This window comes from Achromobacter spanius (assembly GCF_002812705.1).
GTDB classification, from domain to species: domain Bacteria; phylum Pseudomonadota; class Gammaproteobacteria; order Burkholderiales; family Burkholderiaceae_B; genus Achromobacter; species Achromobacter spanius.
Window position 1 is genome coordinate 1,312,963 of the sequence record NZ_CP025030.1, and the last position, 57,322, is coordinate 1,370,284.

The 57,322-nt window shown below is 62.5% G+C and carries 51 protein-coding genes (2 of these 51 running past the window's edge); 19 read left to right on the forward strand and 32 right to left on the reverse strand.

Annotated features, from left to right (window positions below):
• The 9 genes from CVS48_RS05905 to CVS48_RS05945 form a co-directional block, all read right to left on the reverse strand.
• Nucleotides 1-833, reverse strand: partial view of an AraC family transcriptional regulator gene (locus CVS48_RS05905; RefSeq protein ID WP_100853666.1) — the 5' portion only. 1 nt of this gene lie to the left of the window's left edge; only the first 833 of its 834 coding nucleotides appear in the window; it begins with the start codon at nt 831-833; only part of the stop codon is in view: it crosses the left edge, with 2 bases visible at nt 1-2.
• Between the two features lie 558 nt (nt 834-1,391).
• Nucleotides 1,392-2,327 carry a 2-hydroxyacid dehydrogenase gene (locus CVS48_RS05910; RefSeq protein ID WP_100853667.1) on the reverse strand — a complete coding sequence of 312 codons (936 nt, stop codon included), beginning with the start codon at nt 2,325-2,327 and terminating at the stop codon, nt 1,392-1,394.
• Nucleotides 2,328-2,444: 117 nt separating this feature from the next.
• Nucleotides 2,445-3,515, reverse strand: a complete 1,071-nt coding sequence (locus tag CVS48_RS05915) for an ABC transporter substrate-binding protein (protein ID WP_167400951.1) — start codon at nt 3,513-3,515, stop codon at nt 2,445-2,447.
• The gene (locus tag CVS48_RS05920; RefSeq protein ID WP_100853668.1) at nt 3,512-4,681 is read right to left on the reverse strand and encodes an NAD(P)/FAD-dependent oxidoreductase; all 1,170 of its coding nucleotides are present in this window, start codon (nt 4,679-4,681) and stop codon (nt 3,512-3,514) included. Before CVS48_RS05920 ends, CVS48_RS05915 begins: the two co-directional genes overlap by 4 nt.
• Nucleotides 4,678-6,063: an FAD/NAD(P)-dependent oxidoreductase gene (locus tag CVS48_RS05925; protein ID WP_100853669.1), complete on the reverse strand. Its 1,386-nt coding sequence runs from the start codon at nt 6,061-6,063 to the stop codon at nt 4,678-4,680. Before CVS48_RS05925 ends, CVS48_RS05920 begins: the two co-directional genes overlap by 4 nt.
• Nucleotides 6,060-6,401: a (2Fe-2S)-binding protein gene (locus tag CVS48_RS05930; RefSeq protein ID WP_100853670.1), complete on the reverse strand. Its 342-nt coding sequence runs from the start codon at nt 6,399-6,401 to the stop codon at nt 6,060-6,062. The genes CVS48_RS05925 and CVS48_RS05930 overlap by 4 nt, the downstream gene beginning before the upstream one ends.
• A gap of 37 nt (nt 6,402-6,438) precedes the next feature.
• The gene (locus tag CVS48_RS05935; protein ID WP_100853671.1) at nt 6,439-7,233 is read right to left on the reverse strand and encodes an ABC transporter permease; all 795 of its coding nucleotides are present in this window, start codon (nt 7,231-7,233) and stop codon (nt 6,439-6,441) included.
• Between the two features lie 17 nt (nt 7,234-7,250).
• Nucleotides 7,251-8,132: an ABC transporter permease gene (locus CVS48_RS05940; protein WP_100853672.1), complete on the reverse strand. Its 882-nt coding sequence runs from the start codon at nt 8,130-8,132 to the stop codon at nt 7,251-7,253.
• A 1-nt stretch (nt 8,133) separates the two neighbouring features.
• Nucleotides 8,134-9,222 (reverse strand): ABC transporter ATP-binding protein, encoded by a 1,089-nt coding sequence (locus tag CVS48_RS05945; protein ID WP_100853673.1) that lies wholly within the window; start codon nt 9,220-9,222, stop codon nt 8,134-8,136.
• A gap of 211 nt (nt 9,223-9,433) precedes the next feature.
• Here CVS48_RS05945 and CVS48_RS05950 point away from each other — a divergent pair, with 211 nt between their 5' ends.
• Nucleotides 9,434-10,276 carry an IclR family transcriptional regulator gene (locus tag CVS48_RS05950; RefSeq protein WP_100853674.1) on the forward strand — a complete coding sequence of 281 codons (843 nt, stop codon included), beginning with the start codon at nt 9,434-9,436 and terminating at the stop codon, nt 10,274-10,276.
• Nucleotides 10,277-10,645: 369 nt separating this feature from the next.
• Here the strand turns inward: CVS48_RS05950 and CVS48_RS05955 are convergent, their stop codons facing one another.
• Both CVS48_RS05955 and CVS48_RS05960 read right to left on the reverse strand, forming a co-directional pair.
• A complete protein-coding gene (locus CVS48_RS05955) occupies nt 10,646-11,809 on the reverse strand; it encodes an alpha-hydroxy acid oxidase (RefSeq protein ID WP_100853675.1) in 1,164 nt (387 codons plus the stop codon).
• Nucleotides 11,810-12,013: 204 nt separating this feature from the next.
• Nucleotides 12,014-12,910, reverse strand: a complete 897-nt coding sequence (locus CVS48_RS05960; RefSeq protein ID WP_046804032.1) for a phytanoyl-CoA dioxygenase family protein — start codon at nt 12,908-12,910, stop codon at nt 12,014-12,016.
• 159 nt (nt 12,911-13,069) lie between these two features.
• Here CVS48_RS05960 and CVS48_RS05965 point away from each other — a divergent pair, with 159 nt between their 5' ends.
• Nucleotides 13,070-13,366 carry an acylphosphatase gene (locus CVS48_RS05965; protein ID WP_100853676.1) on the forward strand — a complete coding sequence of 99 codons (297 nt, stop codon included), beginning with the start codon at nt 13,070-13,072 and terminating at the stop codon, nt 13,364-13,366.
• Between the two features lie 129 nt (nt 13,367-13,495).
• On the opposite strand, the gene CVS48_RS05970 is transcribed toward CVS48_RS05965, so the two are convergent.
• The 6 genes from CVS48_RS05970 to CVS48_RS05995 form a co-directional block, all read right to left on the reverse strand.
• Nucleotides 13,496-14,401 (reverse strand): EamA family transporter, encoded by a 906-nt coding sequence (locus tag CVS48_RS05970; RefSeq protein ID WP_100853677.1) that lies wholly within the window; start codon nt 14,399-14,401, stop codon nt 13,496-13,498.
• Nucleotides 14,402-14,501: 100 nt separating this feature from the next.
• Nucleotides 14,502-15,560, reverse strand: a complete 1,059-nt coding sequence (locus CVS48_RS05975; protein ID WP_100853678.1) for a threonine aldolase family protein — start codon at nt 15,558-15,560, stop codon at nt 14,502-14,504.
• Between the two features lie 5 nt (nt 15,561-15,565).
• A complete protein-coding gene (locus CVS48_RS05980) occupies nt 15,566-16,300 on the reverse strand; it encodes an amino acid ABC transporter ATP-binding protein (protein WP_050447375.1) in 735 nt (244 codons plus the stop codon).
• 33 nt (nt 16,301-16,333) lie between these two features.
• Entirely contained in the window at nt 16,334-17,023 is a 690-nt protein-coding gene (locus CVS48_RS05985; RefSeq protein ID WP_100853679.1) for an amino acid ABC transporter permease, read from the reverse strand.
• Between the two features lie 9 nt (nt 17,024-17,032).
• Complete coding sequence (locus CVS48_RS05990; RefSeq protein ID WP_100853680.1) at nt 17,033-17,815, reverse strand: amino acid ABC transporter permease; 783 nt, start codon at nt 17,813-17,815, stop codon at nt 17,033-17,035.
• An 88-nt stretch (nt 17,816-17,903) separates the two neighbouring features.
• Nucleotides 17,904-18,815 carry an amino acid ABC transporter substrate-binding protein gene (locus tag CVS48_RS05995; protein WP_100857529.1) on the reverse strand — a complete coding sequence of 304 codons (912 nt, stop codon included), beginning with the start codon at nt 18,813-18,815 and terminating at the stop codon, nt 17,904-17,906.
• Nucleotides 18,816-18,986: 171 nt separating this feature from the next.
• Here CVS48_RS05995 and CVS48_RS06000 point away from each other — a divergent pair, with 171 nt between their 5' ends.
• Nucleotides 18,987-19,919, forward strand: a complete 933-nt coding sequence (locus tag CVS48_RS06000; RefSeq protein WP_100853681.1) for a LysR substrate-binding domain-containing protein — start codon at nt 18,987-18,989, stop codon at nt 19,917-19,919.
• Between the two features lie 119 nt (nt 19,920-20,038).
• On the opposite strand, the gene CVS48_RS06010 is transcribed toward CVS48_RS06000, so the two are convergent.
• The 6 genes from CVS48_RS06010 to dnaA form a co-directional block, all read right to left on the reverse strand.
• Entirely contained in the window at nt 20,039-21,064 is a 1,026-nt protein-coding gene (locus tag CVS48_RS06010) for a virulence RhuM family protein (protein WP_100853682.1), read from the reverse strand.
• Nucleotides 21,065-21,231: 167 nt separating this feature from the next.
• Complete coding sequence (locus CVS48_RS29450; RefSeq protein ID WP_197723163.1) at nt 21,232-21,426, reverse strand: hypothetical protein; 195 nt, start codon at nt 21,424-21,426, stop codon at nt 21,232-21,234.
• 25 nt (nt 21,427-21,451) lie between these two features.
• Nucleotides 21,452-23,365 (reverse strand): WG repeat-containing protein, encoded by a 1,914-nt coding sequence (locus CVS48_RS06020; protein ID WP_100853683.1) that lies wholly within the window; start codon nt 23,363-23,365, stop codon nt 21,452-21,454.
• 107 nt (nt 23,366-23,472) lie between these two features.
• Nucleotides 23,473-25,920: a DNA topoisomerase (ATP-hydrolyzing) subunit B gene (gene gyrB / locus CVS48_RS06025; protein ID WP_100853684.1), complete on the reverse strand. Its 2,448-nt coding sequence runs from the start codon at nt 25,918-25,920 to the stop codon at nt 23,473-23,475.
• 101 nt (nt 25,921-26,021) lie between these two features.
• A complete protein-coding gene (gene dnaN, locus CVS48_RS06030; RefSeq protein WP_167400952.1) occupies nt 26,022-27,131 on the reverse strand; it encodes a DNA polymerase III subunit beta in 1,110 nt (369 codons plus the stop codon).
• A gap of 2 nt (nt 27,132-27,133) precedes the next feature.
• On the reverse strand, nt 27,134-28,591 hold the full coding sequence (dnaA, locus tag CVS48_RS06035; protein WP_100853686.1) for a chromosomal replication initiator protein DnaA: 1,458 nt from the start codon (nt 28,589-28,591) through the stop codon (nt 27,134-27,136).
• A 405-nt stretch (nt 28,592-28,996) separates the two neighbouring features.
• Between dnaA and rpmH the strand changes: the two genes are divergently transcribed.
• From rpmH to CVS48_RS06060, 5 genes are all read left to right on the forward strand, one after another.
• Complete coding sequence (gene rpmH, locus CVS48_RS06040; RefSeq protein WP_003816025.1) at nt 28,997-29,131, forward strand: 50S ribosomal protein L34; 135 nt, start codon at nt 28,997-28,999, stop codon at nt 29,129-29,131.
• Between the two features lie 115 nt (nt 29,132-29,246).
• Nucleotides 29,247-29,618: a ribonuclease P protein component gene (locus tag CVS48_RS06045; RefSeq protein ID WP_100853687.1), complete on the forward strand. Its 372-nt coding sequence runs from the start codon at nt 29,247-29,249 to the stop codon at nt 29,616-29,618.
• A complete protein-coding gene (gene yidD / locus CVS48_RS06050; protein ID WP_100857530.1) occupies nt 29,618-29,890 on the forward strand; it encodes a membrane protein insertion efficiency factor YidD in 273 nt (90 codons plus the stop codon). Before CVS48_RS06045 ends, yidD begins: the two co-directional genes overlap by 1 nt.
• 48 nt (nt 29,891-29,938) lie before the next feature.
• Entirely contained in the window at nt 29,939-31,618 is a 1,680-nt protein-coding gene (yidC, locus tag CVS48_RS06055; RefSeq protein WP_100853688.1) for a membrane protein insertase YidC, read from the forward strand.
• Nucleotides 31,619-31,859: 241 nt separating this feature from the next.
• The gene (locus tag CVS48_RS06060; RefSeq protein WP_100853689.1) at nt 31,860-33,305 is read left to right on the forward strand and encodes a catalase; all 1,446 of its coding nucleotides are present in this window, start codon (nt 31,860-31,862) and stop codon (nt 33,303-33,305) included.
• Nucleotides 33,306-33,555: 250 nt separating this feature from the next.
• Here the strand turns inward: CVS48_RS06060 and CVS48_RS29340 are convergent, their stop codons facing one another.
• The 7 genes from CVS48_RS29340 to CVS48_RS06090 form a co-directional block, all read right to left on the reverse strand.
• On the reverse strand, nt 33,556-33,714 hold the full coding sequence (locus CVS48_RS29340; protein ID WP_167400928.1) for a hypothetical protein: 159 nt from the start codon (nt 33,712-33,714) through the stop codon (nt 33,556-33,558).
• Nucleotides 33,715-33,925: 211 nt separating this feature from the next.
• Nucleotides 33,926-35,125, reverse strand: a complete 1,200-nt coding sequence (locus tag CVS48_RS06065; RefSeq protein WP_100853690.1) for a M20 aminoacylase family protein — start codon at nt 35,123-35,125, stop codon at nt 33,926-33,928.
• A 122-nt stretch (nt 35,126-35,247) separates the two neighbouring features.
• Entirely contained in the window at nt 35,248-36,267 is a 1,020-nt protein-coding gene (locus tag CVS48_RS06070) for an ABC transporter ATP-binding protein (protein ID WP_100853691.1), read from the reverse strand.
• On the reverse strand, nt 36,264-37,274 hold the full coding sequence (locus CVS48_RS06075; protein WP_100853692.1) for an ABC transporter ATP-binding protein: 1,011 nt from the start codon (nt 37,272-37,274) through the stop codon (nt 36,264-36,266). The genes CVS48_RS06070 and CVS48_RS06075 overlap by 4 nt, the downstream gene beginning before the upstream one ends.
• Before the next feature lie 11 nt (nt 37,275-37,285).
• The gene (locus tag CVS48_RS06080) at nt 37,286-38,209 is read right to left on the reverse strand and encodes an ABC transporter permease (protein ID WP_100853693.1); all 924 of its coding nucleotides are present in this window, start codon (nt 38,207-38,209) and stop codon (nt 37,286-37,288) included.
• Nucleotides 38,206-39,180, reverse strand: coding sequence for an ABC transporter permease (locus tag CVS48_RS06085; RefSeq protein ID WP_100853694.1), 975 nt, complete (start codon nt 39,178-39,180; stop codon nt 38,206-38,208). Before CVS48_RS06085 ends, CVS48_RS06080 begins: the two co-directional genes overlap by 4 nt.
• 22 nt (nt 39,181-39,202) lie before the next feature.
• A complete protein-coding gene (locus CVS48_RS06090) occupies nt 39,203-40,789 on the reverse strand; it encodes an ABC transporter substrate-binding protein (protein ID WP_100853695.1) in 1,587 nt (528 codons plus the stop codon).
• A 115-nt stretch (nt 40,790-40,904) separates the two neighbouring features.
• On the opposite strand from CVS48_RS06090, the gene mnmE reads away from it, so the two are divergent.
• Together mnmE and CVS48_RS06100 are read left to right on the forward strand one after the other, a co-directional pair.
• Nucleotides 40,905-42,257, forward strand: coding sequence for a tRNA uridine-5-carboxymethylaminomethyl(34) synthesis GTPase MnmE (gene mnmE, locus CVS48_RS06095; RefSeq protein ID WP_100853696.1), 1,353 nt, complete (start codon nt 40,905-40,907; stop codon nt 42,255-42,257).
• Nucleotides 42,258-42,297: 40 nt separating this feature from the next.
• On the forward strand, nt 42,298-42,756 hold the full coding sequence (locus tag CVS48_RS06100) for a GNAT family N-acetyltransferase (protein WP_100853697.1): 459 nt from the start codon (nt 42,298-42,300) through the stop codon (nt 42,754-42,756).
• A gap of 20 nt (nt 42,757-42,776) precedes the next feature.
• Here the strand turns inward: CVS48_RS06100 and CVS48_RS06105 are convergent, their stop codons facing one another.
• The gene (locus CVS48_RS06105) at nt 42,777-44,153 is read right to left on the reverse strand and encodes a ClcB-like voltage-gated chloride channel protein (RefSeq protein WP_100853698.1); all 1,377 of its coding nucleotides are present in this window, start codon (nt 44,151-44,153) and stop codon (nt 42,777-42,779) included.
• A 489-nt stretch (nt 44,154-44,642) separates the two neighbouring features.
• On the opposite strand from CVS48_RS06105, the gene CVS48_RS06110 reads away from it, so the two are divergent.
• The 5 genes from CVS48_RS06110 (at nt 44,643) to CVS48_RS06130 (ending at nt 50,003) form a co-directional block, all read left to right on the forward strand.
• On the forward strand, nt 44,643-45,320 hold the full coding sequence (locus tag CVS48_RS06110) for a response regulator (protein WP_100853699.1): 678 nt from the start codon (nt 44,643-44,645) through the stop codon (nt 45,318-45,320).
• Nucleotides 45,310-46,794: a sensor histidine kinase gene (locus CVS48_RS06115; protein ID WP_419191453.1), complete on the forward strand. Its 1,485-nt coding sequence runs from the start codon at nt 45,310-45,312 to the stop codon at nt 46,792-46,794. Before CVS48_RS06110 ends, CVS48_RS06115 begins: the two co-directional genes overlap by 11 nt.
• A 117-nt stretch (nt 46,795-46,911) precedes the next feature.
• Nucleotides 46,912-47,910, forward strand: coding sequence for a Bug family tripartite tricarboxylate transporter substrate binding protein (locus CVS48_RS06120; RefSeq protein ID WP_100853700.1), 999 nt, complete (start codon nt 46,912-46,914; stop codon nt 47,908-47,910).
• 132 nt (nt 47,911-48,042) lie between these two features.
• Nucleotides 48,043-48,480: a tripartite tricarboxylate transporter TctB family protein gene (locus CVS48_RS06125; protein ID WP_100853701.1), complete on the forward strand. Its 438-nt coding sequence runs from the start codon at nt 48,043-48,045 to the stop codon at nt 48,478-48,480.
• On the forward strand, nt 48,477-50,003 hold the full coding sequence (locus CVS48_RS06130; RefSeq protein WP_100853702.1) for a tripartite tricarboxylate transporter permease: 1,527 nt from the start codon (nt 48,477-48,479) through the stop codon (nt 50,001-50,003). The genes CVS48_RS06125 and CVS48_RS06130 overlap by 4 nt, the downstream gene beginning before the upstream one ends.
• A gap of 99 nt (nt 50,004-50,102) precedes the next feature.
• Here the strand turns inward: CVS48_RS06130 and CVS48_RS06135 are convergent, their stop codons facing one another.
• Nucleotides 50,103-51,269, reverse strand: a complete 1,167-nt coding sequence (locus CVS48_RS06135) for a pyridoxal phosphate-dependent aminotransferase (RefSeq protein WP_100853703.1) — start codon at nt 51,267-51,269, stop codon at nt 50,103-50,105.
• A 98-nt stretch (nt 51,270-51,367) separates the two neighbouring features.
• Here CVS48_RS06135 and CVS48_RS06140 point away from each other — a divergent pair, with 98 nt between their 5' ends.
• The 4 genes from CVS48_RS06140 to rsmG form a co-directional block, all read left to right on the forward strand.
• On the forward strand, nt 51,368-52,408 hold the full coding sequence (locus CVS48_RS06140) for an AbrB family transcriptional regulator (protein WP_242001354.1): 1,041 nt from the start codon (nt 51,368-51,370) through the stop codon (nt 52,406-52,408).
• A 243-nt stretch (nt 52,409-52,651) separates the two neighbouring features.
• Nucleotides 52,652-52,858 carry a cold-shock protein gene (locus CVS48_RS06145; RefSeq protein ID WP_046806066.1) on the forward strand — a complete coding sequence of 69 codons (207 nt, stop codon included), beginning with the start codon at nt 52,652-52,654 and terminating at the stop codon, nt 52,856-52,858.
• A 2,240-nt stretch (nt 52,859-55,098) separates the two neighbouring features.
• The gene (gene mnmG / locus CVS48_RS06150) at nt 55,099-57,018 is read left to right on the forward strand and encodes a tRNA uridine-5-carboxymethylaminomethyl(34) synthesis enzyme MnmG (protein WP_100853705.1); all 1,920 of its coding nucleotides are present in this window, start codon (nt 55,099-55,101) and stop codon (nt 57,016-57,018) included.
• A protein-coding gene (rsmG, locus tag CVS48_RS06155; RefSeq protein ID WP_100853706.1) for a 16S rRNA (guanine(527)-N(7))-methyltransferase RsmG crosses the window boundary here: on the forward strand, nt 57,015-57,322 show its beginning. The gene runs 418 nt beyond the window's last position; the window shows 308 of its 726 coding nt (coding positions 1-308); its start codon is at nt 57,015-57,017; its stop codon lies beyond the right edge, outside the window. Before mnmG ends, rsmG begins: the two co-directional genes overlap by 4 nt.

Below are 57,322 nucleotides of genomic sequence, written 5' to 3' on the forward strand. Positions count from 1 at the left end.
TATTTCAGCGGCAGACAGATGCGGGTTTGCAGCTGGGCGGGCGGGGTGGTGCGAGGGTCGTTCAGGTATTGCTCGAACATGGGGATGTCGGCGGGGACCAAGCCGCTGGCGGGTAGCCATTCCGAGAACATCCATTGGTAGGGCGTGGCCATTTCGTTGTAGGGGCCGGTGTAGGTGAGGATGGCGCAGCGGGTGGCGGGGATGTCGAAGCGTTCGAGTTCGTCGCCGAGGTCGGCGTCGGGTTGGACGACCATGCCGGCCAGGGAACGCAGTTGGCTGGCTGGCACTTGTTCGGGATCGTCAAAGTAGATGCCGAAGCCGGTGGACTCGGGGTTGGCGATGCCACGGCCCAAGGCAAGCAGGAAGGCGCGGGTGAAGACGGGTCCGATGTCTTGGTAGCTGCCTTGGTGGGGCAGGACGGCCAAGGTGGCGCCGGGAAAGTTTTCGAGGACGATGGGGTACATGGCAATCTCCTGGGAGGCTAGGGGTAGGGAGCGCGCGGCGCGATACCGGCCCGGCGGGATGCCGAATAAAGCACCGAAGGCCCGGTTGAACGCAGCGTCGGAGTCGTAGCCGGCGCGTTGTGCAACATCCCTGAGCGAGGCCTGCGAATCCGCCAATGCCGCCGCGGCACGATGCATGCGGAGGCGCTGGACGGTGGCGTTGACCGTTTCGCCGATCATGGCGCGGTAGACCCGGTGAAAGTGATACGGCGACAGGCAAGCCAGGTCGGCAAGCTGGTGCAGATCGGGGTCGGCGTCAGGGTGGGCGGCAAGCCAACGCAAAACGGGGTCGAGGCGTTCGATGTAAAGGGTTCGGGTTTCGGGCTTCATGCTTGCTCCTTGGAGGGCAATGTAGCTTTGGGTGATTTGCGGATTTTGCGGTTTTTTGGAGGGGTGCGGGGATTTGACGGGGGGATGGTGGCGCCTTGGGACGCTCGGCGGGGCGCGTTCTGGTGGCGCACGGCGGGGCGGCGGCTGGTGGGGAGCGGGTCAACGATTGCGGTCCGGAGCCTTCGCTCCGGACTGCCCCCTTGTCATCCTCGTTGCCGCCCGCGGCGGCTGCCTTCGGATTCCCTCGGGCTGATCGACTCCCCGCCCCCCACCAGCCACCACCCCACCATGCTCGAATTGCGGCAATCTGGCGTCAGCGGGGGAGACCTGCGTGCTTGGCATTTTGGCGCACGGTGTCGGTGGCATGAAAGATCTTGCAGGGCCGCCCCAGGCCGGCCGCGCGGGCGGCCTTTTGGGGCTTACGCAATGTGCCAATTCTCGGACTGAAGCGATGTGCCAATGCTTGGACTGACTCATACATCGTAGGATGGGTGAAGCGCGTCCGGGTCTATGCAAGGGCGACGACGACAAACGCGCGTAACCCATCACCTCACCCCCTCAATACCCCCGCCCCGGATCATAAATATTCGGCAACGCTTCCCCACGTTCATTGGCCGCAATCAACCACGACGTATGACGGGCGCGTTCCTTGCGGTCCGGAATCGCCGCGCAATGCGGCGTAATAATCACCCCCGGATGCGACCACAACGCCGACTCCGCCGGCAACGGCTCGGCTTCAAACACATCCAACACCGCCTGATGCAACTGGCCACTATCCAACGCGGCAATCACATCTTTCTCCACCATGTGCGCGCCTCGCCCCGCGTTGATCAGGCTGGCGCCGCGCGGCAACTGCGACAAGGTGGTGGTGTTCAATATGCCCTTCGTCGCCTCCGTCGCCGGCAACAAACAGACCAACAAATCGGTATTGCCCAGGAACTCGCCAAACTGCGCCTGACCCGCATAGGACGGCAAACCTTCCAGCTTGCTGGCCCCGCGTGACCAGCCGCTGACTTGAAAGCCCACGCGCGACAGCAATTGGGCCGCCGCCACGCCCAGATGCCCCAGCCCCATGATGCCCACGCGCACATCGGCGGCCACGCGCAGGGAATCAAAAAGCTCCCAATGGCGGCGTGCCTGGTTATCCACAACCCGCTTGATATCGCGCGTCAGCATCAGCGCAGAGGTCAGCACGAACTCGGCCATTTCGGTCTGGGTTCGAGCGGTGACCATGCGCGCGATGGGCAGGTGGCGTGGCAGTTGCGGGTCGGCCAGGATGTGGTCGACGCCGGCGCCAGCGCTGATGATCAGTTTCAGGTTGGGAAAGGTGGCCAGGCGGCCGGCGTCGGGCGCCCAGACCAGCGCGTAGTCCACGCTGGCGGGATCGACGTCTTCATGCCAGCCCACCACGTCCAGGCCGGGCGCAAAGGTATGGAACTGCGCGCGCCAGGCGTCGATTGCCTGGGAGCCGCCGGAGTTGATGATGAGCCGCATGGGTCTCTTTCCTTGTGTCGAACGCATCGAACGCTTCGGGCGCGTCGGGCGTGGCGCGCCGTCGGTTTGCGCGCGGCGCCGGTGGTTTATCCACAGGTGCCGCGCCGCAAGATCTTATCAACGTTCGACGGTGCGATTCCAGCGGGCGTTGAAGGCGGGGCGCGCCTTGTTCACGTCGTCCCAGTCCAGGATCTCGGCGTTTTCCATGTAGCCCTGGAAGCGCTTGAGCGCATCGACGTTGTCGGCCGGCGCTTTCACGTTTTTGTTCGACGGAAAGTGGCCGCCCATTTCCAGCGCCTTGGCCTGCGCGCTGGCGGACAACAGGTACAGCGCCAGCTTCTGCGACAGTTCGGGCTCGCTGTTCTTGGCGATGACGCATTCACCCACCATCAGGATCACCGAGCCTTCCTTGGGCTGCGCGTATTCCACCGGAATGTCGCGCTTCTTCAGGCGCGCGATGGCGGTGGGCGTCAGCGGGAAGATGGCGGCTTCGTTGGACTGGATCATCTCGGCAAGCTTGGCCGAGTTGGGGATGTATTCCAGAACGTTGGGGCCGATGGTGTCGGGCCACTTCTTGAAGCCGGGCTCGTAGTTCTTGTCGTCGCCGCCCTGGATGCGGTTGAACATCAGGAAGCCATGCAGGCCGAAGGTGCTGCTGGAGGCCGACTGGAACACCACCTTGCCCTTGTACTTGGGGTCGGCCAGGTCCATCCACGACGTGGGCGGCGCCCAGCCCTTGTCGGCGAACATCTTGGTGTTGTAGCCCAGGCCGGTCATGCCGATGTCGATGCCGGCCGCCATGCGGTCTTTCATCACGGCGGTGGGGTAGAGCTCTTTCAGGACGGGGTCGTCGTTGAGCTGTTGGCACAGGCCCATGGAAATGGCGCGCGCCATGATGCCGTCGTCCAGGAACATGACGTGCATCTGCGGGTTGTCCTTGTAGGCTTGCGCCTTGGCCAGCACATCGGTCGAGGTGCCGGGCACGACGACGATCTTCACGTTGTTGGCTTTTTCAAAGGGGGGGAACACGTACTGCGTGAACGCGCGCTCCATGTCGCCGCCGTTCATGCCGACGTACAAGGTTTTCTGATCCGCCATCGCGCCTGCCGACAGCATCATCAACATCGCCGCGCCCAACAACCGCTTCCCCTTGCTCAGGCGCGATGCGCCCTGTTTCTTATCCATCATGGTGACTCCAGCGTTTGCTCACGAACAGGTCCAGGCCGAGCCACGGCGCCGTGAGCGGCCACCGCGTATCGTTCGATGCGAAACGCATCGATAGGAATGGAGGACTGGCCGCGCACGACCATTTCGGACAACACTTCGCCCACGGCGGGGCCAATCTGAAAACCCGCGCCCGACAGGCCGAAGGCGTGGAACAGGCCAGGCGTGGTGGCGCTGGGTCCCAGCACCGGATTGTGGTCGGGCATGTTGCCTTCCACGCCCGTCCAGAAACGGATGACCTGCGCACCGCGCAGCACCGGCAGCAGCTTCATGGCGTTGGCCATCAGCGCGCCCAGGCCGGCGCGGCCGGGCCGCGCATAGTCCGCGCCGGACGACACACCGCGCCCGCCGCCGATCACGCAATTGCCGCGCGCCACCTGGCGCGCATAGATGCCGCCGCCTTGCACGCCCAGGCTGACGTCCATGAAGACGGGCAGCGGTTCGGTGACCATCATCAAGGGATGGATGGCGGTTTCAGGCACGGCTTCGCCAAAGCTTTGGGCGAACTGTCCGGCCCAGGCGCCCGCGCAATTCAGCAGGTAGCGCGAGCGCACTTCCAGGCCGTCCGCGCGCACGATGAAGCGCGAGCCGTCATGTTCTGCGGTGGTGACGCGCACGCCTTCGCGTACGTCGGCGCCCAGCGCGGCGGCGGCTCGCGCGAAGGCGGGTGACACCAACCTCGGGTTGGCATGGCCGTCTTCCGGGCAAAGCGATCCGCCCACCACGTCCCGGCCGAGCCAGCCGAAGCGGTCGGCAAGGTCGTGGCGGCCAAGCAGCCGCAGGTTCATGCCGAAGCCTCGCGTGCGGTCGCGATACGCTTCCAGCAGCGCCATGTCGGCGTCGGACGCCGCCAGTTTCAAATGGCCGGAGCGCACGTATTCGCCGTCGATGCCGATCAGCGCGGGCAACTGGCCCCAGAGTTCGTGCGCGCGCCGCGTCAGGGGCATCTGTTCCAGGCCGCGTCCCTGGCGGCGCACGCCGCCGTAGTTCACGCCGCTTGCGCGCGCGCCGCACAGCGCGGACTCCAGCAGCACGACGGGCACGCCCGCGCGGCGCAGGAACAGCGCGGCGCTGCCCCCCACGATGCCGCCGCCGATGATGGCCACTTCGGTGTCGATACGCTGCGTCATGCCGACACCTTTTCCTGGCGCTCCAGGCACACCACGCGCACCGGCACGGGCTTGACCGGCGGCTGGTTGCGCAGGCGCCCGACTTCGGCGGGTGTGCGGCCGCAGGCCTGCGCCAGCACCTCGGCTGTGGCCGCGCCGCACATGCGGCCTTGGCAGCGGCCCATGCCCACGCGCGTCAGCGCCTTCACTCGGTTCATCTCTTGTGCCGCCGTGTCGTGCACCGCGCGCCGCACCGTGCCGGCGGTGACCTCTTCGCAACGGCAGATGACGGTGTCATCGGCAATGCTTGCCGCCCAATCTTCCGGAAAGGGAAAGGCGCGTTCCAGCGCTGTCCGGATTCGGCTGTTGGCGGCAAGGTGGCTTTCCAACTCTCTCGCGCGCCGGGCATCCACGGGCTGCCCGATGTCTTCCAGTAGCGCCAATGCGGCGCGCTCGCCCGCCAGTTCCGCGGCATCGGCGCCTGCGATTGCTGCGCCATCGCCGGCCACGTAGACGCCCGGCACGCTGCCGCGCCCGGCGGCGTCACGCCGAGGCGTCCAGTTGCGGTCGCGCGCGTTGAATTCGAATTCGCAGCCGACCAGGCTGGCCAGTTGGGTTTCGGAACGCAGGGCCAGCCCGTAGGCCAGCGCATCGCATTCCACGGTATGTTCGCTCCCGCCTTGGCGGTAGCTCAGGCCCGTGACGCGCGACTGGCCCTGCACGGCTATCGGCCGCACGCCGCTACGCAGCGGCACGCCATGCGCGCGCAACCACGCCATGTAGTACAGCCCCTTGGCCAACAGGCCGGGCGCGCGCAGCATGCCGGGTAGCGCCGCCAGGCGGTCGGCAAAGCGCGACGTGTCCAGCACGGCCGCCACCTGCGCGCCGGCGCGGGCGTACTGGTACGCCACCAGATACAGCAGCGGCCCTGTGCCCATGAACACCACGCGCGACCCGATGGCGCAGCCCTGGAACTTCAAGGCCACTTGCGATCCGCCCAAGGTGTAGACGCCGGGTGTCAGCCAACCGGGAAAGGGCAGCACGCGGTCGGTGGCGCCCGTGGCCAGGATCAGATGCGTGTACGGCACGGCGGTGCTGACGCCATCTTGCAGCACGTCCAGCGTCTTGCCTTCGACGTTCCACACCAGGCTGCCGGGGCGGTAATCCACCTGCGCCAGCAAGCCGTTCATGGCGCGATGCACGGCATCCGCCTTGCGGTGTTCGAATCCATACAGCGCGGACTTTGTGCGTTGGAACCCCGGTGGCGGCTGGCGGTAGATCTGGCCGCCCGCGCGGGGGGCTTCGTCCAGGATCACGGGCCGCAGGCCCTGCGCCACAAGCGCCTGGGCGGCGCGCACACCGGCAGGACCAGCGCCGACGATAACGGGCATCACGATGCTCATGCGATGTCGTCCTCGGGCCAGGCGGCCACCGCCAAGGTGCCGGGCACGGCGGCGGGTGGCAGGGGCGCGCTTTGCAGGCGCATGCCGGGCTCGATGAAGGTGGAACACGCGCGCAGGCGCGAGCCGTCTTCCAACTGCATCCAACAGTCCTGGCAAGCGCCCATCATGCAAAAGCCGGCGCGAGGCGCGCCGCTGAATTCGGAATGGCGCAGGCGCTCGGCCTGCGTCAGCACGGCGGTCAACACGGTGTCGCCCGCAAAGGCTTGGCAGGCTTGCCCGTCCAGCGTGAAGGGCACGGCGGGCCGGGCCGTTTCGGCCAGGCGTTTCAGTATTGCCATGATGCCGGCGCCTCTCTTTTCGCCATCGGCAAGGGTTTCATTTCTGCCCCACCAGCACGCGGTCCAGGCCATACACGCGGTCCAGCAGCAGCATGGTGACGGCAGTCAGCACGATGACCAGCGCGGACACCGCCGCCATCATCGGGTCGATGGATTCGGTGGCGTACATGTACATGCGCACGGGCAGGGTGATGGTGGACGGCGCAGTGATGAACACCGACATCGTCAGCTCATCGAAGCTGTTGATGAAGGCCAGCAGCCAGCCCCCCGACACGCCGGGAATGATGAGCGGCAAGGTCATCTGGAAGAACACCGTGGCGCGGCTGGCGCCCAACGATAGGGCGGCGTGTTCAATCGAGCGGTCAAAGCCGACCAGCGCGCCGATCACCAGCCGCATCACATACGGCGTGATGACGACGACGTGCGCGGCCACCAGCCACGGAAAGCTGCCCGCCATGCCCATCAGCGCGAAGAAGCGCAGCAGCGCCACTCCCAGCACCAGGTGCGGAATCATCAGCGGCGACAGGAACAAGCCGTTCAACACATCGCGCCCCGGAAAGCGGTAGCGCGTGATGGCGATGGCGGCGGGCACGGCCAGGCAGACGGCAATGGTGGCTGACAGGAAGGCCAGCCACAGGCTGTTCTGGAATGCCTGCATGAAGTTGGGATGCTCGAACACGGCGCGGAACCAGCGCAGCGAAAAGCTGGTGGTGGGCACCGTCAGGGTGGTGTCCGGCGTGAACGCCACCAGGCACACGATGGCGAGAGGGGCCAGCACGAACACCACCACCAGGAAGTTGAACGCCAGCGCGAAGGGGCCATTTTTCTGCATGTTGGTTCCTTGGCGCCTTAGCCCAGGCTGCGGCGGTAAGAGCGTTCAACGACGCGGTTGTAGGCCATCATGATCACGACGTTGACCACCAGCAGAATGATGGCAATAGCCGCGCCCAGCGGCCAGTTCAGCTCGGTCAGGAATTCGTCGTACACCACGGTGGCCACCATCTTCAGGCGGCGTCCGCCCAGCAAGGCAGGAATGGCGAATGAGCTTGCCGACAGGCCGAACACGATCAGGCTGCCCGACAGAATGCCCGGCATGGCCTGCGGCAGCACAATGCGTGTCAGCGTCTGAAAGCGCGAGGCGTTCAGCGATAGCGCGGCATGCTCGACGGTGGGGTCCAGTTTTTGCAGCGAGGTCCACACGGGGATCACCATGAAGGGCAGCATCACGTGCACCAGGCCGATGATGACGGCGGTGGGCGTGTACAGCAGCGGCCCCAGCCCCAAGGCGTCGGCGGCACGGCCCACGACACCGTGGGGGCCCAGCAGCATGCTCCAGCCAAAGGCGCGCACCACCAGCGAGATCAATAGCGGCGACAGCACGACCAAGAGGAAGATGGAGCGCCAGGGCTTGCCCATGCGCGACAGGATGTAGGCCTCGGGTGCGCCGATCAGCACGCAGATCAGCGTGGTCACGCCGGCGATCCAGAAGGTGCGCCAGAAAATCTCAATGAAGTAGCTGTCGGTCACCACCGCCAGATAATGTTCAAACGTATGGCCCGGCAGGATGCCCGCGCTGTAGTCGAACGGACGGAAGGACAGCACCAGGGTCAGCCCCAGCGGCGTCAGCACCAAGGTCAGGAAGACGATGGTCAGCGGGATGGAACCCAGGATGGCAAGCAGGCCGTCGTTGCGGGGCTTGGGGCCGGCCGCGGCGTGAGTCAGCGTTGCCATGTCAGGCGGCCTCTTGCACGGCCGGGGCGGCCGGGGCGGCCGGGGCGCGCAAGACGCGCAACACGCCCTCGGCCCAGTCCAGCCCGATGGCCTCGCCATCGTCATGCGGGCGGCGGCCGTCGTTGGGCGTGAGGACGGTCAGCGTGCCCACCGGCGAATCCAGGTCGTACATCCATTGGCTGCCCAGGAAGTAGCGCGTGCTGACCACACAGGCCAGCTTGCCCTGGCCCGGGGGCACCGGCACCAGTTTTTCCGGGCGCAGCGACAACTGCACGTTGTCGCCGTGGCGCAAGCCTTCGCCGTCGACCAGGACGCGCAGCGCGCCGGTCTCGATTTCGGCCTGCTCGCCGCAGCGGGTGACGCGGCCGGGCAGCAGGTTGGTCTTGCCCACAAAGCGCGAAATGAATTCGCTTTGCGGATGTTCGTACATGCGAAAGGGTGCGTCGACCTGCGTGGCGCGGCCGTCCTGCATGACCACCACGCGATCGCTGATGGACAAGGCTTCGGCCTGGTCATGCGTGACCATGACGGTGGTCGTGCCGATCTTCTTCTGGATGCCGCGCAGTTCAAACTGCATGTCTTCGCGCAGCTTGGCGTCCAGGTTGGACAGGGGCTCGTCCAGCAGCAGCACGGGCGGGCGGATGACCAGCGCGCGGGCCAGCGCCACGCGTTGCCGCTGGCCGCCGGAAAGCTCACGCGGGTAACGGTCGGCATGCTTGTCCAGCTTCACCAGCGCCAGCGCTTCGCGCACGCGCTCCTGGCGTTCGGCACGTTCGACCTTGCGCATCTTCAAGCCGAAGGCCACGTTGTCGGTCACGGTCAGGTGCGGGAACAGCGCATAGCTTTGGAACACGATGCCCAGCCCGCGCGTGTTGGGCTTGGCGTGGGTGATGTCGCGCCCATCAAGCGTGATGACGCCCTGCGTCACGTCCGCGAAGCCGGCAATCATCTGCAAGGTGGTGGTCTTGCCGCAGCCCGACGGCCCCAGCAGCGAGACGAATTCCCCTTTTTCAACGGTCAGGTTCAGATCGGAAACGACGCGCAGGTCGCCGTAGTTCTTCGAGACGTTGTCCAGCCGCAGAAATGACATTTTCCAAACCCCGTCGCCCGGTGCGGGCGTTGTGCCGCCCGTTGATCCGGTTTCCCGGTGCGGCGGCTTATTGATGGGGCAGTCTAGGATTCGCGAAAAGGCAGGGTCAATTAGGGTTTTCCGAAGAATCGAATTTTTTATTGGTACTTTCCAGTAGACTGAATTTATTGATAAAAATACGGTTAGATATTTTGTTAAGCGGAATTCAATAATGAAGAAATCAGAGACAGCGGACGATTCTGGCGGCCAGGGCGTGTTGCAGCGGGCGTTTGCCGTGCTGCGCGTGCTGGCCGATGCCAAGGGGGAAAAGCTGCGCCTGACCGACATCGCGGCGCGTACCGGGCAGGCGCAGGCCACGGTGCACCGCGTGCTTCAGGGTTTGATGCAGGAAGGCGTGGTGGAGCAGCCCGCGCAAAGCAAGGGGTATCAGTTGAGCGTGGCGTTCTTTGCACTAGCGGCGGCGGCAGGCACGCACCAGTCCAGCCTGCGTTCGCTGTACCGTCCCGCCATGCTGCGCCTGTCGGGCATGTTGAACGACACCATCTTTCTGCTGGTGCGCAGCGGCTTTGACGCGGTCTGCGTGGACCGCGTGGATGGCGCGTTCCCGGTGCGTTCGCATACCGGCGATATCGGCGGGCGCGTGCCGCTGGGCATGGGTCAGGGCGGTCTGGTGCTGCTGGCCAGCCTGCCGGAAGCCGAACGCGAAGAAGTCATCCGCTTCAACATTCCGCGCTTGCACCATCTGGGGTTTGTGGACGAAATTTCGATGCGGGTGCGCATCAAGGAATGCCTGGAACGGCGCTACGCGCGCAGCCAGGGGCAGGGCGTTTTCCCGAACATCGCGGGGCTGGCGGTGCCGGTCTACGACCCCAACGGCGTCACGGTGGCAGCGCTAAGCGTGGCTGCCCCCATTGAACGCATCGACGACGAACGCCTGCCGCTGATCGTTGAAATGCTGCGCCGCGAAGCCGACGCGGTAGGCGCGCAGATCAACCCCTTCGACCCGGCGTTGCGCCGCCCCAGCCAGTACCTGGGCGCAGGTAACGGCGGTTGATGGCGGGGGGTGGGCGTCGGTAGCGGCGGATGATGTCGGCGTGGACGTCAGTAACGGCGGTTGACGTCGGGGTGGGGCGCTGGCGGTAGGATGGGTGCAGCGCGCGATGCCATACCCAAGAACGACGCCGCCGATCGCGCGAAACCCATCAAGCAACGCCGGAACCCGAAATAACCCAGCCACATCTTGGCGGTGGTTCGATGGGTTGCGCGCGTTCGTCACAGGCGTCCTTGCCGCGAATCCTGCGCGCTTCACCCATCCTACGAGTGGCCGTAGGCTGGGTGTCGCGCGCGACGCGGTCGCAAAGGACCACGCCGCCGATCGCGCGAACCCATCAAGCAGCCCCCGCCCCAAAACCCCCCAACAACATCACGTCGGATACGTGCCCGGCAGCAGAATACTGCGATCGCCCACCTCGATATTGCGGCGGCCGCACAGCGCCATCGTCGTATCCATTTCCTTGTACAGCAGCTCCAGCACGCGGGTGACGCCCGCCTGGCCATACGCGCCCAGGCCGTACAGGAAGGCACGGCCGATCATCGTGCCGCGCGCGCCCAGCGACACCGCCTTCAGGATGTCCTGGCCGGAACGGATGCCGCCGTCCATCCAGACTTCAATCTTCGAACCCACCGCATCCGCAATCGCCGGCAGCGCGGCGATCGACGACATGGCGCCGTCCAGTTGGCGCCCGCCGTGGTTGCTGACGATCAACGCGTCGGCGCCGCTGTTGGCGGCCAGTTGCGCGTCTTCCACATCCAGGATGCCCTTGATGATGAGCTTGCCGCCCCAGCGCTGCTTGATCCATTCCACGTCGTCCCAGCTCAGGCGCGGGTCGAATTGTTCGGCCGTCCAGGCCGACAGCGACGACAGGTCGCTGACGCCCTTGGCGTGCCCGACGATGTTGCCGAAGGTACGGCGCTTGGTGCCCAGCATGCCCATGCACCAGCGCGGCTTGGTCGCCAGGTTGATCAGGTTGCGCAGCGTGGGCTTGGGCGGCGTCGACAGACCGTTCTTGATGTCTTTGTGGCGCTGGCCCAGGATCTGCAAGTCCAGCGTCAGCACCAGCGCGGTGCAGCCGGCGGCCTTGGCGCGGTCGATCAGGTTGGCCACGAACTCGCGGTCGCGCATCACGTAGAGCTGGAACCAGAACGGCTTCCTGGTGGCTTCGGCCACGTCTTCCAACGAGCAGATGCTCATTGTGGACAAGGTGAACGGCACGCCGAAATCCGCCGCGGCCTTGGCCGCCAGGATCTCGCCATCGGCATGCTGCATGCCGGTCAGGCCGGTGGGCGAAATCGCCAGCGGCATCACCACGTCATGGCCCACCATCGTGGTGCGCAGCGACCGGCCTTCCATGTTCACCGCCACGCGCTGGCGCAGCTTGATCTTGTGGAAATCGCTTTCATTGGCGCGGTAGGTGCCTTCGGTCCAGGCGCCGGAATCGGCGTAGTCGTAGAACATGCGCGGCACGCGCTTTTGCGCGACGACTCGCAGATCTTCGATGCAGGTGATCGTAGAAAGGTTAGCGGTCATGAGAGGTCTGAGGAGTGAGAGAGGGGCGCCAGCTAGTTTTGTATTCTTGGAATCTGGAGCCGCCGGCTGCGGGCGGCTGCGCCGCAACGCTTGGGCGACAGGCCCTGCGGCGCCGCCCAGTATACGCGCCGAGGCCGGCAAGCGTCGCTTGCCGGCCTCGTTCGCCCCCCCTCTGACTGGGGCTCTACGGCCCCGTCGCCCGAGCTATCGCGGCCAGACCTTGCTGACCGCGCGTATGGTTGCCCACGCCACCCAACGCGGGCTGGTCAGCCGCGCGCCAGGCAAGCGGCGCATCACATCCACGGCCAGCCCGCCGCGCTTGTGCCACTGCTTCTTGCGCGTCTGGCTATCGGTCCAGCGGCCTTCCAGCCACGGAAATTCGCGGCGCCCCGGCTTGTAGACCGGCGGCGTGTTGTAGATCAGGATGTACGCCAGCCGCGGTGACGGCGACGTGTTCGGCCCGGTGAAGTGCAGCGTGCGGGCGTCGTGGACGGTGATGCCGCCCGGATCCAGCGGTTCGGCCACCGCCTGGTCGCGCCGGAAGTCGCCGCAGCATTCCAGCGGATGCAGGCTCTTGTCGCCGCCGGGTGAACGATGCTCCAGCACGTCCCATTTGTTGGACCCGGGGATGAACTGCATGCAGCCGTTTTCCACGGTGGCGGGTTGCAGCGCCAGCCAGATGCTCAGCTCGTTGTAGACGAAGTCGGGCGAGCGGAACGCCTCGTCCTGGTGCCACGGCGTTTCCGGGCCGAACGGGCCAGGCTTGAGCAGTGCGTGCTCGCCATAAAGCGCCGCCTCTTCGCCCAGCAATTGCCGCGCCAGGTCCAGCGTACGCTCGTGGTAAGTCGTCTTCAGCAGACCGGGGGCATAATGACGCGGATCGTGCAGGCTTGGAAACTTCGCGGGCTTGGACGGGTCGTCGCGGCTGACGAAGTCATACTGCGCACCCTCGTTGTATCCCGTTTTATTCGCGAACAAGTCCAGCAGGGTGCGGCGGATGTAGCCCACCTCATCCTGCGGGCACATGTCCTTCAGGGCCAGGTAGCCCTGATCCCTGTAGCGCGCTGTCTCAGCTTCCGACAACAAACTGGTCTCTTCCATAATGGCTTCTCCAAGCTCTAGTAGCGGGTGTTCCCGTTGGCACGTTTTGACATGAGCACTAACGTATCGCTTCGATGCCCACCGGGCCTATAGACCATCCGCTGTAGCCTTATCCGCCTACTCATCCCATTGGCGGCGCATCATCCGAAGGAAAAATCCATGCACGACCCTAGAACCGACTCCCCTATCGAAACCGTCCTCGTGTCCGTCAGCGGCACGGTGCAAGGCGTGGGGTATCGCCACGCCACCGTGCGGCGCGCCCACATGCTGGGTGTGACGGGCTGGGTGCAGAACCTGCTGGACGGCACGGTCGAAGCCCTGGTGCAGGGCACGCCCGACCAGGTGGATCACATGCTTGAGTGGTTGCGGCGCGGCCCGCCGGGCGCGTCCGTACAGGAAATCACGACGCGCCGGGAATACACCGACAAGCGTTACATCCGCTTCGAACAGGTGTAGGCAGGGAGTAGACGGGGAGTCCGCGGTTCAGCGCCCTCGGCGTTAAGCCGTAGTCCGGTCGGCCGAGGAGTTGAGGCCGGGCGGAGACGGTGGCTGCGACGAGCTTGGTAACGCGGTTCAACGAGCAAATCAGCGGCTGCGCAGCCAGCGCCCGCCGACCTGATTGATGATCAGGCCCGCCAACACGCCGGCCGCGCCCAGCCACTGCAAGGGCTGCAACTGTTCGCCAAACGCCATGGACGCCGCCCACAGGCCCACCACCGGCACCAGCAGCGAGAACGGCGCGATCTTGGCCGCCGGGTGGCGCGTCAGCAAGCCTGTCCACAGCGTGTACGCCACCAGCGTCGCCAGCACCGCCAGGTACAGCACCGACAGCGCCTCGCCCCAGCCGATGCCGGTGATCATGCCCACCACGGGCTCCCAGCCATCGATCAGCACGGCCAGCAGCAGGAACGGCAGCACCGGCGCGGCGCTGCTCCAGGCAATGAAGGCAAAGGGGTCGTAGCCGGGCGCCTTGCGGCTGGCACGCCGCACGATCATGTTGGACGCTGCCCACATGAACGCAGCGCCCAGGGTCAGCCCAAAGCCCAGCATGGTCATCTGGCCCGGCCCTTCGCCCCGGCCGCCCGCAATCACCGCCAACCCCAGCGCGGCCACGCCCAGGCCGATCCAGTGATGCCGCCGAGCGCGTTCGCCCAACACAGGCGCCGCCAGCAGCAAGGTAAAGAATGCCTGGGTCTGGATAACCAACGAAGCCATGCCGGCCGGCATGCCGAATTTCAGCGCGGTGAACAGCAGGCCGAATTGGCCCAGCCCCTGCACCAGCCCGTAGGCCGCGATCCACTGCCACGGCAGTTGCGGCCGGCGCACGAAAAGAATCAGGGGAAAGGCAGCCAGCGCGAATCGCAACGCGCCCAGCATCATGGGGGACAGGCCCCGCATGCCGACCTTCATGACTACAAAATTAAGACCCCATATGACCACAACCGCCAGCGCGCAGAAATAGTCTTTTCGGGTGAGGTGAGTCGTGGACATGCGGCATTATCGCACCGCCGGAACCTGCCGGCAGCGTCGATGAACACGGGGTTTCAGGGCCAGTTTTCAGCGCTGGCTTTCAGTGATTTTTCAGTGACTTTCAGCGCTTTTCGAGCACCGCCGCGAAGGCCTGGACAGCGCTGTCGATGTCCTCGTCCTCGATGTGGCGATGGGTGACGCAACGCAGGCGCGTGCGGCCCCAGGGGCGCGTTAGCAGGCCTTCGGCTTGCAAGGCCGCCACCCACTGCGTGTTGGTCATGCCGGAGTCGGCGGTCTCGACTTGCACGATATTGGTCTGCGGCACCGTGGCCGACAAGGCCGGCGCCAGACGGTTGATGCCATCGCTCAAGCGGCGCGCGCGCACGTGGTCTTCGACCAGCCGGTGGGTCATCGTCTGCACGCCTTCCAGGCCGGCCGCCGCCATGATGCCCGACTGGCGCTGCGTGCCGCCCAGCATGCGGCGCAACGTGCGCGAGCGGGCCATCACGGCCTTGCTGCCCACCAGCACCGCGCCCACGGGTGCGCTCAAGCCCTTGGATAGGCATAGCGACACCGTGTCGGCGTACTGCGTGATCTCGGCCGCCGGCACGCCCAGCGCCACGGCCGCGTTGAACAAGCGCGCCCCGTCCAGGTGCACGGGGATGCCGCCGGCGTTGGCCATGCCGTACACCGCGCGCATGTGCTCCAGCGGCAGGACGGCGCCCCCGGCGTTGTTGTGCGACGTTTCCATCGCCACCAGCGCCGTCTTCAGCCGGTGCCCACCGGACAACAGCGCCTCTTCAAGCCGGTTCAGGTCCATCGCGCCATCGGTGCCGGACACGCCCTGGTAGAACAGCCCCGTAAAGGTGGCCGCGCCGCGCTCCGACGTGTACATGTGGGCGGACGATTCCAGCACCACCTGCTCGTTACGCTGCGTTTGCGCCAATACGGCAAGCAGGTTGGCCATCGTGCAACTGGGCACGAACAGCCCGGCTTCCTTGCCCAGCAGGGCCGCCACATGGGCTTCGAGTGCGCGCACGGAAGGGTCGCCATCCAGGCCGTCGTCGCCGATCGGGGCGGTGCGCATGCGTTCGTACATGGCCGCCGTGGGATGGGTCACCGTGTCGCTGCGCAGGTCGACGGGATGGGCGGGATGGTCGGCGGGAGTCCGCTGGGTCATGGGTATCAATGCTGCAAAATCTTGGAAAGAAACTGGCGCGTGCGCGGGGCACGCTCCTCGACATTGCCGAAGAACTCGTCCTTGACGCAGTCTTCGACAATCTTGCCGCCGTCCATGAAGATCACACGGTCGGCAACGCGGCGGGCAAACCCCATTTCGTGGGTCACCACCATCATCGTCATGCCTTCGCTGGCCAGGTCGGTCATGACGTCCAGCACCTCGTTGACCATCTCGGGGTCCAGCGCCGAGGTGGGCTCGTCAAACAACATCACCACGGGGTCCATCGACAGCGCGCGCGCAATCGCCACGCGCTGCTGCTGGCCGCCCGAGAGTTCACCGGGGTGCTTGTCCTTGTGCGCCGACAGGCCCACGCGCTCAAGCAGCGTCAGCGCCCGGGCGCGGGCCTCTTCCTTGCCACGGCCCAGCACCTTGGTCTGGCCCAGGCACAGGTTTTCGGTCACCGACAGATGCGGGAACAGTTCAAAGTGCTGGAACACCATGCCGGCCACCGAACGCAGCTTGGGCAGGTTGGTGCGCGGGTCACCCACCGAAATACCGTTGACCACGATGTTGCCCTTCTGAAAGGGCTCCAGCGCGTTCACGGTCTTGATGAGCGTGGACTTGCCGGACCCCGACGGCCCGCACACCACCACGACTTCACCCTTGCCGACTGTCGTCGTGCATTCATCCAGCACCTGAAAGGCGCCGTACCACTTGCTGACCTGCGAGATCTCGATCATCGGAGGCGTCGAAGATAGTTGCATCGCTAAACCCTATCGCAGCACACGGGTGCGCTTTTCCAGTAGTTTGACCAGGCGGGACGCCGTGAAGCAGATCACGAAATACACCACCGCCACGAATAGATAAAGCTCCACCAGCCGGCCATCGCGCTGGCCGATCTTGGACGCCGCGCCCAGGAAGTCGGTCAACGACAGCACATAGACCAGCGACGTGTCCTGGAACAGGATGATCACGCGGGTCAACAGCGCGGGAACCATGTTGCGAAACGCCTGCGGCAGCACCACGTAGCGCATGCCCTGCCACGGCGTCAGGCCGATTGCCATGCTGGCCGACACCTGGCCGCGCGCAATCGACTGAATCCCCGCCCGCATGATTTCGCAAAAGTACGCGGCCTCGAACAAGGTGAAAGTGATGACCGCCGAATTGAACGCCCCCACGCGCAGGGGCGTGGCCGAACCCACCACCCAGGCGGCGATGTACGGCATCAGGAAGTAGAACCAGAAGATCACCAGCAGCAGCGGAATCGAGCGCATCACGTTCACGTAGATGCCCGCCGGCACCGACAGAATCTTGAAACGCGACAGCCGCATCATCGCCAGCAGCGTGCCCAGCGCCAGGCCCATCACCGCCGCCAACGCCGTCAGCGTCAAGGTGAACGTCATGCCCGTCTGGAACAGATAGGGCAGCGCGGTCGAGATCACGTCGAAATCAAATTTACCCATCGCGATCCCCTATCGGCTCAGGGCGGCGGTCTTGACCGCGGCCGGACCGGCTTTGCTGGTCGCACCGATCAATCCGGGCACCGCGATGTGCCGTTCAAGCAGGCGCATGCCCAGCACGACAATGCCGTTGAGGATCAGGTAGATCACCGTCGCGGCGGAGAACGCCTCGAAGATGTGGAAGCTGAATTCCTGCATCGAACGTGCCTGGCCGGTGAGCTCCAGCAGGCCGATCGTCAGCGCCACCGAGGAATACTTGATGGTGCCCATGAACTCGGACGTCAGCGGCGGCAGCACGATGCGAAACGCCTCGGGCAGGATGATGTAGCGGTACACCTGCACCTCGGTCAGCCCCAGGGCGGTCCCCGCCTGGAACTGGCCACGCGGCAAAGACTGGATGCCGGCGCGCAATTGCTCGGCCACGCGCGCCGAACCATAAAACCCCAGGCACAGCACGGCAGGCACGAATTGCCCCCACGGCTGCGGCATCTGCTTCATCGCCAGGCCCCAGGCATGCGGCAGCAATTCAGGCAGCACGAAATACCACAGGAACATCTGCACCAGCAGCGGCACGTTGCGGAACAGCTCAACGTAGGTCGCTCCCAGCACGTTCATCACGCGCGACTGCGCCGTGCGCATCACGCCCAGCCAAGACCCCAGCAACAGCGAAAAGACCCACGCGGTCAGCGCCAGCGCCAGCGTCCAGCCCACGCCGATCAGCAGCGTTTCCAGGAAGGTGTGCACGCCGTCCGGCGACATCTCCAGGAAGACGCTCCAACTCCAGTTGTAATTCATGCCCGTGCCCTAGATGGCGGCGCCGTGCGTGGCGCCTTGCCCCAAAACCGCCGCGGGACGCCTGGGCGTCCCGCGGACAAGCTGCTGATTACTCGTATGCCTTCGGGTCACCCGAGTCGGTCGGGTTGGCCAGCGCGCGCTTGAGCGCATCGCTCATCGGATACTTCAGGTTGATCTGCTTCGGGGGAATCGGCGAATTGAAGTACTTGTTGTAGATCGCCGCGACCTTGCCGGTCTTCATCAGGTCCACCACGGCGTCGTCCACCACCTTCTTGAAGGCGGGGTCGTCCTTGGGTTCCATGATGCCGTAGGGCGCCATTTCCAGGCCCTTGGTGCCGATCACGAACGCATCCGGATTCTTCGACGAGGCCACGGCGCCATAGGCGATGCCGTCGTCGTTGGCCGACCCGGCGGCACGGCCCGATTCCACCATCAGGATGGTCTCGGCGGTGTCCTTGGTGGGCGCCATCGTGATGCCCAGGTTACCCTTGGCGTTCAATTCCGAGATCAGGCGGAAAGTCTGGCCGCCGGCTTGCGCGGCGATGGTCTTGCCCCGGAACGATTCCAGATTGTTGGGATCCACACCGCCGTCCTTGCGCGCCACCAGCACCACCTGCGCCACGAAGGTCGTGGGCGCGAACGACACCAGCTTGTGGCGCGCCAGGTTGTTGGTGGTGTTGCCGCATTCCAGGTCAATGGTGCCATTGGCCAGCAGCGGGATGCGCGTGGCGGAAGTCGTCGGGTTGTAGCGCACTTCCAGCTTGGGCAGCTTCAGCGTGGTCTTGATGTGTTGCACCACTTCCTGGCAGATCTCGACCGAGTAGCCGATGGGCTTCTGATTGCCGTCGAGATAGGCAAAGGGGACCGAGGTCTCGGGGTGGCCGAGCGTGATCACGCCGGTTTCGCGGATCTTGTCCAGGCGGCTGGTGCCTTCGGCGTGGGCGGTGGCCGTGCTGCCCAGCAGGGCGGCAGCAACGGAGATCGCGGCAAATGCTTTCATCTGATTCCCTTGGCGCCGTGCGATCGGCGCGTGTTTGTAGTCACGATCGGCGGCGCCGGTTTGTCCGGCGTCCGCCACGTCCCGCGATGAGCCCCGCGGCTGGCAAAAAGTATCAACTAGCAGTATGGTTTTATCCAGTTCCAATCAGGTATTCCTCTATACGGATTTGATATGGCCATTCCACGGATGGGCTTAAGACACATCGAGGCCTTTCGAGCCGTCATGATGACCGGCTCGATGACGGCCGCCGCGCGGCGCGTGCATACCTCGCAGCCGCACGTTAGCCGCTTAATTGCGCAATTGGAAGCCATCACCCAGTTTCCCTTGTTCGATCGCAATGGCAGCCGCCTGAGCCCCACACAGGACGGCTCGCGCTTCTTTCAAGAGGTGGAAAAAACCTTTATTGGCCTGGCCGGCCTGGAGTCGGCGGCGGCCAGCATCCGCTCGTTCAGCGCCAGCCGCCTGAGCGTGGCGGCCATGCCACGGCTGGCGGGCGGCATGCTGGCGCGCATCGTCGCGGCCTTCAAGACCGAGTACCCCGACGTGATGGTGTCCATCCATTCGGGCAACGCCAGCGCGGTGCACAACTGGATCAGTTCGGGCTTTTGCGACACGGGGCTGGCCATGCTGTCGGGCGACAGCCCCGGCATCCAGGTCGAACCCGTGATGACGATGAACTGCGTGGCGGTGCTACCCAAGGGGCACCGCCTGACCAAGCTGAAAAAGCTCAAGCCCGCCGACTTCGCGGGCGAACCCTTCATCGCCTTTCCCAGCGCCACGCCGCTGCGCGAAAAGATCGACGCCGTCTTCAAGTCCGCCAAGGTGGAACGGCAGACGGTGGCCGAAGCGGGCCTGGGGTCATCGGTGTGCGCGCTGGTGGGCGCGGGCCTGGGCGTGGCGCTGATCAACCCCTTGGCCGCGCGCGAAGAGTACGAGGCCAACGGCGTTGAAGTCCGCCCGTTCAGCCCGGCGGTGCCGGTGACGGTGGCCTTGCTGTATCCGCCGTATCACACGCGCACGCGGCTGGTCAGCGTGTTCTCGCGCTACGCGCATCAGCTGATGAATGAAGAGATGGCGGATCTGAAGGCGCGGCCGCCACGGTGAAGGGGCCGGCCTTTGCCGCCTGCTGGATGAAGGACCTTTCCAGATAGTCGGCCGCTTCGCCAGACTGCTTCAGCGCCTGCCATTGCGCCAGGTTCAACTGCGGCAGTGATTCCCAACCGCTAGGCACCATCGGTCGTCCCTTTTGAACCACGTTCCCGGCTATTCAACATTTTCTCCACCCGCTCCAACTCCTTCAAATCTTCCCGATCCGCCGCCAAAGCCTCTTCCTTCCGCCGCGCGGCATCGAATTGCTCGTACCGGTCATACACAATCGTCGTCATCGCCTTGTGGCTCATCTTTCCCGCCCCCTTCAATAGCGGGCTCTCGTTGAACTCGATAAAGCTGTCCACATATGTACGCCAATCCGCCATGCGCAGGTTCTGCCGCTTTTTTGCGCGCAGCTCTGCAAAGTCCATGAACATGCTCGCGATGCGGTTGAAGTCGTCCAGCTCTTCAGCATTCAGATAGTTCTTCGCCACGATCACATCTGCCTTCCGCACTCGCCCTTGCTTCCAGGACAGCAGCGCCATGTTGGGCTGAGAGGGATCGGCACGCCGCACCACTAGCTCGGCCGCCGTGTGCCGCGTCACCGCGTAGAACATCTTGTTCTGCACTTCCGCATAAAACAGACCCGTCGCTGCAGGGTCGTCGGCGTAGTCCACAGACAGAGCAAACAGATCCCGGATCTTCTGATAGAAGCGCTTCTCCGACGTTCGGATGTCCCGGATGCGTGCAAGCTGCTCATCAAAATAATCCCAGCGGCTCGCGTCCTTCAGGCGTTCGTCGTCCATGACGAAGCCCTTGACCAGGAACTCCTTTAGATGGGTGGTGGCCCATTGACGGAACTGCGTCCCTCGCGGCGACTTCACGCGGTAGCCGATCGCCAGAATCATGTCCAGGTTGTATTGCTGCGTGCGGTAGCGCTTGCCGTCGGCGGCAGTTGTCAAGTCTTGCTTGACAACTGAATCCTCCTGAAGCTCCCCCTCTGCCAGCACATTGCGCACGTGCAGGCTGATGTTCTGCTTTGTCGTCTGGAATAACTCGGCCAGCTCAAGTTGGGTCAGCCAAACGGTGCCGTTTTCAGCACGCAAGAAGAACTGAGCGTCTCCGTCCGGCGTTGTATAGAGGACAAGTTCGGCATTCATCGGAGCCTCCAATCGTTTGACACTGGTTCATCATCCCCTGCAAATCTGATCCGAACTGTGGCGAAACATGCAACGGTTGGGGCAGGCATCAGATGTCCGTGGTACTCACTCATACCCCAACTCCTTCAAATATCCCGCCATCTTTTCCAGCGCCTCCAGCTCGGCCTTCAGCTTCTCCGCTCCGCCCGCACGGCCATCAGATCAATGATCTCGGCTTCCTCAAACGTATCGATTTCATCATCCATGACACGCAGCAAGACCACTTCTATTTTGTGCAAGCCAAGCATGCGCTGCTTGGAGAAAAGGCATTCTTTGATTCTGTCATAAAACTTGAAATCCTTGGCCGTGCGCGAAGAGTACAAGACCAACCGCGCAGCCCGTCCCTCGCTATAGCGGTTCGGTCTGCACCCGCCCGTCCGCATGCAAGTAGCGCATCGCGCCGTCAACATGCATGGCCGGCACGGCCTGACCCTGGCTCCAGCATTGCGCAATCGCCGTCGGGCAACCGTGCACGCCATCCCCCGTGCGCAGCGACTCGGGTACGCCGATCCACGCATAGACCGGTTCGTGCAGCCACGCGCCGTCTGCATGTGCGATACCGATGTGCAGGCCATCCGGACTATGGTCGCCGGCCTGTTCCGGCGCCACCGCGCACAGCCAGCCGTAGGTGTCTTTCCACATCAGGCCGAACACCAGGTGCTGCGTGCACGGCAGCGCCTCGCGGCGCTCGACCAGGTCGTAGGCGCCTTGGAACCATTCGTCCCATTCCCCGTGATCCACGCAGCGCAGCACGCGCAGATAGCGGCCGGTCTGGCCTGCGGGCGGCGGCGTGATGTCGACTGGATTGGAAGCGGGTAGCCAGATGATGTCGGCCAGATCCGTAAAGGCCACGGGCACGACGATTCCGCCCTGGGCGTCCACAACACCGCGCTGATCGTCCTCGGTCAGCACCCGGATCCGCATCTGACCGCTTATCCATAGGCCGGCGGGATCGGACTCCGACTCCACAGGCCCCAGCGCGGCGTACAACGCGTCCAGCACGAGCCGACCTTGCGCATCGATCAGGCCGCAACCATCACCGCGTTGGGTCACATAGGCATGCAGCGCGTCGTCCCAATTGATGTCGTCCCATACGGGCGCGCTTGCCCACGCGCCGCGCCGGTCGATCAAGCCCCAGCACCCGGCTTCGTATGCGGGCGCCAAACCCCCGGGCGAAAAATCGCCCGCCGATTCGAATGTGGGGGGTATCGCCCACGCCCCCGATCTATCCACAAAGCCGAACTGGTCGCCCACCCGCGCCATCGCCAGACCCTGTGAATAACTCCACACTTCGTCCAGCTCGCATGGCATCAACTGGCGGCCGCTGGTATCGATCAGCCCAAGCTTGTCGTCCTTGAGAACCGCCGCCACGCCGTCTTCGAAACGCCAGATGGAATCGAACTGTGGTGGCACCAACACGCGGCTGTTCTCGCCGCGTCCTGCGCGCACGCCACACAGGTTGTCCACAACAAAGCGATGCAAGCCGTCGCCGAGGTGGGTGTCGCGGCGCTTAGAAGTAGGGGTGCCGTTGGGGGCGTCGTTGTCGACGTCGGCATCTTCTTCGTCATCGGCACGGTCTTCGCAGCCGTCGTCCGCATTTTCGTCTTGGTCTTCGTCCTCGTCGAAGTCTTCATAGCGCACCCGCCGGGCGGGTTCTTGCGGAAAGAAATACGGATGCGCCAGGCCGCCCAGCCCGACCCGCCACGCCCAACCGGATTCATCGTCAGCGCCTTGCACGTCCAGCAAGCGCAACGCAGCCGCGATGTCGTCCTCGCGCATGCTGTCCTGCAAAGCGTTCCAGCGATCCGTGCACAGCGCGCGCGCGTGGGCAAGATACGCCTGCGCGCCATCCCCATGCAGCCACGCCAGCTCATCAAGATTGGCGCTTATCCACAAGCCGGCGGCATCGTCCCGCTCGCCCGCCGCGTCCCGCGCCCCCCGCGCATCCATCCGTTCGGCCAGGTAAGCCACCGCCGCATCCCACTGCACGCAATGCGGCGCGTCTCCGCTTGCCGCATGCGTACGCAAGAATGCCGCCACTTGGCGCAGGCGATCATGCGCGGCTTGCGCGGGGGCGGCCAGCGCCACCGTACCCGCATCCCCAAACACGCGCTGCGACGCATCGGCGTCCCGCAAGCTGCCGTCGGCCAGCAACACCTGCCATAACGTGGGCAAATTGCCGTTGGCGGCGGCGATTTCTTCTGAGGACACCGTGCGGCCATCCCGGTCCGTCTGCAACGACAACCACGCGCGATTACCCATCACTGCATCCTTGAAACACGCCGGCCACGGCGCCAGTGGCACGTGACCAGCCAGAAAAAACAAAGGCCAGCCCTTTCAGGCTGGCCAGGGTCATGCGGGGGAAACGCTTACGCGTCGATATTGCCCGCCGACAGCGCGTTGCGTTCGATGAACGCGCGGCGCGGTTCCACGTCGTCGCCCATCAGCGTCGTGAAGACTTCGTCCGCCGCGATGGCGTCTTCGATCTGCACGCGCAGCAGGCGGCGCACCTTCGGGTCCATCGTGGTTTCCCACAACTGTTCCGGGTTCATTTCACCCAGGCCCTTATAGCGCTGCTTGGAGATGCCGCGTTCGGCTTCGCTGCGCAGCCATTGCATGGCTTCGCGGAAGTCGGACACCGTCTGTTCCTTGCGCTTTTCGCCTTCGCCCCGCGCGGCCAGCGAGCGCGTGCCCACCTTGCCCAGGAAGCTCTTGGCGGCCTTGGACAGGATGGCGTAATCGGAACCGTTGACGAAGTCGGCGTCGATGATGCTGACGCGCACGTTGCCGTGGTGCATGCGCTGCACCGACAGGCGATGGCGTTCGGTGGCTTCGTCAAACTGCGGCACCACGTCCACGCCGTTGCCGCTGATCGGGTCGCGCATGGCCTCGGCCAGACGCTTGGCGGAATCCGCGGTCGACTCTGCCGTTTCCAGGTTGATTTCCACGCCTTCGGCCATGGCCGACAAGGCGCCCACGTCGAACACCTTCGCCAGGCGTGCAATGACGCCGTCGGCCGCCACGTACTGGCTGGCCAGGTCGGTCAGCTCTTCGCCGCGGATGATGTTGCCGCCCGAGATGATCTCGGCATCCTTCAGGGCCTGTTGCAGCATGAACTGCGCTTCTTCCTGGTCATCCTTCAGATAGCGCTCTTCGCGGCCAACCTTCACCTTGTACAGCGGCGGTTGAGCGATATACACATAGCCGCGCTGCACGAGTTCCGGCATCTGGCGATACAGGAGCGTCAGCAGCAGGGTGCGGATGTGCGCGCCGTCAACGTCCGCGTCAGTCATGATGATGAGGCGGTGGTAGCGCAGCTTTTCCACGTTGAAATCGGGGCCGATGCTGGTGCCCAGCGCCGTGATCAGCGTGGCGATCTGTTCGCTGGCGATCAGGCGGTCGAAACGCGCCTTCTCTACGTTCAGCACCTTGCCGCGCAGCGGCAGGATGGCCTGGAACTTGCGGTCGCGGCCTTGCTTGGCCGAGCCGCCTGCGGAGTCACCCTCGACGATGTACAGCTCGCACAGCGCCGGATCTTTTTCCTGGCAGTCGGCCAGCTTGCCGGGCAGGCCGGCGCCTTCCAGCACGCTCTTGCGCCGCGTCATTTCGCGGGCCTTGCGCGCGGCTTCGCGCGCGCGGGCGGCTTCCACGATCTTGTTGCACAACGCCTTGGCGTCGTTCGGGTTCTCAAGCAGCCAGCTTTCCAGCGTGCGGGCCACGGCTTCTTCCACGGCCGGACGCACTTCGCTGGACACCAGCTTGTCCTTCGTCTGGCTGCTGAACTTGGGCTCGGGCACCTTCACCGACAGCACGCAGGCCAGGCCTTCGCGCATGTCGTCGCCGGACGTTTCCACCTTGGCCTTCTTGGCCAGTTCGTTGTCGGCGATGTACTTGTTGATGATGCGGGTCATCGCCGCGCGCAGGCCGGTCAGGTGCGAACCGCCGTCGCGCTGGGGGATGTTGTTGGTGAAGCACAGCACGCTTTCGCTGTAGCTGTCGTTCCACTGCATCGCCACTTCCACGCCCACCGACACGCCACCGGCGGCCGATTCGGTGCTGACCGAAAACACGTTCGGGTGCAGCACGGTCTTGGCGCGGTTGATGTATTCAACAAAGCCCTTCACGCCGCCCGAGAACGCAAAGTTCTCTTCCTTGCCGTGGCGTTGGTCCACCAGGCGGATCTTCACGCCGTTGTTCAGGAACGAGAGCTCGCGCAAGCGCTTGGAGAGAATCTCGTAGTGGTATTCGATGTTGTTGAAGATGATCGGGTCGGCCAGGAAGCGCACTTCCGTGCCCCGCATGTCCGTCGTGCCGGTCACAGCCAGGGGCGCCACGCGCGCGCCTTGGCGGAATTCCATCTGGTGGACCTGGCCGTTGCGGCGGATGGTCAGGCGCAGCCATTCGGACAGGGCGTTCACGCAAGACACGCCCACGCCGTGCAGGCCGCCGGACACCTTGTATGAGTTCTGGTCGAACTTGCCGCCGGCGTGCAGTTCGGTCATCACGATTTCCGCCGCGCTGCGGTGGAATTCGTCGTCCTTGTGGATATCCGTGGGGATACCGCGGCCGTTGTCGGTGACCGAGATGGAGTTGTCGGTGTGGATGGTGACGACGATGTCGTCGCAATGGCCGGCCAGGGCTTCGTCGATGGCGTTATCCACGACCTCGAACACCATGTGGTGCAAGCCGGTGCCGTCGGATGTGTCGCCGATGTACATGCCGGGGCGCTTGCGCACGGCCTCCAGCCCCTTGAGCATCTTGATCGAGTCTGCGCCGTAGCCGCTGTTCTCGGGAGTGGTGTTCTGCTGATCTGACATGTCTGGTTCGATAACGCTTTAAAGAACGGCCTGGCGGCCGGACCGCCCGCGAGCCCTCAGGCCCGCAAGCGGCACAAACCCACAAACGTGTGGGGCGCGGATCAGATCCGCATGGGCATGACGACGTATTTGAACTGGTCGTCTTCGGGCAGGGTGATGAGCGCCGATGCGTTGGCATCGGGCATGACCGACCACTGGATGTTGTCGACTTTCACGTTGGCCAGCACATCAAGCAAATAGCCCACGTTAAAGCCCACGTCCAGGGCCTCATGGCCGTAGTCGATGTCGATTTCTTCCTGCGCCTCTTCCTGCTCGGCGTTGGAAGACGAGATCTTCATCTGGTTGTGCGCCAATTGCAGGCGCACGCCCTTGAACTTGTCGGTCGTCAAAATGGCGGCACGCTGCAAGCTGCCTTGAAGCGCTTCGCGGCCTACCATGAAGTGGCGCGTGTAGTTCGTGGGAATCACACGCGTGAAATCGGGGAACTTGCCTTCGACCAGCTTGGACACCAGTTCGACATCGCCGAAGCGGAAACGGATCTGGCCCGGCGCCACATCAATGGAGACCACCTCGTCGGAGTCTTCCAGCAGGCGCTGCATTTCCAGCACGGTCTTGCGCGGCACGATCACTTCGTGGCGTTCGGCGATGCCGTCGGCTTCGGTCGAGCAGTGCGCCAGGCGGTGACCATCGGTGGCGACGGCGCGCACACGACCCGGTTCAAACACCAGCAGCATGCCGTTCAGGTAGTAACGGATGTCTTGTTGCGCCATGGCGAAGTGCACCATGTTGAACAGGTGGCGCAGCGTGCGTTGCGGCATGGTCAGCGAGACGTCCCACTGCTCGGGCTGAGCAACGGTGGGGAACTCGCTGGCGGCCAGCGTCTGCAACGCGAAGCGGCTCTTGGCCGACTGCACCGACAGCTTGTTGCTGGCCAGCGCCAGGCGCACGTCGCCGGTGTCCGGCAGCGCTTTCAGGATGTCGAGCAGCTTGCGCGCGGCAACCGTGGTGGACTCGTTGTCCTGGCCCACGCCGAAATCGGCATGAGTGGTGATCTGTACTTCCAGGTCGGTCGCAATGAAGGCAACCTTGTTGCCTTCCTTGCGCATCAGGATGTTCGCAAGAATGGGCAGGGTATGGCGTCTTTCGACGATGCCCGCCACAGTCGACAGCGGTTTCAGCAATGCATCGCGTGTGGTTTGTACGAGTTGCATGTTCATCCTTTTAGAGTTTGTTCCAACACGTGCAGGGTATGGTTGAGCTCCGCTTGTTTTGCGCGGGCGTCGGAAATCTTGCGTACGGCATGCAGTACGGTGGTGTGATCGCGCCCCCCGAACAGATCACCGATTTCCGGCAGGCTTTTCTGCGTCAGCTCTTTAGCCAGGTACATCGCGACCTGACGCGGCAAGGCGATATTGGCGGGCCGGCGTTTCGAGTACATGTCCGCGACCTTGATCTTGTAGAAATCCGCCACCGTCTTCTGGATGTTTTCCACCGTGATCTGGCCGTTGGACACGGACAGCAAGTCCTTCAGGGCTTCCTTGCAGACGTCCACCGTCAGCACGTCGCGACCATGGAAGCGGGCGTAGGCCAGGACCTTGCGCAGCGCGCCTTCCAGTTCGCGCACGTTGCTGCGCAGATGCTTGGCAATGAAGAAGGCCACTTCCTCAGGCATGGGCACGCCTTCGGATTCCGCCTTGCGCAGCAAAATCGCCACGCGCATTTCCAGCTCCGGCGGCTCGATAGCCACCGTCAGGCCGGAGTCAAAGCGCGAAATCAGGCGGCTGTCGATGCCGGACAGTTCCTTCGGATACGTATCGCTGGTGATGATGATCTGCTTGCGCTGGGCCACCATCGCTTCGAACGCATAGAAGAACTCTTCCTGCGTGCGGTTCTTGCCCGAGAAGAACTGGATGTCATCGATCAGCAGCAAGTCCAGCGAATGGTAGTAGCGCTTGAAGTCATCGAACGCCTTGCGCTGGTACGCCTTCACGACGTCGGACACGTATTGGTCGGCATGCACGTAGCGCACCCGCACGCCCGTACCGGCCGCGACCATGGCGTTGCCGATGGCGTGGATCAAGTGCGTTTTGCCCAGGCCCACGCCGCCATACAGGAACAGCGGGTTGTAGGACGTGCCAGGGTTCTCGGCCACTTGCAATGCCGCGGCGCGCGCCAACTGGTTGGCCTTACCCGTCACGAAATTCTCGAAGGTAAGGTCCGTGTTCAGGCGCGAACGCTCGTACACGATGTTGGCGGCATCCGCGTTCACCGCCTGCGCCGCGACCGTCGTGGCGGGCTGGGGTGGGGCGGCCGGAGCCGGGGCCTGCATGGGCGGCGCGCCGCCTGAGGGCTGTGCAGCGGACAGGTGCGATTGATCGGGCTGCGGCGCACGCACGGGCGCGACCGGCATACGCGGGGCGGCTCCGTGCGAGGGCAACTCGAACAAGACCTGTACCGGTCGCTTGAACCACTCCGCGGCCAACGCTTCGATCTGGTGGGAAAAGTTCTTACGCACCCAATCCAGCTTGAAGCGGTTGGGCGCGGCAACGCGCAGCACCGCCTGCGTTTCGTCGTACGCAAGCGGGACCAGCGGTCGTATCCACGCGCTGATTTGTTGGGGGGGGAGTTCCTGCTCAAGACGACTGACGCAGGTCTGCCAGAATTCTTTCATGTCGCTCTTATTCAAACCTCGATTCTACCTTGCCTGGGCTGGGGTTATCCACAGGGCAGGACATAAGCGTCTACACTGCCCAGGCTTAACTGTTTGACAAGACAGGGAAAACTTGCTGAAATGGTGGGCTTTTCCGAATTCTGTCTGTCAGAAGGTTTCACAGAGAGCTTAGCCGGAGTTGTAGCAAGTACCCTCCTTTCATAGGTTTGGGCGCTTACTGCACTGTCCGGTTTTTAGCTTTGCTGAATAGGTCGCCTGGGGAGAAATCCCTTGTCCAGAGCCCCGTCTACGAGATGTTTTTTGCACCTGTTGCAAAAATGCCCACTAGATACCCGCTTCTGATTTTGCGTCCTGGAACCCTCCGGGCAGGTCCCTTCTGACTTTTGTTCTTTTTGTGGATCGTCCATGAAACGTACCTACCAACCTTCCGTCACCCGCCGCAAGCGCACCCATGGCTTTCGCGTGCGCATGAAAACCCGCGCTGGCCGCGCCATCCTGAACGCCCGCCGCGCCAAGGGCCGCAAGCGTCTGGCTGTCTAAGTCCGGGTTTTCCGGTTTTTCTTTCCGGAAGCCTGACTATTTGCACGGACCAGCCATATTGCAAGACCTCTCGCAATCTCGTTCTGGTTCCGCGCAAACGCCTGACCCGCAGTCCATGCCGCGCTCCACGCTTCCCCCGGAGGCGCGGTTGCATCGCCCCTCCGAGTTCGCCGCTGCCCTCAAAGGCCGGCGTCTTGCTCGAGGGGCGTTATTCATTGTGACGTCCGCTCCCAATGATCTGCCCCCCGGCCAGGATGCCTGTGCCCGGCTGGGTCTCATCATCGCCAAGCGGTTCGCCGCCCACGCCAGTACGCGCAACGCCATCAAGCGGGTCATCCGCGAAGCGTTCCGCCACCGGCGCCTGGCGCTGCCGGCCAAGGATTACGTCGTGCGCTTGCATAGCAAAGTCGCTCCCACCACGCTTACCTCGCTTAAACGCTTGGTCAGAGCCGAAGTGGACGCTCACTTTGATCGGATTGCGCGATGATTTTCAAAGCACTGCTTATTCTTCCGATCCGCTTCTACAGGTTTTTCCTGAGTCCCTGGATCGGCAGGCAGTGCCGCTTTACCCCCACATGCTCGGCGTACGCGATTGAAGCAATCGAACGTCACGGCGCCTGGCGCGGCTTCTGGTTGGCGGTCCGGCGAATTGGCCGTTGCCACCCGTGGTCGCCGGGCGGCTGGGATCCGGTTCCGCCGTCCAAGGGAACCAATGGCCCCTCGTGCTGTTCCCACAGCCACCGCATCGAGCACGATTGACGCTAAACTGGCGGGCTTTGCTGGCCCGTATTCACTTCAGTAGGCACCATGGATATCCGACGAACCGTCCTCTGGATGATTTTTTCCTTTTCGCTGTTGCTCCTATGGAACAACTGGCAAATCCATAACGGCAAGCCGTCCCTGTTCGGGGGCCCGACGCCCGCGGCCAGCACGGCTGAACCGCAGGCCGGCGCCAATAACGCCACGCCTTCGGTGCCCAGCGCGCCCACCACCACGGCTACCGCGCCGTCGGCGGTTCCTGGCGCCACCGCGCCCGCTGCCGCCCGCTCGGAAGAAGTCGTTGTTACCACCGACGTGCTGCGCCTGACCTTCGACACCATGGGTGCCCAACTGGTGCGCGCCGAGCTGCTGAAGTACCCGGCAACCGGCCATGCCGACCAACCCACCGTGCTGCTGGACCGTTCGGCCGGCCTGACCTACGTTGTGCAGTCCGGCGTGGTCGGCGCGCCCAACGGCCAAAGCTTCCCCACGCACCAGACGCCTTTCCGCGTCACGTCCACCGAACGCCAACTCACTGGCGACAACCTGGTCGTGTCCTTTGAAGGCGAATCGGGCGGCGTGAAGGTCACCAAGACGTTCACCCTGCACAAGGGCCGCTACGACATTGACGTGCGCCACGACCTGGCCAACGTCGGCTCCGCCCCCGTATCGCCCGCGCTGTACCTGCAGCTTGAGCGCGACGGCAACGACCCCGCCGACACGTCCAGCTTCTATCACACGTTCACCGGTTTCGCCGTCTACTCTGAACAGGAAAAGTTCCAGAAGAGCACGTTCAGCGACATCGAAAAGAAGAAGGCCACCTACGTTAAGCAGGCGGACAACGGCTGGATCGCCGTGGTGCAGCATTACTTCGCCACCGCCTGGGTGCCGCAGCAAGGCAAGCCGCGCACGAACGAACTGCTGGAAGTGCAGAAGAACCTGTACGCCGCCCGCAGCATCGAAGCCGTGGGCGAAATCGCCCCGGGTTCCGCTTCGCGCGTCGACTCGCACCTGTGGGTCGGTCCGCAAGACCAGAAGGCCATGGCGGCGCTCGCCCCCGGCCTGGAACTGGTGGTGGACTACGGTTTCCTGACCATCATCGCCAAGCCTCTGTTCACCCTGATGACCTGGCTGCATTCGCTGCTGGGCAACTGGGGCTGGACCATTGTTGCGCTGACCGTGCTGATCAAGGCCATCTTCTACCCGCTGGCCGCCGCGAGCTACCGCTCGATGGCCCGCATGAAGCAAGTGGCCCCGCGTCTGCAGGCGTTGAAGGAAAAGTACGGCGACGATAAGCAAAAGCTGAACGCCGCCATGATGGAGATGTACCGCACCGAAAAGATCAACCCGCTGGGCGGCTGCTTGCCGATGGTGGTGCAGATTCCGGTGTTCATCTCGCTGTACTGGGTGCTGCTGGCCAGCGTGGAAATGCGCGGCGCGCCGTGGATTCTGTGGGTCCATGACCTGTCGATCCGCGACCCGTTCTTCATTCTGCCCGCCATCATGATGGCCACCATGTTCCTGCAGATCAAACTGAACCCGACGCCGCCGGATCCCATCCAGGCCAAGGTCATGATGATCATGCCACTGGTGTTCGGCGGGATGATGTTCTTCTTCCCGGCCGGCCTGGTGCTGTACTGGTGCGTGAACAATACGCTGTCCATCGCACAGCAGTGGTCCATCACCCGCGCCATGCAGCGCAAGGCGGAAGCGGCGGCAAACCGTTAAGCCTTACCCTTGCAAGCCCTAAGAACCGGCCTTCATGGCCGGTTTTTTTATGCGTGCGCGGAAAAAATGATCGATAGCTTTTGACAATCGATTTACAAATATCAATCAACTTCACAAACGCAACCTTGACCCCTATGATGTGTCGGACATATTCCCCGGCGGTAACGCACGGGGACTATTCACAACACCGCGTGGGGCCCCAACGGCCGCGCGCCTTCCAGAATTACGTACGGAGTGTGCTATGACCGACAAGAAGCCTTTGACCACCGCCTCGGGCGCGCCGGTGCCGGACAACAACAACACGTTGACCGCCGGCCCCCGTGGCCCGGCGCTGCTGCAAGACTTCTGGCTGATTGAAAAGCTGGCGCACTTCGACCGCGAACGCATTCCGGAACGGGTCGTCCACGCCAAGGGGTCCGGCGCCTACGGCACCTTCACCGTCACTCACGACATCTCGCGCTACACCCGCGCCAGCATCTTTTCGCAAGTTGGCAAGCAAACCCCGCTGTTCCTGCGCTTTTCCACCGTGGCTGGCGAACGCGGCGCGGCCGATGCCGAACGCGACGTGCGCGGCTTCGCCATCAAGTTCTACACCGATGAAGGCAACTGGGACTTGGTCGGCAACAACACCCCGGTGTTCTTCATTCGCGACCCGCTGAAATTCCCCGACTTCATCCATACGCAAAAGCGCGACCCCAAGACCAACCTGCGCAGCGCCACCGCCGCCTGGGACTTCTGGTCGCTCAGCCCCGAATCGCTGCACCAGGTCACCATTCTGATGAGCGACCGCGGCATTCCCGCCAACCTGCGCCAGCAGCACGGTTTCGGTTCGCACACGTTCAGCTTCGTCAACAAGGACGGCGAACGCTTCTACGTGAAGTTCCACTTCAAGTCACAGCAGGGCGTCGTCTGTATGAGCGACGAAGAAGCCGCCCAGGTGGTCGCGCACGACCGCGAAAGCTCGCAGCGCGATCTGTTCGAGAACATCGAACAGAAGAACTTCCCGAAGTGGACGCTGAAGGTGCAGATCATGCCCGAGGCCGAAGCCGAGACCTATCACATCAACCCGTTCGACCTGACCAAGGTCTGGCCGCATGGCGACTACCCGCTGATTGAAGTGGGCGTGCTGGAGCTGAACAAGAACCCGGAAAACTACTTTGCCGAAGTCGAGCAAGCCGCCTTCACCCCGGCGAACATTGTCCCCGGCATCGATTTTTCGCCGGACAAGATGCTGCAAGGGCGCTTGTTCTCGTACGGCGACACGCACCGGTACCGCTTGGGAATCAATCATCACCAGATTCCCGTGAACGCGCCGCGCTGCCCGTTCCACAGCTATCACCGCGACGGCGCGAGCCGTGTCGACGGCAACGTGGGCGGCACGCTGAACTACGAACCCAATAGCGCGGGCGAGTGGAAGGAAACCCCGTCCGCCGGCGAACCGCCGTTGGCACTGGACGGCCAGGCCGCCGCGCGCTGGAACCATCGCGTGGACGATGACTATTATTCACAGCCCGGCAACTTGTTCCGCTTGATGACGCCGGAAAAGCAGGAACTGCTGTTCGGCAATATCGGCCGCCATATGGCGGGCGTGCCAGAGGAGATCCAGCGCCGCCAGTTGGAACACTTCAAGAAGGCCGATCCCGCTTACGCGGCCGGCGTGGCCAAGGCGCTGGGGCTGAAGCTCTGACCGAGTTAGGAGTCTGAATAAGAAAAGGGCGGTTCCGAACAGGAACCACCCTTTTTTTCATGGTTGTGGGCTAGCCGCAACGGTATTTTTGTACGTGCTCGGCACGGCTCCATACGTGCTTTCGAAGGTGATTTCGTCCCTAGGCATCGAACTTCACCTTATCCACAGCTCGGAGCCGCGCCCCCTTTTCAACGTTATCCACAGGGTTGGCCATGGAATGCAGCACTTTGGCCAGCGGTAAGGACAACGCTTAAGGAAGGTTCGTCGACGCGGTAACGCACGCGGACAAGGTATCCACAGCTTCGGCCAAAGCAGGGGTGGGCGAGACCAGCGCCAACAGGGCCAGCACCAGCGCCAGGCCGGTGGCGGTAGCAGTTTGGACCAGGCGGTCCTGGAGTTCGGATGACATGCGCATGGTGTTCCTTGTGGATAAATGTTTATCCGTGGGGTGTCCGCTTGCTGTGGAACGACCCATTATGGGAACCACGCCTGCTATCTCAAACGAAGTTATCGGCGTTTGATCAAATCTCCACGTCATATAGAAAAAGCCGCGGGAGTATGCCCCGCGGCTTCATCAACAACGCTGATAAGCAAATAGCCTATCGGTAGTTGCCGGGCATTCAGGCGGCCGGCAAGAAGGCCTCGGCAAGCTTCACCCAATACGTGGCGCCCACCGGCAGCAGCGCATCGTTGAAATCGTAGTTCGGGTTATGCAACTGACACGGGCCCATACCGTGATAGCTTTCCATGCGGTGGTCGCCGTCACCATTGCCCAGGAACAGATACGCGCCCGGGATGGCTTCCAGGAAGAAGGAAAAATCTTCGGCGCCCATGAAGGGCGGCATATCGCGCAGCACGTTTTCGGCGCCGAAGGCCTCTTCGGCCACCTTCGCCGCAAAGGCCGTTTCCTTTTCCCAGTTCACCAGCGGCGGATAAGCCCGCACGAAATCGAGTTCGCCCGTGCCGCCATACACCTGCGGCAAGGTGGTGGCTATGCGGCGCATGTCGGCTTCGATCTTGTCCAGCGTTTCCACCGAATACGTGCGCACCGTGCCTCGCAGCACGGCTTCGCCGGGAATCACGTTGTAGGCATCACCCGCATGGATCTGCGTGATCGACAGCACCGCCTGGTCCAGCGGATTCTTGCTGCGCGAAATCACGGTCTGCAAGGCGTGCACCATGTCGGCGGCCACGATGATGGGGTCGACCGAGGCATGAGGCTGCGCCGCGTGGCCGCCCACGCCCTTGATGACGATGTCCCAGCGGTTGCTGGAGGCCATCGTCGGGCCGGCGCGAAAGCCGAACTGGTTGACCGGCATGCCGGGCATGTTGTGGATGCCGAACACCGCATCGCACGGGAATTTGTCAAACAGGCCATCCTGCATCATGGCGCGCGCGCCGGCGTTGCCGCCTTCTTCGGCCGGCTGGAAAATGAATACCACCGTGCCATCAAAGTTGCGATGCGTGGACAAGTACTGCGCCGCGCCCAGCAGCATGGCGGTATGGCCGTCATGGCCACAGCCGTGCATGCGGCCGCTGATGGTGGACTTGTGCGCAAAGCGGTTGTGCTCGGGCATGGGCAGCGCATCCATGTCGGCACGCAGGCCGATCATCTTCTTGCCGCTACCCGCGCGCAACACCCCCACCACGCCGGTTTTCCCCAAGCCCGTATGCACTTCCAGGCCCCATTCGCGCAAGCGTTGCGCCACCAGGTTCGACGTGCGCGTTTCCTGGAAGGCCAGTTCCGGGTGCGCGTGGATGTCGCGACGCAAGGCGGTCAGTTCCGGGTGCGCGCGTTCGATTTCGGCAATGGTTTTCATGGCGTCAGAATTAAATTAGGTGAATTCATTGAGGCGATCGGCGGTTGCTTGATGGGTTGCGCGCGCTGGGTATCGGCTTTCTTGTTCCAGGGATTCTCGCGCTTCACCCATCCTACGTCCAGTCAGGGCATGTCGTTCAGGTGGCAGGCGCTGAATTGGCCGGGCGCGATTTCCCGCAGCAAGGGCCGTTCCGCCTTGCAGCGCGCCATGGCGTGGGGACAACGTGGGTGGAATGCGCAGCCAGTGGGCGGGTCCAGCGGGGACGGCAGTTCACCCTTGATCGGCTGATACGTGCGCCGACCGGGCGTCAACGTCGGCAACTCTTTCAACAGTGCCTGTGTATACGGATGGTTGGCGCGCTGGAAAACCGTGTCGGTCGGCGCAAGCTCCACCACGCGCCCCAGGTACATGATCGCCACGCGGTCCGATATGTGGCTGACCACGCTCAGGTTGTGGCTGATGAACAGATACGTCAGGTCCAGGTCGTCGCGCAACTGTTCAAACAGGTTCAGCACCTGCGCCTGAATCGACACATCCAAGGCGGCCACGGCTTCATCGCAGACGATCACGGACGGCTTGAGCGCCAGCGCCCGCGCGATACCGATGCGCTGGCGCTGCCCGCCTGAAAACTGATGCGGATAGCGTTGCACGAAAGATGGGTCCAGGCCCACTTGCCGCATCAGCCCCGCCACGTATTCCGCCTTGTCGCGCGCAGCGATAAGGCCGTGCGCCACGGGGGCCTCACCGATGATTTCGCGCACCCGCATACGTGGGTTGAGCGAGGCGTAGGGGTCCTGGAAGATCATCTGCACGCCCAGCTCGTAGGCGCGCCGCTCCGGCCCCGTCATCGTCCGCACGGCCTTGCCCTGGTAGTGCACATCGCCCGACGAGGGCGGCAGAATGCCCGACACGACGCGGCCCAGCGTGGATTTTCCACAGCCCGATTCACCCACGATGCCGATGACTTCGCCCGGCTGCACATCCAGGTCCACACCGGCCACGGCGTGCACCACCTGTGTCTTCAAGCCCGCCCCCAGCAAATTGGCAATGCGCCCGGCCAGGTCCACGGGCTGCACAAAGCGCAGTTCCACGTCGCGCAGGGACAGGATGGGGGTGGCGGCGTCGCGTTCTGCTGCGCTCATTTGGGGTCTGGGTCTCCGGCGTGCCAGCAGCGCACCCATTGCGCCGGGCGAACTTCCACAGGCTGCGGTTCGATCAGACAGGCGTCGGTCGCGCGCGGGCAGCGCCCACGGAACGCACAGCCTTGCGGCAGATTCAACAGCGAAGGCGTCATGCCAGGAATCGGCACCAGCGGCTTGCCGCGCGATTCCGGCGTGGGGATCGATGCAATCAACCCATGCGTGTAGGGATGCATGGGATGCGTGATCACGTCGTACGTGCTGCCGGTCTCAACCACACGGCCTGCATACATCACCGACACCCGGTCGGCCAAGCCAGCCACCACCGCCAGATCGTGCGTGATCCATATCAAGCCGGTACCGGTTTCGCGGCACAGCTTCTGCACTTCGAAAAGAATCTGCCCTTGAATCGTGACGTCGAGCGCCGTCGTGGGCTCGTCGGCAATGATCAGGCGCGGTGAATTCAAGAGCGCGATGGCGATTGCCACGCGCTGGCGCATGCCACCGGACAACTGGTGCGGATACGCCCGCAGGCGCTCCTGGGGCGACGGAATGCCCACCATCGTCAACGTCTGCAGGGCGCGCTGGCGCGCTTGTTCACGCGATACCTTATGGTGCGCCTGCACCGCCTCGATCATCTGCGTATCCACGCGCAGCACGGGGTTCAGCGTCATCATCGGGTCCTGGAAGATCATCGCGATCTCCTGGCCTCGCAGTTGACGCCAGCGGCTCGGCGTCGCGCCGCGCAGGTCTTCACCGTTCAAGCGCAGGTGCCCTTCAACGATGCGGCCTGGCTCGTCCAGCAAACCCATCAGCGAAAAGCCAGTAATGCTCTTGCCTGACCCTGATTCGCCCACCAGCCCCAGGATTTCGCCTTCGGCCAAGGTCAAGTCCACGCCATCCACCGCCTTCACCACGCCATTGCGCGTGAAGAAGTGCGTCTTCAATCCTTGCACCTCAAGAACATTCGGGCGCGCGGCTAATGGTGTTTCCACAGCGTTTGTCTGCATCGCGTCCGCCTCTAATTCGCGTGACGCGGGTTGAGCACATCGCGCAGGTGGTCGCCCACCAGGTTGATGGCGATGATGGCCAGCGCCAGCGCAATGCCGGGAAAGAACGAGATCCAGTACTGACCCGACAACAGGTATTCGAAGCCGTTGTAGATCAGCATGCCCAGCGACGGCTCGGTCACCGGCACCCCCACGCCCAGGAACGACAGCGTGGCTTCCAGGGCGATGGCGTGCGCCAGGTCGATGGTGGCGATCACGATAAGCGGCGGCATGCAGTTGGGCAGCACATGGCGAAACAACACGCGCCCCCAGGACAAGGACATACAACGCGCGGCCTCCACGTATTCCTTGCCACGCTCCACCAGCGCGGCGCCACGCGCGGCCCGGGCGAAATACGCCCACTGCACGACGATCAGCGCGATGATCACCTTATCCACACCCTTGCCCAAAATCGCCAAGAGCATCAGCGCCACCAGGATGGCGGGGAACGACAACTGGATATCCACAATCCGCATCAGCAGCGCGTCGATACGGCCACCAAAATAGGCCGCGATCAAGCCCACGGTGGCGCCGATGCCAAAGGCCGCCAGCACCGACACGGTAGCCACCATCAAACTGGTGCGCATGCCATAGAGAATGGCCGACAGCAGGTCGCGCGCCTGCCCGTCGGTGCCCAGCCAGTGGTGCATGGACCCATCGCCGCTTTCGCTGCCAGGCTTCAGCTTGGAATCCATGATATCCAGCGCCGCCAGGTCGTAGGGATTTTGCGGCGCAATCCAGGGCGCCAACAACGCAGCACCCACAATCACCACCAGCATCACCAGGCCCAAGGTAGCCAGCTTGCTGGCGAAGAAATCCTTCACGAAGCGGCGCCAGGGCGTCTCTTCCTTGCGCGCGGCGGCCGGTGCGACGGGAACATTGACGTTGGTGTTCATCGGCGGCTATCCAGACGTACGCGGGGGTCCAGCACCGTATAGATGATGTCCACCACCAGGTTCAACATGACCAGGAAAAACACGATCAAAAGCAGATACGCCACGACCACCGGACGATCAAGATTGATGATCGAGTCGATCAGCAGTTTGCCCATGCCCGGCCACGAAAACACGGTTTCAGTGACCACGGCGAACGCCATCACCTGGCCGAACTCCAGGCCCGCCACGGTCACGACCGGAATCAGGATGTTCTTCAACAGATGCACGCCCAGCACGCGCTTTTCCGACAAGCCCTTGGCACGCGCGAACTTGATGTAATCCATGGGCAGCGCTTCGCGCGTGGCCGCCCGCGTCACGCGGATGATCATCGCGCACTTGGCGATGGCGATCGTGGCGGCGGGCAAGGCCAGGCTCATCCAACCGCTGAGCGTCAGCACGCTCAACTCCAGCGAACCGATGCTGACCGTCTTGCCGCGCCCCCCCGCCGGCACCCAGCCCAGCATCACGGCGAACACCATGATCAGCATCAGGCCGACCCAGAAATTAGGCAGGGAAAAGCCCAGCACGGACCCCGTCATGATGGCGCGCGAGCCCGGCGCCTGCGGCTTCAAGCCCGCCAGGATGCCCAGCGGCACGCCGATCAGCACCGACATCAGCATGGCCACACAGGCCAGTTCGACGGTGGCCGGCATACGCTCCAGGATCAGGTGCATGGCCGGCTCGCCCGTCAGGAAGCTGTTGCCGAAATCACCTTGCACCGCCTGGCTCATGAAGATCAGGTACTGCCGCCACAGCGGCTGGTCCAAACCCAGCGACGCGCTGATGGCGGCGCGCTGCGCCTCGGTTGCTTCCGGGCTGGCCAGCATCGAAACCGGATCGCCCACCATGTAGATGCCAGCAAAAACCAACGCCGACATGACAAGCATGACGACGATGGTTTGCAGCAGTCTTCTTACGATTGTTGCCAGCACTGGAAACCGCCCGCGTTGCGCGTTACTTCTTCAAGGTTGCAAACTGCGCAAGCGTGACCTGGTCAGGACGGCCCTGGTAGCGGATGTCATTCTTCATTGCCCAGACCGACAACTCGAAGTGAATCGGCAGCATGGCGTAGTCGTCCATCGCCATGTTGCTGGCCTTGGACAGCAGCTCGGCACGCTTGGCGTCGTCCATGGTGGACGATGCTTCCTTCACCAATTCGTCCATCTTCGGATTGGAATATCGGCTACGGTTGGTGGTGCCCAGGCCGGCTTCCGGATTGCGCGTCACCAGCAGGGATGTCAGCGCGTTGGACATCTCGCCGCTAGTCACCGACCAGCCCGCCAGATAGGCCGAGAACGCATAGCTGTCGCGGTTCTTGAAGAACACCGGGGGCGCCATCGCGTCCACGCTGGTCTTCACGCCGATGCGCGTCCACATCGATGCGATCGCTTGCGCCACCTTCGAATCATTCACGTAGCGACCAGAAGGCGAGCCCAGCGTGATCGAGAACCCGTTGGGATAACCGGCTTCCTTCAACAAGGCCTTCGCCTTTTCCACATCGGCCTTCGGCGCTTTGGAATGTTCCTTGCTGGACCCGAACATGGGGTAGGGCAGCATGTTGCCCGCGGGCAAGGCCACACCGCCCATCACGCGCTCAACCAGCGCATCGCGATTGATGGCAAGCGACAGCGCTTCCCGCACGCGCTTGTCTTTCATCGGGTTCTTGTCGGTGCCCTGGATGCCAGGCGACGGCTCGGCGTGCTGGTCCAGCGCCACGTACACCACCCGCACCGACGGCGTCTCTTCCACGAAGAGCTTTTTATCGCTCTTCAGCTTGGGCAGGTCGTCGGTGGGGGGATCTTCGATCATGTCGACGTCACCGGCCAGCAGTGCGGCCACGCGCGCGGCGGCGTTGCTGATCGGGCGGTACACCACGCGGTCCCACTCAGGCTTTTTGCCCCAGTAGTTTTCATTGCGTGCCAATACGAATTCGGCGCCGCGTTTCCACGACACAAACTTGTAGGGGCCCGTGCCAATCAGGCCATCACCGCTGTTCAATTCAGTTGTCGTCTTCCCTTCCGGCGCTGGGCCGGAAGCGGCCTTTTTCGACAGGATGGGCAATTGCGCCAGGTTCACCAACAGATTCGGCGCGGCCTGCTTGGTGGTGATGCGCACGGTCATCGGGTCGACCGCTTCGGTCTTTTCGACCGACCCCAGATACAGCGTAAAGGGAGACGGGCTGTTGGGCACCTTGGGCACGCGGTCATACGTGAACACCACGTCTTCGGCGGTGAACGGCGTGCCATCCGAGAACTTCACGTTGGGGCGTAGCTTGAAGGTCCAGACCTTGCCATCCACCGTCCAGGATTCCGCCAGCGCGGCCTTCGGTTTCAACTGGGCGTCGGTAGCCACCAGCGTATCGAAAATGGTTTGGGAGATCTGCGTGTTCGGCGTCAGCGCGTGATATTGCGGATCCATCGACGAGGGCTCGGTCTTCAGAGCGATCACCAGATCGCGAGCCAGTGCGGAACTGAATGTGCCAAAGGCCAACATCACCGCGGCTGAGCCGCAGGCCAAGACACGCGAAAACCGAGATGCCATCGTGATCTCCCTGAGTTGTTTCGGGTTTTGAACCTCGGGGCCACATTAACCAGCAAACAAGGGGCTGCGCAACAGTTATATTCCCCTATTGTTCTCGCTTCCGTCCCCTTCAGATATGTCCGCTTACGCCCCCATTGCCGCCATTGCCACCGCCCCCGGAAGAGGTGGCATCGGCGTCGTGCGCGTTTCTGGTGCGGACTTGTCCGAATTGGTGCGCCGCCTGTTCCAGCGCGAACTTACGCCACGCCACGCGCACTATCTGCCGTTCAAATCCGTGGATGGCGAACTGCTGGATGAAGGCATCGCGATCTACTTCCGCACCCCCCATTCCTATACCGGTGAAGACGTGCTGGAACTGCAAGGCCACGGCGGTCCAGCCGTGTTGCGCCGTGTGCTGGAAAGCTGCCTGGCCGCCGGCCGCGACCTTGGCGTGCGCCTGGCCGAGCCCGGCGAATTCACCCGCCGCGCCTTTCTTAACGACCGCATGGATCTGGCGCAAGCCGAGGCCGTGGCGGACCTGATCGATGCGTCATCGGTAGCCGCCGCGCGCGGCGCCATGGCTTCGCTGTCCGGCGAATTCTCGGCGCGCGTGAATGACCTTTCCGACCGCATCATCCACCTGCGCATGCTGGTCGAGGCAACGCTGGATTTTCCCGAAGAAGAGATAGATTTTCTGGAAAAGTATCAGGCGCGGCCCACGCTTGATGCACTTATCGCTGACCTGTCGCGGCTGATCGCGCAAGCACGCCAAGGGGTCATCCTGCGCGAGGGTTTGCACGTGGTTCTGGCTGGCCAACCCAACGTGGGTAAATCCAGTCTGCTGAACGCCTTGGCGGGCGACGACATCGCCATCGTCACCCCGATTGCGGGCACCACGCGCGACAAAGTGGTGCAAGAAATCCATATAGACGGCGTGCCATTGCACATTGTGGACACCGCCGGCCTGCGTGAAACGGAAGACACTGTAGAGAGCATCGGCATCGCCCGCACCTGGCAGGAAATCGAGCGCGCTGATGTTATTTTGCATCTGCAAGACGCCACCCAACCCGGCGACGAGCTGGACGCCCAGATCACCGCGCGTCTACCGCCGCGCACGCCGGTGCTGAAGGTTTTCAACAAGGTGGACCTGTTATCCACAGGTTTCGTGGCGGGCGCCGGCGAATTGGGTATCTCCGCCAAGCGCGGCGCGGGCCTGGATGCGCTGCGCGCCGAACTCCTGAACATCGCCGGCTGGAACCCCGGCGCCGAATCCCCCTGGCTGGCGCGCGAACGCCATTTGCACGCCTTGCAGCAAGCGGCCGAGCATCTGGAACTGGCGGGCGAACACGCAGGTCAGGACGACCGGGTACTGGATCTGTTTGCCGAAGAGCTACGGCTGGCGCACGACAGCCTGACGAGCATCACCGGCAAGTTCACCAGCGATGATTTGCTGGGCGAGATTTTTTCCAGTTTCTGTATTGGGAAGTAGTTTTCCCTTCTACGACTGAACGTTATTGGCGAGTAGCCCCATGCCCTTCGTGATCCGGCTTGCCACCCCAAACGACATCCCCGTCATTGAACGAATCGTCGCGGACGCCTACACCCCCTACGTCGCGCGCATCGGAACCGTGCCGGGTCCGATGCGTGACGACTACGCGAAGCGTGTCGCCGAAGGGGTGGTCCACGTGCTGGAAGAGGCCGACGTCATCCAGGCGGTGCTGGTCTTGATTCCCGAACCTGATTGCCTGCTGTTGGACAACATTGCGGTGTCTCCGGCAGCGCAAGGAAAAGGGGTTGGCCGCGTCCTCATGCGCTTCGCGGAAACCAGCGCGCGCGAAGCGGGGCTAGCAAATATCCGTCTTTATACGCAGGAAAAAATGACGGAAAACATCGCGATCTACCTTCGCTATGGCTATGTTGAAACGCATCGAGCTGAAGAGCTTGGGTTGCGTCGGGTATTCATGCGCAAGAGCCTGCTTTCAACGTAGCGAACGACAAAAATGAGCATTTACTCGCTTTTATCTGGCGATGTTTTTGCGACTTTTTTTTGCACGAGGCGGTTGTTGGCCAGCGACTTCGCATACACCGATTCAGGCCGTATCCAGTGCGCAATCACGTAGCCGGTGATGCAAGCTAGCATCAACGGAAGCATGACTTCATAACTCAAGGTCATTTCAAAAATCATCAAGATCGACATGAGCGGCGCATGCGTCGTGGCGGCCAGTAGCGCGCCCATGCCTACGACGGCGTAGCTGGAAACCGTCGACAAACCACCTGCCGGAATCAAGGCTTGCAAGCCGGTTCCATACAAGGCTCCCAGCGCCGCCCCCACGAATAAAGTTGGCGTGAAAACGCCGCCCACGGCGCCCGACCCCGCGCTGGCGGCGGTAGCCAGGATCTTCATCAGCAAGATGGCCGCCACCGCCTGCCATGCCCACTGCGTATGCAGCATGCTGTTGACCACGCTGTAGCCGTTGCCCCATACCTCGGGGTTGATGACCGAGAGCGCGCCCACAATCAAACCGCCCAGCGCCATGCGCACCCATAGCGGAAACGGCAGCCGGGAAAAGGTGGCGCGTGCCGTGTCCAGCAAGCGCAGGAATTGCGGCGCGACCAAACCTGCCATCACACCCAAGCCCAGGTAATTGATCACCTCCCAGCCGGATACGAATTCAAAGTGCGGCATGTGGAACACGGCGTCGTAGTGCAGGATCTGGCGCGTCACGATATTGGCTACCACCGACGACACCACCAGCGGCACCAGGGTGGCGGACGAAATCACGCCGAAGACAATTTCAGAGATGAACAACGCGCCCGCAATCGGTGCGTTGTAGGCGGACGTGATGCCCGCAGTCGCCCCACAAGCGACCAATAGCCGCAAATGGCGGGGCGGCAACAGCAGAAATCGCCCGGTCAGCGACGAAAACATGGCCGCCAACTGCACCATCGGGCCTTCACGGCCGATGGAAGCCCCCGATCCGATGGAAAAAATGGACGACAGGCTGCGCGCGAGTGTCTGGCGCAATCCGATGACGCCGCGGCCGATGGAAATGGCTTCCATGTAGTCGGCGGCGCCACGTTTTGGAAGCCATCGGGCAGCCATCTGCAAGATGACGCCGGCAATCGCGCCGCCAAGGGCTGGTGTCAAAAACCGTTGCCATGGGTCCAAGCCCCGAGCCAGCGACACCATGCCATGCGGCGCATCTTCGCCGCCCAGCACCATCTGCGCCCATCCCAATAGCTCACGAAACACCACCGTCGCGAGTGCGCCGAACAACCCCATCAACGCCGCCGCGAACAAGGTGGCGGGCAAATTGTCGGCAATAAAGCGGTCTCGCAGACCGTTCAGCCAACGCCATTTCCTGTTTTTTATCTCGATAGCCATGGCCGAATTCTACGGCTGAAACTGCTCACTTTTTGTTCAGTTAGCCGTCAAGAACGCGACAAGGTACCCCCTCGAATCGCCGCTTCAGCGAACGCACCTGGAGGCGTTTTTGGGGTCCTGCAAGGCCTAAAAACCCGGTAGGCAAGGGCCGGTTTTTCGGGGTAAAAGTGCCGCTTTCCCACCCCGTTTGCAGAAACCAGCCTGTGGATAACTCCTAAGTAGCCAGGTTGTGCACATTGTGTGGAGGCAAGTTGAACAAGCTGGGGTTTTGAGGGGTGTCCGAAATGTTGTCCAACTTCAACTTTTTTCCCACACAGAGTTCTTGCACAGGCAAAAACGGCTGCAAGCTAATGAAAAGATTCAGGTTTTCAAGGTTAAGGTAGTTATCCACAGGCCTTATTAATCATTAGTCTTTATATAAAGAGAAATAAAGGAAAAGCCAAACATGCTTTCCCATTCCGCCCAGCCACTCCCCCCCGGACTCCGTCCATGCGCATCCTCCTGATAGAAGACGAAGCTGAACTTGCCCGTTGGCTTTCCCGAAGCCTGGCCAGGCACGCTGGCTTTGTCGTTGAGTGGGCTGACGACGGATTGGTCGCCGAAAGAAGGTTGGCAATCGAAGAATTCGACGCAGTCATCCTGGATCTGGGACTTCCCGGCATGGATGGCCATGCCTTGCTGGCAAAAATTCGCGCGCGAGACGACCGAACGCCGGTGTTGGTCTTGACCGCGCGCGATTCATTGGCCGAAAAAATCGGCACGCTGCACCTCGGTGCAGACGATTTCCTGCCGAAACCGTTTGTTGTGGAAGAGTTGGAAGCGCGTTTGATCGCACTGATTCGGCGCAGCCGTGGTCGCGAACATCCGCGTTTGGCTCTGGGAAACCTGGTTTTTGAGACGTCCGCTCAGAAATTCACGGTCTCTGGACAGACTTTGCACTTATCCCCACGTGAACACGCGGTACTACGGGTGCTGATCCAAAAAAGTGGCGAACCCATCAACAAGCAGCAGATCCTTGACCGCATCGTGTCGGACGATGCGGACATCAACCTGGAAGCCATCGAGGTGCTGGTGCACCGCTTGCGCAAAAAATTGGCGGATACCGGTGTGCAGATCGTGACCATGCGTGGCATGGGGTACTGCCTGGAGAACCTTGTTGACAACTAGAAGTTCGAAAAAAACCGGTTTTTTCGCGTCAAAAAAACGCAACCGCACGCTCAAGACACAGTTGCTCTGGTGGCTGATTCCCACGCTGGTCTTTGTGATGATGGGCGCGTTGTGGCTGTCGAACCATCAACTGCGCAACCAGGTCGATGTTGCGTACGACCGTTCGCTTTCTGGAGCACTGCGCGCGATCGACCACAACATATCCACAGCCAGCGGTGGATTAGCCATGGAACAGCCCTACCTGATGCTGGAATTTTTTGAGCTGACGGCCAATGGCAACGTGTTCTACCGGGTGGCAACCGAGGACGGGCTGGCCGAAATAGGGCATCCAGACCTGCCGATGCCCGATCAAGCACTGAAATCCGGCGAACCGCGTTTTTTTTACGCGACCTACCAAGGGATGCCGGTGCGGGTTGCGGCGCTGGCGCGCCCCATGGATCCGCCCCTGTACGCGAATAAAGGGGGACGGGTAATTGTGCAGGTCGCGGAGGGGCTGGAAGGCCGTCAGGCGTTCCTTCACCAGGTGCTGCTGCGGTCGGTGGAACGTGACCTGGCGGTGATCCTCATCAGCGTTCTGGTGATCATCCTGGGGGTTTTCATGGCGCTGCGGCCGCTTGTCCGGCTCAGGCAAGAGGTGGAAGGGCGCTCTGGAGACGATTTAAGCCCCGTCAGCGACTCGGAGATGCCAGGTGAGGTCCTGCCCTTGGTTGCGGCTGTAAACCTCCACATGGCCCGTTTTGCGGCCCAGGGGAGGGTGCAGAGCCAGTTCCTGGACGACGCCTCCCACCAATTGCGCACCCCGCTGTCGGTTTTACGGACCCAGACCGCCTATGCCTTGCGCGAAACAGACCCCCAGGAGGTCCGTACAGCCCTTCTGGCGATGCAGGAGGGTCTGGACAGGGCCGTACGCACCACCAACCAAATGCTCGCCCTGGCGCGCGCTAAGGACGCTTCCCTGGCCGAAAGCGGTTTCACGGTGGAATCCGTCGACTTGGTGGAGCTGGCCGACACCGTCATCCGCACCCTGCTGCCCGCCGCGCGTGCCCGGCAATTGGACATCGGCCTGGAGGCCGTGCAACGCCCGGTTCCGGTCAACGGCACGGAGTGGTTGCTGCGCGAAGCGGTCACTAACCTGGTCGACAATGCGATCCGTTACGCGTCGCCGGCCGGAGAGGTCACCGTGACCGTACAGGCGAAAGAGCGCGAGGCAAGGCTGGTGGTGGAGGATGACGGCCCCGGCATGTCGGCCGAGGACATCGCCCGCGCCTGCGTCCGCTTTCGCCGGGGTGCGGCGGGCAAGAACACATCGGGGGCAGGCCTGGGCCTGGCTATTGTGGGCACCATTGCCGAAATTCTTGGCGCCCGGCTGGTGCTGGAGAACCGCGCCCCGTTAGCCGGATTGCGCACGATCTTGGTGTTTTCCCTGGTACCCAAGGCGAATGTTGCGCCGCGTCATGAAAACGGGCCAATTTGAAAGGATTTGGAAAGCTTCGATTTTGTACGGTAGGGTCCGCTGGGCTCGTGCAGGCGTGACATCGCTGGCGCGGTGCAACCAGCCATACCTAGACCTATAAATATCGGAGACGCAAGAATGCAGACCAGCCTGAAGCTGCGCCTGGCCGCCTTGGCGGCGCTTGGCGCGATGACCTTGTCCCTGGGCGTGGCCCAGGCCGCCGACGAGCCTCGCCGCCCCGAATGCATTGCGCCGGCCCAGCCCGGCGGCGGTTTCGACCTGACCTGCCGCTTGGCCACCGAAGGCTTGAAGCAAAGCGGCGCGCTCAAGAGCACGATGCGCATCGTCTACATGCCGGGCGGCATCGGCGCCGTAGCCTACAACAACATCGTGGCGCAGCACCCCAACGAACCCGGCACCATCGTCGCCTTCTCCGGCGGATCCTTGCTGAACCTTGCCCAGGGCAAATTCGGCAAGTACAACGTCAACGACGTGCGCTGGCTGGCCGGCATCGGCACCGACTACGGCGTGGCCGTGGTCCGCAACGACTCGCCCTATACCGACTTGAAAAGCCTGATGGACGCCTTCAAGCAGGATCCCACCAAGATCGTGCTGGGCGCGGGGGGCACGGTGGGCAGCCAGGATTGGATGAAGGCCGCCCTGACCGCGAAGGCGGCCGGCGTGGACTTCAAGAAAATGCGTTTCGTCGCCTTCGAAGGCGGTGGCGAAGCCGTCACCGCGCTGCGCGGCGGTCATATTCAGGCCTACATGGGCGATGCGGCCGAAGCATTCACGATGCTGGAAGGCGGCGCGCCCATCCGCGTGCTGGCCGTCTTCAACGACCAGCGCCTGCCGGGCAAGCTGAATACGGTTCCGACGGCCAAAGAGCAGGGCTACGACATTGTCTGGCCCATCATCCGCGGCTTCTACGTGGGTCCGAAGGTGTCCGACAAGGACTACCAATTCTGGGTCGATGCGTTCAACAAGACCGCGGCATCGCCCGAGTTCGAAAAGTTGCGCCAGCAACAGGGCCTGTTTCCGTTCAACAAGACGGGTGCTGAACTGGATGCCTACGTCAAGGAACGGGTCAAGGTCTACGCCGAGCTCGCGGATTCATTCGGCCTCATCAAAAAGTAAGTCCAAGAAGCAAGCCGCGCCGCAAGGCGTCCCTTTCCATCGCGCGCTGCAAGGGTTCCTGCGCCGCCGGCCTGGCCGGTGGCGACGGGGGCGGCTGCGCCCGCGCGTTCCCACACTACGGAAAAGTGGATCATGAATGATCGAATCCTCGGCATCGGCGCGCTGGCGCTAGCTGCCTTCATGACAGCGGCCGGATGGGGCATCGCCGCTCCGTTCGCCTATGAACCCGTCGGCCCGCGCGCGTTCCCCTTGCTGGTGGCCGCCATCATCGGTCTGTGCGGATTGTGGCTGGTCTACAAAGGCGGCCACACCGTCGAGGGCAATCCGCCTGGGGCCAATGGACGCATCGCGTTGATGATGGCGTTCACGGTCGCCTATGCCTTCTTGTTCCAATGGTTGGGCTTCATCATCGCCACCAGCCTGATGACCGTTTTTGTTGGCCGCTTGTTTGGCGGCGGCTGGGTCAAATGCGCCATAGGCGGCGTCGTCATGAGCGTCCTGTTTTTCTTGCTGTTCGACAAAGTGCTGGACGTTGTCTTGCCCGGCGGCCTGCTGGAGACCTTGCTATGAGCGGCATTCTTGATCACCTTTCCATCGGCTTCGGGGTCGCGCTTTCACTCACGAATATTCTGGTGGCCATGATCGGTTCGTTCATAGGCACCATGGTGGGCGTGCTGCCGGGCCTGGGGCCCGTCAACGGCGTGGCGATGCTGATACCTATCGCCTTCGCCATGAACCTGCCGCCGGAGACCGCGTTGATCTTGCTGGCGGCCGTGTATGTGGGCGCGGAGTACGGCGGCCGGATCACGGCGATTCTGTTGAACGTGCCGGGCGAGGCCAGCGCCATCATGACCACGCTGGACGGCTACCCCCTGGCGCGCCAGGGGATGGCCAACGTTGCGTTGTCGCTGTCGGCGTGGTCGGCATTTTTCGGCGCCATCGTGTCGGTCGTGGGCATCATCTTGCTGGCGCCGTTGTTGGCGAAATGGGCCTTGGCCTTCGGTCCCGCCGAGTACTTCGTACTGATGATTTTTGCGTTCTGCTGCTTGACCAGCCTGCTGGGAAAGCAACCCGTCAAGGGTGTGCTGGCCGCGATGATCGGCCTGTCGATTTCGGTGGTGGGCGTGGACGCGAACTCGGGTGTATACCGCTACACCTTTGAATCCGTGCACCTGGCGGACGGCATTGATTTCGTGGTGGTGGTGATTGCGCTGTTCGCGGTCAGCGAAATGCTGGAGATGCTGGAAAAGGTCGCGCGTGGACACAGCGTTGAGGTCAAACCCAGCGGCCGTAAGCTGTTCAACCTGAAAGAGTTGGCCTTCACGTGGTGGAGCGTGGTGCGCAGCGCCTTGGTGGGCTTTGGCGTGGGCGTGCTGCCGGGGGCGGGCGCGAGCGTGGCCGCGGCCGTTGCGTATTCACAGGAAAAACGGATCATCGAAGCCAAGGATCCGGACGCCAAGTTCGGCAAGGGTGACATGCGGGGCCTGGTGGCGCCGGAAGCCGCCGCCACCGCGTCCGCCATTGGATCGTTTGTGCCGATGTTGACGCTAGGCGTGCCGGGATCCGGTACGACGGCCGTCATGATGGGTGCGCTGACGCTCTACAACATCACGCCGGGACCGGTCCTGTTCGACACCAAGCCCGAGTTGGTATGGGGCTTGATCGCATCGCTGTTCGTGGCCAACGTGTTGTTGTTCGTCATGAACGTGCCGCTGGTGCGCTTGTTCTCGAAAGTGCTGTCGGTGCCGGGCTGGCTGATGGTTCCGGGCATTCTTTGCATCAGCTATATCGGCGTGTATGCGATCAATTCGGGCACGTTTGATCTCTTGCTGGTGGCCGGCATTGGCGCGTTGGGATACTTCCTGCGCAAGTTCGGCGTGCCGATGGCGCCCTTGGTTCTGGGCGTGGTGCTGGGCAACATGATGGAGCAAAACCTGCGTCGTGCCCTGTCGATAACGGATGGCGATATTGTCGTGCTCTTTTCCAGCCCCGTTTCCTTGTCGCTGTGGGCGGCGGCACTGGCTGTGGTGATTGTGCCGCAAGTGCTGCGCCGGATTCGCCGGGCCAGGAAAGTGGCGGTTGATGCCGCGTAAATAAAGGCGGCGCGGCATGTAAAGCAAAGGGGCGCTTGGAAGCGCCCCTTTGCTTGTGTTTTTATAAATACGAGTAATTACTCGTGTTGAATGGAAAGATCAAACGTGCGCCAGTCTTTCCAGCGCGGCGTCCAGCGTTGCATCTTTCTTTGCAAAGCAGAAGCGCACGATGCGGTGGTTGGATTCGGCAGCGTCGGGTTGGCGATAGAAGGCCGAAACCGGGATCACCGTCACGCCGTGGTTCACCGTCAAGTCGCGCGCAAAGTCGGCTTCATTCTGCTTGGAGATCTGGCTGTAATCCGCCAGCAGGAAGAACGTGCCCGGACTTGGTAGCGGGCGGAATCGCGTGTTGGCCAGGCCTTGGGACAGGCGGTCACGCTTGGCCTGGTAGAACGCCGGCAGATCCAGGTAGGGCTTGGGATCGCGCATGAATTCGGCCAAGGCGAATTGCATCGGCGAGGGCACCGTGAACACCATGAACTGGTGCACCTTGCGCAGCTCGGCGCTAAGTTGCCGCGGCGCGCAGCAGTAGCCGATCTTCCAGCCGGTGGTGTGGTAAGTCTTGCCGAACGACGAGATCACGAACGCGTGTTCGGCCAGCAACGGACGGCGCGCCACGCTGGCATGCGGTTTGCCATCGAACACGATGTGCTCATAGACCTCGTCCGACACCAGCAGCACACCGGTATCGCGCACGATGGCTTCCAGTGCGTCCAGGTCGCTGTCGTCAAGCACCGCGCCCGTGGGGTTATGCGGGAAGTTCAACATCAGCAGGCGCGTCTTGGACGTGATGGCGTCACGTACGCGCTGCCAGTCGATGCGGTGGTAGGGATCGGCTTCGGTGGGGGCGCGCAGCGGCACCGGCACGGCTGTGCCGCCCGCCAGCCGGATCGCGGGCAGGTAGGAGTCGTAGCAGGGTTCGATGACGACGACTTCGTCGCCGCTGTTGACGGCGGCCAGCACCGTGGCCATCAGGGCCTCGGTGGCGCCGCTGGTTACCGTGATCTCGGTTTCCGGGTCATAGGCGTGGCCATAGAGTTCGCGCGTCTTGGCCGCGATGGCTTCGCGCAACGGCGCGACGCCAGGCATGTACGGATACTGGTTATGGCCATTGGCCATGGCCTGGGTCACCAACGCACACAGCGCGGGGTCGGGATCGAAGTCAGGAAAGCCCTGGCCCAGGTTGATGGCCTTGTGTTCGATGGCCAAGCGGCTCATGACGGTGAAGATGGTGGTGCCAACGTCGGGAAGTTTGGATCGGATCATGGTGAACGCGAAGGAGTGCGCAATGGGCGGAGAAAGTTCTCGTAAGTATCCCACTAACTCATAATTCGGTTTTCGCGATCGCGATGCAGGTGGATGGAATGGTGGGTCAGAATGTGTTGTTGAGGGTGTTTGGGGGATTGGCGCTTGCGCTGGCTGGCGCGCTGTTGGCGCTGTGGATGCATATGCCTTTGCCATGGATGCTGGGCGCGTTGTTCGTCACTGCCGCCACGCGGATCGCGGGTGTGGGCACGGTCTGCCCGCGGCCGGCGCGCAACGGGGGGCAATGGGTGATTGGCACGTCGCTGGGTTTGTACTTCACGCCGCAAGTCATCGGCCACATCGGCAGCAATGCCGGCCCCATCGTCGTCGGCATGTTGTTTGCGTTGGGGCTCGCGTTCATGGGGACGGCGATGCTACGCCGCTACACCGATGCGGATCTCAAGACAGCCTGGTTTTCCTCGGCCATCGGCGGGGCAAGTGAAATGGCCAGCCTGGCGGAGCGCCATGGGGCGCGTATCGACCGCGTGGCAACGGCGCACAGTGTGCGGGTGCTGTTGGTCGTGGTGACGGTGCCATTCATATTCCAGTGGTGGGGCGTGGCCGGGCTCGACCCGACGGTGCCGGGCCCGACGGTTGTCGACGGCGTCGGCCTGGCCGCGCTGGTGGTGCTGACGTGTATGGGCGGCATGGCATTCATGAAGCTGCGCTTGCCGAACCCTTGGGTGTTGGGGCCGATGTTGGTGGCGATGCTGTTGACGTCGTGGAGCATTGAACTGTCCGCGTTGCCGGACTACGTGCCCAAGGCGGGGCAACTGCTTATTGGTTGGTCCTTGGGCGACCGTTACCGTCCTGACTTTTTCCGAGCGGCGCCGCGCTTCATCGCGGTCGTGGCGACGTTCACCCTGGCCGCCTTGGGCCTGGCATTTGGCCTGGGGGCGTTGCTGTCTTACTGGTCGGTGGCGCCCGTGCCTACGCTGATCCTGGGCACTACCCCGGGCGGCATCGCCGAGATGGCCATCACGGCCAAGGTGCTTCAACTGGGTGTGCCGGTTGTGACTGCTTTTCACGTCACGCGCATGGTGTTCGTGGTGATCGTGACAGGGCCGATTTATGCGCTTCTGGCGCGCCGGCAGGGCTAATTCCGCAGGGCGGTACTTCGGGCAAGTCTGAAAAATGCGACATTGGGGTAAACAACAATATGAGGTGCCAATGCCGGATGAGTATGCTGATTCCGCAGTTGATTCAAGCAGCGCGCGGACTCGTTCTGTTGCTTGGCGACGAGCGGGAACATAGCAGCAACCCAGGGTTTCCCACCGGTTGTTCAGTTCTCACGGCGTCCTTGATTCATTGCATTTCGAGTTAATTACAGGACGCTAGAAAAAATGGCTCAGAAGGGCAAAGTTAAGTGGTTCAACGCCGACAAGGGTTATGGCTTCATTACCCCCGATGTTGGCGGAACCGAAGTTTTCGCACACTTTTCCGCCATCCAGGGCCGCGGCTATCGCAGCCTGAACGAAGGGCAGGAAGTCGAATTCGAAGTTAAGGATGGTCCGAAAGGACCTCAAGCGGCCGAGATTCGCCCGCTTTAAATCGGGAAATCCCCTTTTCCCGTCCGCCAGGTTCAACCTGGCTACAACGCCCCAAGATCTTCGGATCTGGGGCGTTGTTTCATTTTGGGAGCCGGTTGCGGGCCACTGCCCGAAGGTTTGCCCGGCTCTTCCAATGCGCTGTTGTTAGTGTTCACTAACATATCCTCCAGCCTTGGATAACTCTGTGGATAATTATTTTTGAGCATCAGGAAATATGTGCTCATTAATGAAGCAGCGGCATTGGCTTCGACAGGGTTTTGCACAGTTTGATGGGTTTCAGTATTGACATTGCGGCGAGCGGCTTTTCGTAGACGTGCGCGCTATCTGTACTCGCGTGCGTATTGTGAAACCTGATGTTTTCCCCATGAAAACGGGGGTTTGAGGCGATATTCCCGTTGGGCAATGCTGACTGGTGTCCCGGCGTTTAGCGCGTTTTACTTTGCGTTTTATACCGGTTACTGAGCTTCTCTTCGTGGTTGTTCACAAAGATATCCCCATCCCGGTTATGCACAGAATTTGCGGCTAAACGCCCAAAAACGCTGGTCTTGGCCTGTGGATAGAAATGGGGATAGGGTAGGCCGGGCGTGGCTTTATCTTGGGTTTTTGATGTGGAGGCAGGAACGCGAGAGGAGGTTTCGTACGTGTTGCAGCGCTGCATTCCTGGCGGCCCAAGCATCTCAGCTTGCCCCGGAATTTTTCGCCCCACACTTTGTCCACAGGCTTCACATGAAGCCACGTCCTCCTCCGTATGGATGATGGCGGGCTGGCTTTCGGCGGGGCAAGATAGTTGTGATGTCAAAGATCACGGCCGGATCTGCGGGAAGTACGCGAGATAAAAATGCGTGGCGCCGTACAACGTTGTGGATAAATGCCTGGCCGAATTTGCGGGTCCGAATTTCGTCGCAATTTGACTGTCCCGAGGCTGCGGAGTTCCCGGTGTTGATAGGCAATTCTATTCTGGCATCCGTGTCATTTCGCGGTGCTTAAGCGCGGTGGTTTTCGAATCTTATCCACAAAGTTTTCCACGTGAAAAATGGCGCCGGATGAATGACCGAGTCGTTGCGATAGCCGGTCCGGGATTGGGCACGCTAGTACGCCGGAGAATGTGTTTTCTCCTATGAGAAGCACTGGACACTTGCTCCGCTGGTTGGTCCCTAGGCTATGACGTAACGCGCTGCCAATCTCGTTTTTCTGGCCCCCATTCGCTTCAGCATTTTGGAAGTTATCCCCAAAGTTAGTCAGCGAAGTTTGCGACACCATGGACTGGCGTCCGACTCCTATTCCTTGTTGATAACTACGCCGTGCGAGGATGTCGAAGCTCTCGAGATTTCACGCATGAGATATCCACTGCCTGATGTGAATAAGTAGTGTCCGCATTCGAAACTTGGATCGGGGCAGGCTGTGGTCGTCGAGACTTCGGATAATTTTCTGGTGCTTAGATGGGTTCCACATCAGAAGCGAAAAAGCACTTCTACCAGTCGAATTTGACGGTGCACCCTACGGCGTTCTCTCACCGTGTTTCACGTGAAACCTAAATAGTGGGTTTGTTTTGGGTAAGGGGTAGGGTAGGGCCAGAAAAATGATTTTTTTTGGTCGAGACTTGCTCAGTACACCGCATCGTTCCCGATCGCGAAGCTCGCTCAACATTGAATGGGGACAGATATTCCATGGTAGCTCGCACGCAGCGACCCATTACGCTCGGGTGTTTCACGTGGAACATAACTGTTTGGCCTGAACACTGCAATTCGGGGCGTTTGTGAGATGGAGGGGAAATTATGCGGGGCTTCAGTCAGCGAAGATGTTCCACGTGAAACATGGAACTTGCATGCCCGCAGGCGCCGACTCCCGGGGTTACCCGTCAAAGTTATGTTCCACGTGAAACATTGAACTGGCATACCCACGGAGCACTGATTCTCGTGGTCAGCCATCAAAGTTATGTTTCACGTGAAACACTCTGGCCCACTGTCATATTGCAGATGTTCCACGTGAAACATACGCGAGGTAAGCCCAACCTATCCCCAATGCGAAGGGCCGTCTTCGATGTTTCACGTGGAACAAACTGTCCAAGAAATCGGCAGATGCAGACATATTTCGCTCGCACCTTAGCTTGGCGTTGCCATTTACCGACGGCAACATAGCTCTTGGCGGCATGGCCACAGGGCCGGGCATGTTTCACGTGAAACATACAATCCCTGCCTCTATAATGAGCACCGAACGCCTTCTTATCTTTTCTCCCCACCATGGACTATCCCCGCGAATTCGATGTCATCGTCGTCGGTGGCGGCCACGCCGGCACTGAAGCGGCACTGGCTGCCGCGCGCGCTGGCGCACGGACGCTGCTGCTGACGCACAACATCGAAACCCTAGGCCAAATGTCTTGCAACCCCTCCATCGGAGGGATCGGCAAGGGCCATCTGGTCAAAGAAGTCGACGCCCTGGGGGGCGCGATGGCTTTGGCTACGGACGAGGCGGGTATCCAGTTCCGCATCCTTAACGGTTCAAAGGGCCCGGCCGTACGTGCTACCCGCGCCCAAGCCGACCGGGTGCTGTATCGCCAAGCGATCCGTGGCCGGCTGGAGAACCAAGCCAACCTATGGCTGTTCCAGCAGGCAGTGGAAGACCTGATGGTGGAAGGGGATCGCGTAGTCGGTGCCGTGACGCAAGTTGGCTTGAAGTTCCGGGCCAAGACCGTCGTCCTGACTGCGGGTACCTTCTTGAACGGTCTGATTCACGTGGGCTTGCAGAACTATTCCGGCGGACGCGCGGGAGATCCCCCGGCCATTTCGCTGGGCCAGCGCTTGAAGGAACTCAAGCTTCCCCAGGGCCGCCTGAAGACCGGCACGCCCCCGCGTATTGATGGGCGCTCCATCAACTACAGCATCTTGGAAGAGCAGCCGGGCGATCTGGATCCTGTCCCCGTGTTCTCGTACATGGGCAATGTGGCCATGCACCCCAGGCAGTTACCTTGCTGGATCACCCACACCAACGCCCGCACGCATGACATCATTCGCGGCGGGTTAGACCGTTCGCCGATGTATAGCGGCGTGATCGAAGGCGTGGGCCCCCGGTATTGCCCGTCCATCGAAGACAAGATCCACCGCTTTGCAGATAAGGAATCGCACCAGGTCTTCCTGGAGCCGGAAGGTCTGGATACGCATGAGGTTTATCCGAACGGCGTGTCGACCAGCCTGCCGTTCGATGTCCAGCTTGATCTGATCCATTCGCTGCGTGGCCTGGAAAATGCGCACATCATGCGCCCCGGCTATGCCATCGAGTACGACTACTTTGATCCACGTGGATTGAAGAGCACGCTTGAGACCAAGGCGATCGGCGGGCTTTTCTTTGCCGGTCAGATCAACGGCACGACGGGCTACGAAGAAGCTGCGGCCCAAGGGCTGTTGGCGGGTGTGAACGCAGCGCTGCTTTCGCTGGGCCGCGACCAATGGACGCCGCGCCGCGACGAAGCCTATCTGGGCGTACTGGTAGACGACCTGGTCACGCGTGGCGTGACCGAACCCTATCGGATGTTCACCTCGCGCGCCGAGTACCGACTAAGCCTGCGTGAAGATAATGCGGATTTACGTCTGACCGAGATCGGCCGCCAATTGGGTATTGTGGACGACGCGCGGTGGGATGCATTCAACCGCAAGCGCGATGCCGTGGCGGCCGAGGTCGAGCGCTTGAAATCATCCTGGGTGAATCCTCGCATCATGCCGGTGGAAATTGCCGAGCCTTTGCTGGGCAAGGCGATTGAACGTGAGTACTCACTAGCTGACCTGCTGAAACGTCCGAATGTTTCCTATGAAGCATTGATGGCCGCACGCAACGCCGACGGCTCCCTGCTGGCGGGTCCTGGCGTCGTCGCGGACGACATCCTGGCCGAACAGGTTGAGATCCAAGTGAAGTACGCCGGGTACATCGCCCGCCAGCAAGACGAAGTCCAGAAGCAGATCTCGCATGAACAACAGCCCATCCCGGCCGATGTCGACTACGACGCCGTGACTAGCCTGTCGTTCGAAGTGCGGCAGAAGCTGAAGACGCACCGTCCGGAAACCGTCGGCCAAGCCGCGCGCATTTCCGGTGTGACGCCCGCCGCAATTTCGTTGCTGCTTATCCACCTGAAGCGCCTGCACTACGGCTCGCGCAAGCAAGCCGCATGACCGCCAACACCAATCTGGCCGGCACGGACATGGCCGGCCGCCTCTCTCGTGCATGCGAGCAACTGGGGCTGTACGCCGACGCCGCGGCGCAAGCCAAGCTGCTGAACTATCTGGCGCAGATGCAGCGCTGGAACCGCACGTACAACCTCACCGCGATTCGCGACCCGCAGCAGATGTTGATCCAGCATCTGTTCGATAGCCTGTCCGCCGTCGTCCCGTTCAGCCAGGCGCTGGGTGCAGCGGGTGCCGCGGCCAAGATCTTCGACGTGGGATCGGGTGGCGGCCTGCCTGGCGTCGTGCTTGC

Bases quoted from the DNA above. Each gene is read 5' to 3' on its own strand.
- CVS48_RS05910 (WP_100853667.1), bottom strand. From the start codon at position 2,327: ATGCGGCTCATCATCAACTCCGGCGGCTCCCAGGCAATCGACGCCTGG.
- CVS48_RS05915 (WP_167400951.1), bottom strand. From the start codon at position 3,515: ATGATGGATAAGAAACAGGGCGCATCGCGCCTGAGCAAGGGGAAGCGG.
- CVS48_RS05920 (WP_100853668.1), bottom strand. From the start codon at position 4,681: ATGACGCAGCGTATCGACACCGAAGTGGCCATCATCGGCGGCGGCATC.
- CVS48_RS05925 (WP_100853669.1), bottom strand. From the start codon at position 6,063: ATGAGCATCGTGATGCCCGTTATCGTCGGCGCTGGTCCTGCCGGTGTG.
- CVS48_RS05930 (WP_100853670.1), bottom strand. From the start codon at position 6,401: ATGGCAATACTGAAACGCCTGGCCGAAACGGCCCGGCCCGCCGTGCCC.
- CVS48_RS05935 (WP_100853671.1), bottom strand. From the start codon at position 7,233: ATGCAGAAAAATGGCCCCTTCGCGCTGGCGTTCAACTTCCTGGTGGTG.
- CVS48_RS05940 (WP_100853672.1), bottom strand. From the start codon at position 8,132: ATGGCAACGCTGACTCACGCCGCGGCCGGCCCCAAGCCCCGCAACGAC.
- CVS48_RS05945 (WP_100853673.1), bottom strand. From the start codon at position 9,222: ATGTCATTTCTGCGGCTGGACAACGTCTCGAAGAACTACGGCGACCTG.
- CVS48_RS05950 (WP_100853674.1), top strand. From the start codon at position 9,434: ATGAAGAAATCAGAGACAGCGGACGATTCTGGCGGCCAGGGCGTGTTG.
- CVS48_RS05955 (WP_100853675.1), bottom strand. From the start codon at position 11,809: ATGACCGCTAACCTTTCTACGATCACCTGCATCGAAGATCTGCGAGTC.
- CVS48_RS05960 (WP_046804032.1), bottom strand. From the start codon at position 12,910: ATGGAAGAGACCAGTTTGTTGTCGGAAGCTGAGACAGCGCGCTACAGG.
- CVS48_RS05965 (WP_100853676.1), top strand. From the start codon at position 13,070: ATGCACGACCCTAGAACCGACTCCCCTATCGAAACCGTCCTCGTGTCC.
- CVS48_RS05970 (WP_100853677.1), bottom strand. From the start codon at position 14,401: ATGTCCACGACTCACCTCACCCGAAAAGACTATTTCTGCGCGCTGGCG.
- CVS48_RS05975 (WP_100853678.1), bottom strand. From the start codon at position 15,560: ATGACCCAGCGGACTCCCGCCGACCATCCCGCCCATCCCGTCGACCTG.
- CVS48_RS05980 (WP_050447375.1), bottom strand. From the start codon at position 16,300: ATGATCGAGATCTCGCAGGTCAGCAAGTGGTACGGCGCCTTTCAGGTG.
- CVS48_RS05985 (WP_100853679.1), bottom strand. From the start codon at position 17,023: ATGGGTAAATTTGATTTCGACGTGATCTCGACCGCGCTGCCCTATCTG.
- CVS48_RS05990 (WP_100853680.1), bottom strand. From the start codon at position 17,815: ATGAATTACAACTGGAGTTGGAGCGTCTTCCTGGAGATGTCGCCGGAC.
- CVS48_RS05995 (WP_100857529.1), bottom strand. From the start codon at position 18,815: ATGAAAGCATTTGCCGCGATCTCCGTTGCTGCCGCCCTGCTGGGCAGC.
- CVS48_RS06000 (WP_100853681.1), top strand. From the start codon at position 18,987: ATGGCCATTCCACGGATGGGCTTAAGACACATCGAGGCCTTTCGAGCC.
- CVS48_RS06010 (WP_100853682.1), bottom strand. From the start codon at position 21,064: ATGAATGCCGAACTTGTCCTCTATACAACGCCGGACGGAGACGCTCAG.
- CVS48_RS06020 (WP_100853683.1), bottom strand. From the start codon at position 23,365: ATGGGTAATCGCGCGTGGTTGTCGTTGCAGACGGACCGGGATGGCCGC.
- gyrB (WP_100853684.1), bottom strand. From the start codon at position 25,920: ATGTCAGATCAGCAGAACACCACTCCCGAGAACAGCGGCTACGGCGCA.
- dnaN (WP_167400952.1), bottom strand. From the start codon at position 27,131: ATGCAACTCGTACAAACCACACGCGATGCATTGCTGAAACCGCTGTCG.
- dnaA (WP_100853686.1), bottom strand. From the start codon at position 28,591: ATGAAAGAATTCTGGCAGACCTGCGTCAGTCGTCTTGAGCAGGAACTC.
- rpmH (WP_003816025.1), top strand. From the start codon at position 28,997: ATGAAACGTACCTACCAACCTTCCGTCACCCGCCGCAAGCGCACCCAT.
- CVS48_RS06045 (WP_100853687.1), top strand. From the start codon at position 29,247: ATGCCGCGCTCCACGCTTCCCCCGGAGGCGCGGTTGCATCGCCCCTCC.
- yidC (WP_100853688.1), top strand. From the start codon at position 29,939: ATGGATATCCGACGAACCGTCCTCTGGATGATTTTTTCCTTTTCGCTG.
- CVS48_RS06060 (WP_100853689.1), top strand. From the start codon at position 31,860: ATGACCGACAAGAAGCCTTTGACCACCGCCTCGGGCGCGCCGGTGCCG.
- CVS48_RS29340 (WP_167400928.1), bottom strand. From the start codon at position 33,714: ATGTCATCCGAACTCCAGGACCGCCTGGTCCAAACTGCTACCGCCACC.
- CVS48_RS06065 (WP_100853690.1), bottom strand. From the start codon at position 35,125: ATGAAAACCATTGCCGAAATCGAACGCGCGCACCCGGAACTGACCGCC.
- CVS48_RS06070 (WP_100853691.1), bottom strand. From the start codon at position 36,267: ATGAGCGCAGCAGAACGCGACGCCGCCACCCCCATCCTGTCCCTGCGC.
- CVS48_RS06075 (WP_100853692.1), bottom strand. From the start codon at position 37,274: ATGCAGACAAACGCTGTGGAAACACCATTAGCCGCGCGCCCGAATGTT.
- CVS48_RS06080 (WP_100853693.1), bottom strand. From the start codon at position 38,209: ATGAACACCAACGTCAATGTTCCCGTCGCACCGGCCGCCGCGCGCAAG.
- CVS48_RS06090 (WP_100853695.1), bottom strand. From the start codon at position 40,789: ATGGCATCTCGGTTTTCGCGTGTCTTGGCCTGCGGCTCAGCCGCGGTG.
- mnmE (WP_100853696.1), top strand. From the start codon at position 40,905: ATGTCCGCTTACGCCCCCATTGCCGCCATTGCCACCGCCCCCGGAAGA.
- CVS48_RS06100 (WP_100853697.1), top strand. From the start codon at position 42,298: ATGCCCTTCGTGATCCGGCTTGCCACCCCAAACGACATCCCCGTCATT.
- CVS48_RS06105 (WP_100853698.1), bottom strand. From the start codon at position 44,153: ATGGCTATCGAGATAAAAAACAGGAAATGGCGTTGGCTGAACGGTCTG.
- CVS48_RS06110 (WP_100853699.1), top strand. From the start codon at position 44,643: ATGCGCATCCTCCTGATAGAAGACGAAGCTGAACTTGCCCGTTGGCTT.
- CVS48_RS06120 (WP_100853700.1), top strand. From the start codon at position 46,912: ATGCAGACCAGCCTGAAGCTGCGCCTGGCCGCCTTGGCGGCGCTTGGC.
- CVS48_RS06125 (WP_100853701.1), top strand. From the start codon at position 48,043: ATGAATGATCGAATCCTCGGCATCGGCGCGCTGGCGCTAGCTGCCTTC.
- CVS48_RS06130 (WP_100853702.1), top strand. From the start codon at position 48,477: ATGAGCGGCATTCTTGATCACCTTTCCATCGGCTTCGGGGTCGCGCTT.
- CVS48_RS06135 (WP_100853703.1), bottom strand. From the start codon at position 51,269: ATGATCCGATCCAAACTTCCCGACGTTGGCACCACCATCTTCACCGTC.
- CVS48_RS06140 (WP_242001354.1), top strand. From the start codon at position 51,368: ATGGTGGGTCAGAATGTGTTGTTGAGGGTGTTTGGGGGATTGGCGCTT.
- CVS48_RS06145 (WP_046806066.1), top strand. From the start codon at position 52,652: ATGGCTCAGAAGGGCAAAGTTAAGTGGTTCAACGCCGACAAGGGTTAT.
- mnmG (WP_100853705.1), top strand. From the start codon at position 55,099: ATGGACTATCCCCGCGAATTCGATGTCATCGTCGTCGGTGGCGGCCAC.